The following is a 56,881-nucleotide window of genomic DNA, read 5'->3' as shown; positions in this document are numbered from 1 at the left end:
GATGGCAATATGCCGTTCGAAACTCGGCTGAGCCGCTGTTGGCGCCCGTATCGCGCGCTGGCCGAAGAAGTAACGCGCTGCTGACAGCGCCAAAGGTGCTTCTGTAAGGCTGCGAGTGGTCAAAGGGTTTGGTACAGAGCCCAATCTGACGATTTCGACACATGCCGCCCACCGGCACTGGCAGCCCGACGCCGACGCCAGTGCGGCTTCGTGACGGGGCCGAGCGGAGTGTCGGTAGAAAACGCCTAGCGCGTTGGGCGGAGAGAGTTCGTCTTCGGCCGCTCAGGAAGTTGGCATGCCCCGGGGCGCCCCGGTAGATCGGCGATAGCCGGCGTCGGTTTAGGAAACCGGCTCAGGCGCATGATTTCCGGTAGCATGAGGCCGATCAGAGCGGAAGCATCATTGATCTGAAATGCAGGATGATGCGAGTGTCCGACGGTTGAAATCTGAACCGGAAGACCGTGAATGTTGAAACGGCTCATGGACATTGTCGGCGCGCTGACGGGTGGTATCGTGCTCGCCCCTTTGATGCTGATCGGCGCCATTTGTGTCGCCTGCTCTATGGGCCGCCCCATTCTGTTCCGTCAGCGGCGCCCTGGCTTGAACGGCGAGCCGTTTGAGATCGTCAAATTCCGCACCATGTCGAACAAGCTGGGTGCGGATGGCAATCCGCTGCCGGATGCGCAGCGGCTTACGGCTGCCGGGCGGTTTCTGCGCGCAACCAGCATCGACGAACTGCCTGAGCTTTGGAATGTTCTGAAGGGCGACATGAGCCTCGTCGGCCCGCGCCCGCTGCTGATGGAGTACGTGCTGCTTTACAGTGCCCATCAGGCGCGTCGCCAGGAAGTGCGGCCCGGTCTTACAGGCTGGGCGCAGGTCAATGGCCGCAATGCTCTGTCCTGGGAGAGCAAGTTTGACCTCGATGTCTGGTATGTGGACAACCGGTCGGCGTTGCTGGATCTGCGCATTATCGGACTTACAGTGCTCATGGTGCTGAAGCGCACCGGTGTATCGGCTGAAGGCGAAGCGACGATGCCGAAATTCACCGGTACCCGGAAGGAACAGCCGACGATATGAACCGCGGGCTGCTGATTCTCGGAGCAGGCGGGCACGGCAGGGTAGTGGCTGACGTTGCGTTGGAACTGGGCTTCCGCACCATCGCCTTCCTTGATGACGCGCCACAGGGTCCCGATGTCGATATCGGGATTCCGGTTCTTGGGCCGCTGCAGCTGGCCGAAACCCTGCTAGATGAATGGCCGCTGGCTTGCGTGGCGATTGGCAACAATGAACGCCGCCAAAGATTGTTCGCATCGCTCCGCGGTGCGGGGTTTGCTATGCCTACGTTGGTGCACAGGTCTGCGGTCGTCAGCCGCTTTGCCAAGCTGGGAGATGGCGTCGTGGTCACGGCCGGCGCGGTCATCAATGCCGGTGCCAGCATAGGCGACGCCTGCATCGTCAACACGGGCGCGCGCATCGACCATGATTGCGTTATCGGTGAAGCCTCCCATGTTGCACCGGGCGCCACGCTTTCAGGTGGCGTGGTCACGGGGGTGCGGACATGGCTGGGCACCGGGTGCGCGGTCAGGCAAGGCGTGCGTATCGCCGACGATGTTTTGATCGGCGTTGGCGCTGCGGTCGTCTGCGATCTTGCCTCAGCTGGAACCTACATCGGCGTGCCTGCACGGCTTGCGCCTGAACATCGTCAATAATTGAAGTGCCCCATGCTCAACACGCCCTTCTCTCCTTGGCCGTCATTTACCGAACAGGACATCGAGGCCGTCTCGCGCGTGCTGCGTTCTAACCGGGTCAACTACTGGACCGGTGAAGAAGGCCGTGAGTTTGAGCGCGAGTTCGCAGAATGGAGCGGCGCTGCGCATGCAATAGCGCTGGCAAACGGCACGCTGGCGCTGGATCTGGCTTTGCATGGTCTGGGCATTGGCTCGGGTGACGAGGTAGTTGTCACGCCGCGCACGTTTATCGCTTCGATAAGCTGTGTGGTGAACGCTGGTGCGACGCCGGTATTCGCCGAAGTCGACAGGGACAGCGGCAACATCACGGCTGAAACCGTTGAAGCGGTGCTGACGCCAAAAACGAAGGCCGTGATTCCCGTGCATCTGGCCGGTTGGCCCTGCGATATGGACCCGCTGATGGAACTGGCGGCGCGGCGCGGGTTTAAGGTGATCGAGGATTGCGCGCAGGCTCACGGTGCCCGCTACAAGGGGCGCTCTGTAGGCACCATTGGCCATGTTGGTGCCTGGTCGTTCTGCCAAGACAAGATCATGACCACGGGCGGCGAAGGCGGCATGGTGACAACCAATGACCGCGAACTGTGGTCCCGCATGTGGTCGTTCAAGGATCACGGCAAGAGCTGGGAAGCCGTGTATGAGCGGGCGCATCCGCCGGGCTTCCGCTGGCTGCATGAGAGCTTTGGCACGAACTGGCGCATGTGCGAGATGCAGGCGGTTCTTGGCCGCAACCAGCTTCGCCTGATGGATGAGTGGACGCGTAGCCGCGAGAGCAACGCAGCGATCGTTCACGGCGCGCTGCAGGCATTTGCCGGGGCGAACGGTGTCGTCCGCGTGCCGACGCTGGCGGGCAGCAACACCGGCAATCGCCATGCGCAATACAAGTGCTATGCCTACGTGCGGCCGGAAAATCTGGCTGATGGATGGTCGCGCGACCGCATTGTGAGCGAGATCGTTGCCCGGGGTGTGCCCTGCTATCAAGGATCGTGTTCCGAGGTTTATCTGGAGCGCGCGTTTGATGATACCGGACTGCGGCCAGAGCACGGTCTGCCGATTGCGCGCGAACTGGGCGAAACGAGTCTGATGTTCCTCGTCCACCCGACCTTGACCGACGACGAAATGCGCAAGACAGCAGAAACGATCGCGCAGGTTCTGGCCGAGGCGCAGGGATAGGCGCTCTGATCAGCGCGCATCAGAGCTCACCGCACGGGCAATCGAACTCAAAACTTTATGACGGCGCCGCTCAGGAATAGTTGCAGGCTGTCGATCGGTGTACGCGCGATCGCGCCCGTTGCAGCACCTGCTTGCAACTCTCGCAGTGTCAGGTCACCGCTGACGTGCCGATAGGTGAGGTAAAGGATCATGTCGGCTTCATCGATGCCTTGAGCCAACCCACCGCCCCACATTTCAACGCTGGAATGCCAGACGCCCCAGGTGCCAGTTCCGGTCGGGTTAAGCGGGTCACTGGGGCCAACCGGCAGGACGGACGCTGCGCCACCATCAAACATATAGTAACTGCCATACAGCGTCGTGTTCCCGAGCGGCGATAGCTGCCGTTCAATGCCAGCCTGCGCAGCAAGAAAACCCTGACCACTGTTGATGCCGCTATTCTCGTAACGGGTGGTCTTGGCTGCGATGCCGTCGAAGGTGTGATTGGCGCCGATGTTGGCAAACACACCGGTATCCATATGCTTTACGCTGATTGATCCGCGGAGCTGTTTGCAGGCTGTGGAATCGGCGATGTTGGTGATGAATGTTGAAGGGCAGACGCTGCGTGTGTGCGAGTTCGGTGTGAGCTGCAGATAGCCGATGCCAGCTGCAACATCGAAGCCAGCGATCTGCTTGCGATAGCGCAACGCGACATCCCAGAAATCAGTGAACACCCAGTCGGACGCGAACGTCAGTCCGTTCCAGGTAGGGGAAACGTATTTGATCTGATTGAAGCCGCGCTGACTCTCGCCGGGTTGGTCGCCGCCCGCGCCGATGATGCGCCGCCAGTTGAGCAGGCTGTGCGTCATGAGACCGTTGTTGCTCGACCGCAGGTACATGCCCAGGCCGGCGTTCTCCGGTGCTGAGTACTGGTCGAACGAACTTGTCTGCGTGACGTTTGAATTTGCGATGCGGTCGGTTGCAGAGAACGTGCTGCCGACAAAAATCGCGCCGTAGAGCTTGTGGCGGAGATACCAGACGGAACTGCGCAGATTAAAGCCGGGCGAAATCAGATCGCCGTCGTTCAGCTGTGTGACCAGCTTTGAGTTGGCGGCCCGGAGACCGATATCCAGCGCGTATCCGGCCTCCAGCAGCGGTGTGATGCTTGCCTTGCCGACGAAGCTGAATCGGGAGCGCTGATTGTCATTGGTGACGACGTAGGCGTTGCTTTCGGCACCGTCATCCCAGGTTAGAATGGCGTTGTTGACGAGGCCGGTGACCGTCACTGAAACGGTCTTGTTGCCGCGTCTGGCGGCTTGCTCCTCAAGATCGGCGATGCGGCGTTCGAGATCGGCACAACACTGCGCATCGTAAGGCGACCCTGCAGCAGGGTTGCCGCCGGCGAGCGCGAGTAGCGCCACCGTGCAGCATGCGGCCAGCCGGTTTCGTCCTGCTTTCGCCACGCTCCCTACGTCCCGCGCTTTGCGTTTTGCAACGTCAAGGAATGCGCCTTATCTGATTCGACGCAAGCGTGTGCAGGTGGCAGCTCGAACTGTCAGGGGTGCGAAGGCCCGACAAATATCCCGAGCCCTCCACTGCACTTTACAGTTTCTTGAGTTGCGTCGTGTACGTTGGCTTCATATCCGGTCATGGAGGACCTCGTGACGAATAGGAACTCCATGTGGAGAGCCATTGCCAGCAACCCATGGACGAGCCTCCATGACGCTTTGCTTGTTGCGAGCATATTCGCAGTCGGCCTGCTGCTGTGCATCGAGTTTGACCTCTTCTATTTCGCAGGCGCCTCGGGTCTTGAAGAACAGCGCGTAACCGTGGCTGAGGCCATTGGCCTAACCTGCCTGCTCGCGATCTGTGTTGTGGCTTTCGTTATTCGGCGGCTGCGCGAAGTCCGGGTTGAGAGCGAACGTGCGGTTGTGATTGACCAGCAGATGCAGGAATTGCGCAAGCAGGCCTTGCGTGACCCACTTACGGATCTGGCCAACAGACGCGCTGTGTTGGAGCGTCTAAATGAGACGCATGATCCAAACAGTCAGCATGCTTTCTTTTTGCTCGATCTGAACGACTTCAAGAGCGTCAACGACACGTTCGGCCATACCATCGGCGACAGTGTTCTGCAGGTCGTTGCTGAGCGCTTCAAGCGCATCACGCGGCCGTCTGACATTCTTGCGCGGCTGGGCGGCGATGAGTTTGCGATGCTGGTCAACGATGTGGACCGTGCAGGCGCTGAAGCGCTGGGTGCACGTCTGCTTGCTTCGCTGAGCAACAGGATATGGGTGGATGGCATCGGCCACGATGTCGGTGTCTCGATAGGCATCGTCTTCATTCCATCGGATGGCGTTGCGACACCGGAGATCCTGAGCAACGCCGACATCGCCATGTATCGCGCCAAGAAGGTTGGCAAATCGGCGATGGTCTTTTTCGGCGACCTGGGCGAGGACGCTGAAGCGTCAACGCACGCCTCCTGACACAAACCGCGTACAAGATCTCATCATCGAAACAGGTGAGTTCAACGCCGCACCGCGCGTGTGGCGCCAACCCATGTTGAGAGCAGGTTGGTGTCGTAGCTCCATCCAAAAAGGATGGAGGCGACGAGTGGACCAGGCTGCTTGCCGCGCGCCTGCATTGATCAATTGCAAATGCCAATCATTTGCAATAAAGAGGAGTGGCTTTGCTGGTTTCGGAGCGTGCCTCGTCGCGCCCGGCTGGTGTTGGATGCAACCTCGAGGATCGGAGATCGCCATTGCGGTTGAATAGAAGAATGTTCGCCGGTGCTGCGGCACTGCTTGTGACGGCTGTCACGCTTGGAGTCGCAACGCCATCGTCGGCGGCGCGGGATAAGCCGTTGAAGGTGGTGACGACATTCACGGTGATCGCCGACATCGCCAAGAACGTCGCCGGTGACGCTGCGGTTGTTGAATCGATCACCAAGCCCGGCGCTGAAATCCACGATTATGATCCGACGCCCGGCGACATCGTGAAGGCGCAGTCCGCCGATCTGGTGCTGTGGAATGGCCTCAATCTTGAGCGTTGGTTTGAGAAGTTCTTCCAGAACATCAGCGATGTTCCGAGCGTGGTGGTGAGCGATGGCATCGAGCCGATGGGCATCACCGAGGGTGCCTACTCCGGCAAGCCCAACCCGCACGCGTGGATGTCGCCGAGCAGCGCGCTGATCTACGTTGAGAATATCCGCAAGGCACTGGTTGAGCGCGATCCGGATAACGCTGAGGTCTACAACCGCAACGCTGCCGCTTATTCGGAGCGCATCAAGGCGATCGACAAGCCGCTGCGTGAGCGCCTGGCCGGTATTCCGGAAGGACAGCGCTGGCTGGTGACGAGCGAGGGCGCCTTCAGCTATCTCGCCCGGGACTATGATCTGCGCGAACTTTATCTGTGGCCGATCAATGCCGATCAGCAGGGCAGCCCGCAGCAGGTCCGTCGTGTGATTGATGAGGTGCGCAAGAACGGCATTCCGGTGGTGTTCAGTGAAAGCACCGTGTCGGACAAGCCTGCGCGGCAGGTCGCCAAGGAAACCGGCGCGCGTTATGGTGGCGTGCTTTACGTTGACTCCCTTAGCGAAGAGGGTGGCCCGGTGCCGACATACCTCGACCTGCTTGAAACGACTGTTGGAACTGTAGCCAAGGGCTTCGGTTTATGAGTTCTGCTCCGGTGTTTCTGGCGGGAGCGAGCGGAGCAGAAGGCGTCGTCGCATCGTTATCGGTGCGCGACGTCACCGTGGCCTATCCCAGCGGGGTGACAGCGCTGCTGGACGCAACGTTCGAACTTGGCGCCGGCACAATCTGCGGTCTCGTTGGCGTCAACGGCAGCGGCAAGTCCACGCTCTTCAAGGCCATCATGGGGTTCGTGAGGCCTTCGCGCGGCGAGGTTCGCATTTGCGGCCTGTCCGTAAATCAGGCTTTGAAGCGCTGCTGCGTTGCATATGTTCCGCAGAGCGAGGAAGTCGACTGGAACTTCCCCGTACTGGTGGAAGATGTGGTGATGATGGGCCGCTATGGCCACATGAACTTTCTGCGCATCCCCACAGCCAAGGACAAAGAGAAGGTGACGGAATCGCTGGAGCGAGTGAACATGCTCCGGTTCCGCCACCATCAGATTGGCGAACTTTCGGGCGGGCAGAAGAAGCGCGTGTTTCTGGCCCGGGCACTGGCGCAGGAAGCGCCGGTCATTCTGCTGGATGAGCCCTTCACCGGCGTCGATGTGAAAACCGAGACGGCCATCATCGAGCTGTTGCGTCAATTGCGCGCCAGCGGTCACCTGATGCTGGTTTCAACACACAACCTCGGCAGTGTGCCGGATTTCTGCGATCAGGTCGTACTGCTGAACCGAACCGTTCTTGCGTCGGGGCCAACGGCAACCACCTTCACACCGCAGAATCTGGAGCGGGCATTTGGCGGCGTGCTGCGCAGCTTCCGCATAGCGGGTGGCGATCTCCACGACGATCACGATGCCCGTAGCGTAACGGTGCTGACGGATGACGAACGCCCCGTGGTTTACTACGGCGAGGGCGGGCCTGAGGAAGAACCGTTGCGACGCACGGACAAGGGCGCGTGATGCAGGAACTGATCGCTCCGTTTCTCTACGACTACATGCTGAAAGCAATGTTTGTCAGCGCGCTTGTCGGCGCGGTGTGCGCATTCCTGTCGGCGTTTCTCATGCTCAAAGGCTGGTCGCTGATGGGCGATGCGCTTGGGCACGCGGTGGTTCCTGGTGTGGCGGGCGCTTATTTGCTGCAACTGCCTTATGCGGCGGGCGCGTTCATCTCCGGCATGTTGGCGGCGCTGGGCATGGCCTTTGTAAAGCAGCGCACGCGCCTGCGCGAAGACGCGGTTATCGGGTTGGTTTTCACAACCTTCTTTGCAGCCGGTTTGCTGTTGGCCTCCATCTATCCGACGTCGGTCAGCATCCAGACGATCGTGCTGGGCAACATCCTTGGCATCTCGGATGAAGACGTCATTCAGGTCATCATTATCGCCGCGGTTTCGCTGACGATCCTGATCGCTAAATGGCGCGACCTGGTGGTTGTGTTCTTCGACGAAACCCACGCCCGCACGGTTGGCATCAACGCGTTCGCGCTGAAGATCGTGTTCTTCACGCTGCTGGCGGCATGCACGGTGGCGGCGTTGCAAACGGTGGGCGCGTGTCTGGTGATCGCCATGGTGGTGACGCCGGGCGCTACCGCCTACCTGCTCACGGATCGGTTCGGGCGCCTGATTATTCTGAGTGTTCTTATCGGAGCGGGAACGAGCTTCTTCGGAGCCTACATCAGCTATTTTCTTGATGGCGCAACCGGCGGCCTCATCGTCACGCTGCAGACGCTGTTGTTCTTGGCGGCATTCTATCTGGCGCCCAAGCATGGCGTGCTGGCCGGGCGCCGTCGTCAGTCGTCCGCTTCGTCTGAGGGGGCGATCCCATGACAGAGGTGTGGAGCTTCTTCGCCGAGCCGCTGGGTTACGCCTTCATGCAGCGGGCGCTGCTGGGGGCCGTTTTGATCGGCGCGGTGTGCTCGGTGCTGTCGTGCTATCTGGTGCTGAAGGGCTGGTCGCTGATGGGCGATGCCATTTCGCACGCGGTGCTGCCGGGCGTCGTGCTCTCGTTCGTGCTGGGGCTGCCGTTGGCGATTGGCGCGTTCGCGGCCGGGCTATTCTGCGCGGTGGCAACCGGCTACCTGAAGGAGAACAGCCGCGTGAAGGAAGACACGGTGATGGGCATCGTGTTTTCCGGCATGTTCGGCTTCGGTCTGGTGCTGTTTTCGAAGGTGGAAACCGACCAGCACCTGAATCACATTCTGTTCGGCAACATGCTGGGCATCACGCCGCGCGATCTTGTCGAAGTGGGCATCATCGCCGGAATAACGCTGCTTATCGTGATAGCGAAATGGCGTGACCTGCTGCTCTACTGTTTCGATCCGGCTCAGGCGCGGGCGGTGGGATTGCCGCTCTCGGTGATCCATTACGGGCTGCTGGTGCTGCTGGCGTTGACCATCGTCGCGTCGATCAAGGCGGTCGGCATCATCCTTGTTGTTGCGATGCTTATTGCCCCCGGCGCAACGGCCTATCTGTTGACCAACCGTTTTTCGCGCATGCTGATGATTGCGGCCGCGGTTGCGATCGGTTCATGCGTCATTGGAACGCTACTCAGCTTCCACATCGATGGGGCAACCGGTCCGTGCATCGTGCTGGTGCAGGCATTTGCGTTTGTGCTGGCGTTTCTGTTTGCGCCGCGCCACGGCGTGCTGGCAATGCGGCGCGAGCAGCGCCCTGCGGCATAAGAAAGACCGACGCAGCATGTGCCTGCGTCGGTCTTGTGCTTTCTGGTCGGCAGCCCCTCAGCTCAGAGTGCTTCCGGAAAAGTGGGAACCGGTTTTCTGACAAGAAGCACGACAAACAAAACGGCTAGAGGCTTTCCGCGATGCAAAGAATCGCTGGAAACCTCTAGTGAGGTGCAGCCGGATTGGTATCTGGCGACGTCGCTGAAGCGTCGCGGCGATGCTCGCGCGCGATGTAGGTGTATACCGCAGGTGTCACAAACAACGTGAACAGCGTGCCGATCGTCATGCCGAAGGCGATGACGATACCGATGGCGAAGCGCGACGCAGCGCCCGCACCCGAAGCGAAAATGAGCGGCACCATTGCAATCACCATCGCCGCCGTCGTCATCAGGATCGGCCGCAAACGGATAGCCGCAGCTTCCTCGATTGCCTCACGGCGTCCCATGCCCTGCGTGGTCTGCAGATGGTTGGCATAGTCGACCATCAGAATGCCGTGCTTGGAGATGAGGCCGATGAGCGTGACGAGGCCGATTTGCGTGTAGATGTTCATCGTTGCGAGGCCGAACGTCAGCGGTATCAACGCACCGAAGATAGACGTCGGCAATGCGATGAGAATGATGAACGGATCGCGGAAGCTTTCGTACTGCGCAGCCAGAACGAGATAGATGACGATCAGCGCGAATATGAAGGTGATGACGAGCTGGCTGCCCTCCTGTTCGTACTGACGACTTTCGCCCTGGAAATCATAGGAGAATGACTCCGGGAACACATCTTTCGACTTTGCCTTCAGGAAGTCGATGACCTCGCCGACAGTGCGGCCGGGGAAGGGCACGCCCTGCAGCATTGCCGAGTTAAGCTGCTGGAAGCTGGTCAATGCGTTCGGCTGCACGCTCTCGCGGATCTCGACGATGGTCGATAGCGGCACCATTGCACCGGATGACGTCTTGATCTCGTAACGTTTGATCCAGTCCGGTTCGAGGCGATAATCGCGCGGCACCTGCGGGATCACCTGATAGCTGCGGCCGTAGAGATTGAAGCGGTTGACGTAGTTGCCGCCCAGCAGCGTTGCCAGTGACGCGCCGATATCCTGCATGGTGATGCCCAGGCTGTTGGCCTTAGCGTGGTCGATCTTCAGCTCAAGCTGGGGCGTATCGAACTTCAAGTCGGTATCGACAAAGATGAACAGGCCGCTTTGCAGCGCCTCTTCCTTCATCTTCTCCAAGACCTGCGCAAGTTGCTCGTAATCCGATGTTGTCGTGATGACGAACTGGATTGGCGGTCCGCCGGTCGAGCCTGGCAGCGAGGGCTCGCCGAACGTGAGGATCTGACCACCGGCAATGCCGTTCACTTTGGGCTGCAGGTCTTGCAGGATTTGCGACTGCGTGCGCGTGCGCTCTTCCCACGGCTTGAATAGGATGCCGGAGAATGCCTGATGCACGTCGCCGCCCATGCCGTTGATCGAGAAGACGTTGTCTTTCTCGGGCACGGTCTGGAACACCTCGTAGAGGTGGTCCGTCACCTGCTCCAGATAGTCGATGTTGGTGGCCGGAGGCGTCTTTACGAGGCTGAACAGAATGCCCTGATCTTCTTCCGGCGCCAGTTCCTGCTGTGCCGTTACGTACATTAGCGCCGTGGCGACGATCACACCGACGATTACGAGGATGGTTACAGGGCGATAGTCCAGCGTGCGTGTAAGGCGGCGCTGGTAGCGGTGTTTCAGGCGGTCAAACGTGCGGTCGAGGAATTTCACGAACCGGCCTGACGACAGCTCGGAGGTCAGTAGTTTCGAGCACATCATCGGTGAAAGCGTCAGCGCGATGACGCCCGATACGATCACCGCACCGGCGAGCGTAAACGCGAACTCGCGGAACAGCGAGCCAGTAAGGCCCGACACGAAGCCGATCGGCGCGTAAACGGCGGCGAGCGTAATGGTCATCGAAATGACGGGGACGGCAATCTCGCGCGCGCCGACGATTGATGCATCGTAAGGCGATAAGCCTTCCTCGATATGGCGGTGGATGTTTTCGACCACCACGATCGCGTCATCTACAACAAGACCGATCGCCAGCACCAGAGCCAGCAGGGTGAGCAGATTGAGTGAATAGCCGAGCGCCAGTAGCGCAAACATGACGCCGATAAGAGATAGCGGGATGGTGATGATCGGGATCAGTGTAGAGCGCAGACTGCCGAGAAACAGGAAGATGACGATGATGACGATGACCGCCGCTTCCACCAGCGTCTTGCGGACTTCGGAGATCGAAGCGTCGATGAACTTGGTGGAGTCGTAGGCGATCGCGGCTGAGATTCCGGGCGGCAACTCGGCCTCGATGGCTGGAAATTCCTTGCGTATGTCGGCGATGACGGTCAGCGGATTGGCCGTCGGCGTGGAAAAGATGCCGATGAACACCGCCTTGAGGCCGTCAACTGAAGAGGTGGAGTTCACGTCTTCAGCGCCCAGCGAAATCTCCGCGATGTCGTTGAGGCGTACCAGCGCGTCGCCACGAGCGGCCACAACGAGCTGACCGAACGCGTCAGCGCTGGCGAGTGAGGTCTCGGCGTTGATGGTCGTCTCGACGAAGTCGCCTTTGATCTGGCCCGCAGCGGTTGTAAAGTTGTTGGCCGCCAGCGCAGCGCGCACCTGCAGGGGCGTGACGCCAAGAGCGGCCATCTTCTGCGGGTTGAGCCAGATGCGCATCGCGAACGTCTGGCCGCCAAGGATTTGCGCGTTGGCAACGCCGTTTACAGTTTGCAGCTTCGGCTGCACAACGCGGCTGAGGTAGTCGGTGATCTGCGATGACGACAGCACGTCGCTGTTGAACGACAGATACATCAGCGCGGTCGATTCACCGGTCTGCTTCACAACGACGGGGTCCATCGCCTCGGGAGGCAGCACACTGCGCACCTGATTGACCTTCGACAGCACGTCGGTCACGGCGCGATCGGGATCGGCGTTGAGGCGCAGATTGAGCGTTACCGAGCTGACATTCTGACGCGACGTCGAGGTGAGCGTGTCGATGCCCTCCGCGCTCGCCACCGCCTGCTGGATCGGGATGGTGATGAACCCCTTGATCACATCGGCGTTCGCACCGGGATAGGCCGTCGTGATGGTGATCGTCGTGTTCGACAGCTCGGGATACTGACGCACCTGCAGGTTGAACGCGGCGCTCAGGCCGATCAGCAGGATCAGCAGGCTGACAACCGTCGCAAGAACCGGACGGCGGATGAAGATGTCGGTGAATGCCATGGGCCGCTCTTATTGATAGGGCCGCTCGGCCGGTGGTACCGGCGCTTGCGAATTGTCGACCGTTACGAGCGCACCGTTGGTGAGCTTGATCTGGCCGCTGGTTGCGACCTGCTCACCCGCGGTCAGGCCCGAGGTAACTGCAACGCGATCCTGGCGCACCTGCCCGGTGGTGACGAACCGGCGTTCAACGGTGAAGACGGGTTTCGCATCGGGCGCGGGGGCCGGTTGACCCTGTTGGACTTCGGCGGGCTTCAGTACGTAAATGCTGTCGCCGTAGAGGCTGTAGGTGATGGCCGTGCGTGGCACAGTTACGAAGCTTTGCGGTCCGCTGGCCAGCACTGTCACATTGGCGAACATGCCGGGCAGCAGCTCGCTTTCAGGATTGGGGACTGTGCCGCGTACCAGCAGCGTGCGGGTGTCCTTGGCCACACGCGCATCAAGCGATGAGATCGTGCCCTGGAACACCTTGTCCGGATAAGCATCGACCGTGAGTTCGATCGTCTGGCCGACACTCAGCTTATCGACGTTCTGCTCCGGCATCGGGAAATCGACCCAGATCGGATCGAGTGCCTGCAGCGAAACCATCGCAAGACCGGGCGAGATGTACTGGCCGAGTTCCACGTGCCGGATGCCGAGCCTGCCGGAGAACGGCGCGATGATGGTCTTCTGCGCGATCAAAGCCTTGATGCGGTTCAGCGAAGCCACTGCGCTATCGTGCTTGGCGCGGGCCGCATCAACGTTGGCGGCGGAAGCCACCGACTTGGTCAGAAGGTCTGACTGACGTTTGAACGACAACTCGGCTTCGCGCAGGATGGCTTCGGCGCTGGCGAGATCGGCCAGCTCCACTGAGATATCGAGCTGCACCAGCTTGGTGCCCGCAGCAACGTCCTGGCCGCTTTCGAAATGCAACTCGGTGACGATGCCGGGAACCTGCGCGGCCATCTCAACACCCTGCGATGCGATCAGCGTGCCAATGGCGGGCAGGCGCTCGGCCCACTCTGCGGTGCTCGCGGCTTCGGCGGTGATGGTCGCGGGCGGCGGGCGCTGCGAACTCAGGAATTCCTGGATCATCTTCGGTTTGAAGACGAACTGGAAATACGCCAGGCCGCCAATGAAGGCAGCAAGAATAAGAAGGGTGATTAGAAAGCGTTTGAGCATCGGCAGTCCCGCTGCCGCCTCTGCGCATGAACGGGCAGGGCGGCCTCAATCAGTTTTTGGCCGCGCCCGGCATGAAGCCTTAAGTCCCATCGGCCCAACGCGCATTTCGTTGAAACCGCTGGCGCACGCGGTCCCCGATCAGGCATGACTTTCAGCTTGTATCGGAGAAAGCTGTGCCCCGTCGACTGGCACCGTTTCCACTGCCTGTGCTTCAGATAGGCGCAGCAGACGCGATCAGTCGCCCCCGTATCGGAATGCGAGATGGTGCAGCGCATTGATGGCTGCAAGATACAGGGCACGCCGCACAGGTTGTATTCCGTGCGGATGTTGCAAGTCAGTCACGCATTCAGGGCTTGCCGTTGCGCATGCTGAAGCGCGCGTTGCCAAGGCCGGTGCCGATGGTGAGCACACCCCAGTGGTCATAGCTCTGCATGATGGGAAGGGCGCTGAGGCCCTGCACCACCGCATCGTTGTGAATCACAATATGCGTGCTGTGGTCGCCGATGTTCGGGATCAGGCTGCAAAGCTGATCGGCCAGATTGAACTGGCTGCTTTCCCAGTTGCCCGGCAAATTCTGCGCACCGGTTTCGATCGTTCCATCCTCGCGGATAAGGCCGGGGCAGGCGATGCCAACAAGTGGTGCCAGCTTGAGATCCTTCTTCTCGGCAATGCGGATGTGTTCTTCAAGCATGTTGGCAATGCGTTGCACGGCTTCGTCGCGCTTAGTGTTTTCGTCGCCATGACGCCAGATGTCCGATGCAAAAACGTTGGCCTTTGAAAGATCTTTCGCTTTCTTGAGGCGGAGTTCGACAATGCCGGCGCGAATATTTGTGCCGCCGATATCGACGGCGAGAATGCCGTCATATCCCTCCAGCATCCACGACGGCATGAGATGAGCCGAGCCGATCAATCCGGCTTCATCGGGGTGATGCTGGATCAGCTCAAGTTTAATGTCGATGCCCGCTGCCTGCAGCAGCACCTGCGTGCGGCCTACCGCCAGCTCGCCAACGCGACTGCCGCGCATGCCACCGCCGACAACTATTGCTTCTGTGTTGCGCCAGTTTGCAGCCCGCAGGAAACGCCGGATCACGGTGGTGAGTGTCTGTGCGAACTCTTCGACCGCGCTGTGTATGACACCGCCTGCCGCGGGATCGCCTTCAGCCAGCAACTTGTCGAGCTGCTTTTTTGAAAGCTGTTCGGAATCCTGTTCGCCCAAAGGATCAACGCCGAGCTCGCGCAGTGGCTCGCGCCACTTTTCCAGCATGGCATGGAAGGCGCCTCGACTTGCTTTGTCGCCGATAAAGCCTTCATCGTCTTTGAGTGTAAGATTGTAACTGTCGACCTCGACGCTCGGCAGCGTCTGGGCGCCATGCGAACTCAGCGCCGGCCGGCGATCTGCACTCGTTACCGACATCGCGTCCACCGCGAACAGGCGGCGCCCTCTGTTGAACCGCTCCCGATTGGTGGTGCACGTCGGGATCGAACGATAAACTCATTGCGAGCGGTAACGGTTCCTGCGGCCAAGGTTGACGGGCGGTGGCTTGAAAGCTGGGAGCGGACAGGAAGCTATTTTTGTTTTCCTGCGGCAGCCAGAGCTTCAAGCCATGCGTACACGTCATTCGGGCCGCTGAAATCTACTTCGTCACAGCCGAAGGCTTCTCCGGCCACGCGAAACCCGTAACCACCGAGATGGCGTGCGGCGGAGAATGCAGGCAAATCGCCGATGTCGTCGCCGATCGCGGTCGGGCGTCGCCCGCAACGGCGGCAGTTGCGCCAGTGCCAGCAACGCCGTGCCTTTCGAGTGACCGGCAGGGACGATCTCGAACAGTTTGCGGCCTGGACAAAGCACCAGGCTATCGGCGTATGGTGCGATGAGCGCGCGCAATTCGCCTTCAAGGGCAGATTTCAGGTGTGGTGCCTGACGATAGTGCAGCGCCAAGCCAGAGCCCTTCGGCTCAACAACAACGCCGGGCAACGCAGGCATACGGCGCACAACGCTCTCGACGAGGGCGGGCGGCAGACCTTCGGCGATTTGCAAAATATCGCCGCCAACCCTATGGCGAATTTCGGAGCCGTGTACGCCAGCGCCGATCCATTCCGTTGACGCAAGGAGCGCGTCGATCTCCAGAAGTTATCGCCCGGTCAAGATCGCGAGCGCGCCGTCGAGCCCGGTCCGCAAGACGCTGCAACATCTCGCCAAGCCCTTTCGGTACGAGCACGGCATTGGGCGTCGGAGCGATATCGAGCAGGGTGCCGTCGCAGTCCAGAAACAGCGCAAAATCCGTGGCCGGTTGCTTTAGCAGGTCGTAGGGCGATTGGTTCAGACCGGAAGGTTGATCCAAGTTGGTATCGCGACGGATCGCTTTGTCGCCGGTTGCCACGGCATCGCCCTTCACGTTGTTACCCCTTAACCGCTGTGTTCTCATTTGCAATCCGGCTTGGCTGCATGCGCCACTTGCGGATGCGCAGTCTCGAATTCGCGTTCACGCGCGCATCGAGCGCTTCGCGGCGCATGAGACCTGTTTGCGTATCAATATAGGCAACGACACATGACGCGTTAATGGTCGCGGCGCGCAGTGCGACATCAATGGGCTGCCGAAGCGCTATGAATGCCGCGAATGTCGATGCCATGGCGTCGCCGGCGCCGGTGGTGCTGGCCACTGTAGTGTCAGCCGCAGGACAATAAATCAGCGTGTCGTTTTCGCTGACGAATGCGCCGCCAAGTCCGTCCGTCAGCATGACACATCCGGTGCCGAGACTGTGCAGTGCCTTGAAGAAGGCCGGCAGGCTCATTTCGTAGCCACCACCCAGCAGGCCACGGGCGAGCAATGGTGGAGGTTGCTCGCCGGCTTCCAGCGGTGGCGTGGGGCCGCCCTCACCGAACTGCGCGACAAGACCGGGAACGAGGGCCTCTGCTTCGCGGCGGTTGATCGCCAGGATGTCGATCTTTTTCAGGCTTTCGAGGAATGTTCCGCTGCGCACGGAAAGCTGGCGCACGCCTGCATTGACAGCGACAAGCGCGCCGTTGGCCTTTGCTTTCTCAACGATGGTTGGGAAGCAATCAGCGGAGCGATTCGACAAACTGGAGATGTAGACGAGATCGACGGCGAATGCGGAAGCGGTCAAGTCTCCGGGCGACAGTAGCGTGTTGGCGCCGCGAAACGTGAACACGGCAGCGTTGCGGTCATGTGAGGAAACGATAACCGACGCGCCGGTTGGCGCATCGGCGTCCCGTATCACCCACCGTGTTGATACACCTTCATCAGAAAGCCGTGTGAGTAGAAAATCAGCGCGGGTGTCGCGTCCCAGCTTGACCAGGATGGAAGTATCAAAGCCAAGCCGCGAAAGGGCTACAGCGGTGTTTACAGCGCCACCGCCCGCGTAAGTGAACACGTCAAGCGCTTCAGTTTTGCGTCCTTCCTCAAGCAACAGGAATGAGGTGTCGGCATTAAGCATCGACATGCGTTCGATGCGATCGCTCTCTATGATCGCGATCGTGTCAACCATGGCGCCGCCTACGGTCAATGCTTTCATGCTGCACTCATAAAGGATCCGGTGCAATGCGGTTTGGACGAACACGCGGATGCACGCGAGCCAGTTCAATTTCCTGCAACGCCTTGCGTGCGGCGTCCAACGGTTGGCGCGGCACGTCCAGTGTTCCGCGACGTCCTACGCGCTCCAGCGCCTGCAGGAAGCTACGGCACCACATGAAGGTGTCCTGACGCTTAATGCCGTCGATTAAACTGTCGTAGTGCTCCTGCCGCTCTTCCAGTGGCATCTCAAGCGCAGTCTTTATTGCGCCGGCCATCTCATCAATGTCGTAAGGATTGACGATCAGCGCATCCTTGAGCTGCTCGGCCGCGCCCGCAAAGCGGGACAGGATCAGAACGCCGGGATCATGCGGGTTCTGGGCGGCGATATATTCTTTGGCTACCAGGTTCATTCCATCACGCAGAGGCGTTACGAGGCCGACGCGCGAGGATCGGTATATGTCGACCAATGTTCGACGCGGGGCGCTGCGATGGATGTAATGGATCGGCACCCACTCCAGTTCACCGAAACGGCCGTTGATGCGCCCGGATAAAGTTTCCAGCTCGTTTCTGATGTCAGCATATGCAGAAACGGATTCCCGCGTTGGCGGCGCGATCTGGGAGAGAACCACCTTGCCGCGATAGTCAGCATTCTGTGCAAGAAAGCGGCTGAAGGCTCGAAACTTCTGCGGCAGACCCTTTGTGTAGTCGAGGCGGTCAACGCCGATAATTCTGGCAATGCCCGGATTGCGATCACGGGTTTGTCTTGCCCGCTGTCCAACAAATCCTTCAACGTCGATGCCGACAGGAAAACTTGCGATCGCCATTTCCCGATCGAACGCGCGGATGCGACCGTCTTTCAGGATCTGTCCGAAAGCGCCGTCCTGCAGATAATCGATCAGGTTGCCCACGTCGACTTTGGTCTGGAGACCGACGAGGTCATAAGCGGCAAGCCCGCGTGCCAGCTCGCGGTGTTCAGGAATGGCCAGCAATATCTGCGCGGGAGGAACCGGAATGTGCAGAAAGAACCCGATCGGATTCTTCACGCCCAGCTTGCGCAATTCCATGGCTAGCGGGATCAGATGATAGTCATGTACCCAGATCGTATCGTCCGGCTTTAGCAGCGGATGCAGCGCCTGAGCAAACCGACGATTGACGGCCAGGTAGCGTTCGAAATAGCCAGATTCAAATTGCGCAATGTCGAGGCGTGCGTGAAACACAGGCCACAGAACATTGTTGGAGTATCCGGTGTAATAGCCTTCGTGTTCACGCGCACTAAGTGGCAGTGTGGCAATCGTGGTGTTGTTGATGTGTGAAATATCTGGCGTTGTGTTTTGTTCTGAGCGCCGATCGGAAATGCGGCCGTTCCAGCCAAGCCACAGCCCTTCGCGGGAGCGCAGCGTATCAGCGAGCGCAACTGCCATCCCGCCAGCCTGTGCAGCCTTTGAGATGTCGGCAACGCGATTTGACACAAGTATTATGCGGCCCATGACTTTCCGACATACACGAGGGTTGCACCTGTGTGATTAACGGCTGAGCTCAACATTGGTTTCAATTGAGCAAAACAAACGTGCTGTTGGGCCGTTTTATCCAGCGGCCCATGCAGCCTCCCATCTGCGTGAAAGCTTCATGCCCGTGTTGATGATGCCGGCCATGCAGTATGTTTGAGGAACGTTGCCCCACAGCTCACCGGTTGTTGGATGGATATCTTCGCTGAGCACGCCGAAGCTGTTGGCGCGGGAAAGTACGTCGCTGAAAATGTCGCGCGCTTTGGCAACTTCGCCAATGGAAGCCAGAGCGTCCGCGTACCAGAATTGGCAAACGAGAAACGAAGTTTCCGGCGCGCCGAAGTCGTCTTCGGCGATGTAGCGCATCATGAAACCGTTGCGACTAAGCTCGCGTCCGATCACTTCAACGGTGCGGCGATAGCGTTCGTCATCAGCACTCAGCAGCCCGAGATCGGCTAGCAGAAGCGCACTGGCATCAAGGTCGTCATGATCTAGCGCGCCGGCAATCGCACCCCATTTAGGGCTCCAGGCGCGCTGGAGGATATCGTCGCGCATTTTGTCGGCTGTGGCTCGCCAGTATCCTGCGCGATCTTCAAGCGACAGCAATCCGGCGAGGCGCGCAAGGCGATCGCACGCAACCCAGCACATGGTTGCGGAATAGGTGTGAATGCGCTGGCGTCCGCGATATTCCCAAGGGCCTGCATCAGGTTCGAGATATAGCCGCTGGGCGCGGTGACCCAGCGGTTCCAGACGTCGAAACAGGGCTTCGTCGCCCATGCCCGGCAGACGCTCATCGATAAACATATGCGACGCGCCAAGAATGACGCTGCCGTATGCATCGTGTTGCGTCTGTTCCACCGCCTGATTGCCAACGCGCACCGGGCCCATGCCGCGATACCCCGACAGATCGGGGGCCGTGCGCTCGGTCAGGGATTGGTTGGGGATGATGCCGTAGACCGGCTGCAGAGGCGGCTCAACATCCATCGCGATGGTGGTGATGTAGTTGAGATAGCTTTCCATTGTTTTGGTAGCGCCGAGCCTGTTCAGTGCGCTGATGACAAACGCGGCATCGCGCAGCCAGCAGAAGCGATAGTCCCAGGTGCGGGGGGTGTGCGGCGCTTCGGGTATGGATGTTGTGTGCGCGGCGATAATCGCTCCGGTTTCATTGAAGCTGCAAAGCTTCAGCGTGATGGCGGCGCGAATGATGGCGGATTGCCAATCCAGCGGTATGCCAAGTCCGCGTACCCAGTTGAGCCAGTAGCGGCGCGTGCGCTCGTAAAACTCGCGTGAGACGCTATCGACCGCAGATTCCAGGGGTTCATCCGGGCCGAAAACAAGCGAAACAGGCTGGCTAAGCGCGAAAGGCGTTTCGTGAACGATATAGGAAAGCGGCGCATCGGTTGTAAGCCGCAGAACGTCGGTGCCGCCGCTGAAGCGGATGTGGTTCGATCCCACGGCAACATTCTCAACCGGGCCACCATAATTGAAGGTTGGACGGACGCGCAGCGTTACCCGTGGCAGGCCTTTGATCGGCTCAATGCGGCGTACAAGTTGCGCAGGATGGAAAGCCCGCTCGAACAGTTTGAAGCGAGGCGCGAAATCCGTAACGCGCACGGCGTTGCCACCCGCGTCTTCCAGTATCGTTTCAACGATGGCCGTGTTGCGAACGTACTGCGCGCGGGCGGAAACCTGGCCATGCAGAACCACATCGCTGAAGCCTTTTTCTTCGTCACCGGCAAGCAGCCGGGAAAACACCGGATCGGAGTCCAGCCGCGGGAAGCACCACCAGACAATGCGGCCGCGGTTATTTACAAGCGCTGCTATGCGTCCGTTACCGATCGGCGCTACATCGAGATCAACCGGAGTGGCATTTGAAGCTTGGCGGTTTGGCATAGCTATCCTTCGTGGTGGGCCACGGGGGCGGGCAGCGCTGGTGGAAGTTATGGAGGCTGAGCTCGGGCCGCGTATGCAGAGGTTTCGTCCAGATTGGACATAACTCTTCAGCGGCGACTTCGTTTCATGGCACGAAAAATGTCGCAACGCGCGATGGTCGCGCGAAGTGCCGTAAACGATCTGTGACGATTGTCAGGAAAGACGTTCGCTCCGTTCCGCGCGGCTGTTCTCAGCGGCTTGCGGGGAGGGGGCGGCGAGGCAGGTCATGAGCATGCTCAAGTCCGCCTCGCCGATTGCGCCGTGATACGCAATACATGACTCTCGGCGCCCGAACACACTTAAGCCGAAATGTATTTCGACATCGCAAATGCCAAACGACTGTTTCGTTCACGCTTCCTTATCGGATGTGTCGCGCCAAGGCCTTTCATCGCGTCGGCGCAACAGCCAACCGATGATCGGCAGCAAAACTGCGTGCGGAATGATCCAAAGCGCGACCTGTAGAAATTTTCCGGTAATACCTGGAACGAAAAGGTGGCATCCGGCCAGATAGGCGCGATAGCCAGCACGGGCAGTTTGTCGCGCGCTCAAGGCAACGAGCAGCTGGCGATAGAACGAAAGCTCCGCGCCCATGGCCTGATGGAAGCCGGTGTCTACCGGGCCGGGGGCCAACGCCATGATGCGCACGCCCCGGCCGGCGTTCTCGGTTGCGAGCGCGCGGGTGAGGGAAACGACATAGGCCTTGCTGGCGTAATAGGCAGCCTGATTGGGCCCTGGAACGAGACCGCCGACGGAGGCAACGTTCATGATGCCGCCGCGCCCGCGGGCCAGCATCTGAGGCAGGGTGTGCCGGGTAAGATTGGTGAGTGCCATAACGTTGACGCGCAGAAGTTCGTCGATTTGCGCCTCAGTATGGCTGACGAACGGGCCGGCGAGACCGATGCCAGCGCAGTTGATCAGCACATCAACATAATAGCCATCTGCGGTAAGGCTGGCCTCAATGCGTTCAGCCGCGTCGGCTTCGGTGATGTCCTGCGCGATGACAGCGCAATGCACGTGGCAGTCGCGTTTAATCGCGGCAGCCTGCAGCTCAAGCGTGGCGGCGTCTCGCGCGATCAAAGCGACAGCCCTGCCCGCCTTGGCAAAGCGGCGTCCCAGCTCCAGACCGATGCCACGAGATCCGCCGGTTACGACAACCATCGGCTTCAGGTGTGCAACAGCTTCGAGAGCGCCGTTTTCGGGAGTGGCGTTGCGCGACAGCCATCGATCGACAAGACGAACCAGCAAGCGGCAATCCCTTCTCAGGCTTCAACATTGAGCAGGCGCGCATCTACATGCTGAGCGACGCGCTGAGTGTTGTAGCAAGGATTTCCGGATATTCGAGAGAGTTATAACAGATCGGCGGCAGCACTCAGTCAGGCCGCCGCCGATCCCGTCGCATCAATTGCGCTTACACCGTAACTCTTGTTTTGCTTGCGCTCTGGGCCAGAGCCGTGAGGTGCCGTGCATAGTTGCTACCTGCCCATCGGTTCGCGGCGGATTGCAATCCATTTAGGTCTATCCAGCCTGCGTCGAAGGCGATCTCCTCCAGACAACCTGGCTTGCGGGTGCCCTGACGCTCTATGCGCTGCACGAGTTGGGCAGCTTCCAGCAGCGAATCCGGCGTCCCCGTATCGAACCATATGTCACTGTCGGGAATAAGCTCGACATGCAGAGCGCCGCGATTGAGATAGTCGCGGTTCACGTCAGTGATTTCTATTTCACCCCGTGCTGATGGCTGAACGGCGCGCGCAATTGCGGCGGATGCGCCGTCATAAACATAAAGGCCGGTAACCGCATAGTTCGAGCGCGGGTTGCTGGGCTTTTCTTCGATCGAGGTTGCGGTGCCGTCGTCGCGCAGCGAGACGATGCCGAAAGCCTCGGGGTTCTGTACAGGCGTTGCAAAAACCGTTGCGCCATTTGGGCGGTCGAATGCCTTGCGCATCAGCTTTGCCGTTGCGCCGCCAAGGAACAGATTGTCCCCCAGCACCAGCGTCGACGGTTCGCCCCGGGTGAATTCGTCGGCGATAATCAATGCTTCGGCGATGCCCCGGGGCTCAGCCTGCGGTTCATAGCGGATGCTAATACCAAACTGTGATCCATCACCCAGCAAGCGCCGGAATGCATCGAGGCTTTCCCGGGTTGAAATCAGCATGAACTCGCGGATGCCCGCTTCCATCAGCAACGAGAGCGGATGAAAGATCATCGGCGTGTCGTAGATCGGCAGCAGCTGTTTCGAGATGACACCGGTGGCCGGAAGAAGCCGCGTGCCGCGGCCTCCGGCTAGGAGGATGCCGCGCACTGAAGGCCTCCAACGCGCTTGATGATCTTGCCTTCGATGACAACGTCTTCGATGCGGCTACGCCATTCTTCCAGCGCACGATACCAGTCCAGCGTCAGCGTATCGAGGCTGCGGCTGTGGGTGTTGGATTGCAGCGCGTCTACGATCTCGCGGACGCCATCTTCAATGGTCATTGTGGTGTGATAGCCGAGCGCGGCGATGCGATCGAATGAGACGCGATACGAACGTGTATCGGGATCGCCGTACCAGTCGATTTCTACGTCGCGCGGAACGAGCTCTTTCACCCTGTCGGCAAGCGCGCGGATCTGCACGTTGAGATCGTTGGAGCCAGCATTGAATACGCGGCCATTGATAGCGGCGGCGTCAGCTTCCAGCATGAATTCCAGTGCGCGGGCCGCGTCGCGGACATGGATCATCGGGCGCCACTGCGTGCCATCGCGCATCAATGCGAGCTTGCCGGTACGCCATGCGGTTTCGGTCATGCCATTGACCGCAAGATCGAAGCGCATGCGCGGGCTGATTCCGAACAGCGTTGAGAAGCGCACAACGCCGACGGTGAAGTCGTCATCGGCCAGAGGACGGATATCCTGCTCGGCGGCCAGATTGGCCTTGGCGTAGACGGTGAGCGGATTGGGCGTACAATCCTCGTCGAGAATTTGCGATGGGGGGAAGAAGCCGTAGATCGAGCACGACGACGGCATCACATAGCGCTTTACGCCGGCGGCTTTGGCCAAGCGTGCGTTGCGTGCACGGGCCTGATGATTGATCTCCCACGTTTCGTCGGTGAAGAGATCGCCCAGCGGATCGTTCGACAGCGCTGCAAGGTCGATCACCGCGTCGACGTTTCTGAATGCGCTCGGCTCAAGCAGGCGCACATCGGTGCGCAGTTTCGTGAGATTGGGATGATCAGCCAGCTTGTCGCTGCCGAAAAAATATCGGTCGACTGCAATAACGCGCCTGCCGCTTTCCAGCAGGCGGGGCACCAAGGTGCTGCCAATGTAGCCGCCCGCTCCGGTTACTAAAATTGTTTTGCTGGCCATATCGATCCGTTCTGAGTCCTGGCTGAGTATCTTTCGGTAAACTATGCGCATAAGTGCGCCGTGCGCAGTGAGATATGGAGGCTATACTTAAAAGGTGCCGCGAGCCGTTTAGCTTTTGAAAACCTTGTTTTAAGGTCGCGGTAATTTCTTCGGGGAGAGAGCCTCTTGTCCGCATTCGTACCGTTTAACCGCGCGCCTGCAACTGGCCGAGAGTTGGAACTTATTGCTGAGGCCTTAACCGCGCGTCATATGGCCGCCGATGGGCAGCATTCGCGTTGGTGCCAATCCTGGCTGAAGGAAAAGCTGTCGGCGCCCCACGCATTGCTAACAACGTCGTGCACCTCGGCGCTGGAACTGGCTGCCCTTCTTTGCGGCATAGAACCCGGCGACGAAGTCATCATGCCGTCGTTCACCTTCGTTTCGACCGCTAACGCTGTAGTGATGCGCGGCGGCGTTCCGGTGTTCGTCGATATTCGCCCCGATACACTCAACATCGACGAGACGCTTATTGAGGCGGCGATCACCGAACGGACAAAGGCGATCTATGTCGTGCATTATGCGGCTGTTTGCGCCGAGATGGATGCGATCAATAGGATAGCGCGCAAACACGGCCTGCTGGTGGTGGAGGATGCGGCCCAGGCTCTGCTGGCAACCTACAAAGGCCGCCCGGCCGGTACGCTGGCGGACATGGCCTGCTTCAGCTTCCACGAAACAAAAAACATCGTCAGCGGCGAGGGCGGTGCGCTGATCATGTCGACTGATGACCAGTACGCGCGCTCCCGTGTGCATGGCGAAAAAGGCACCAACCGCACGGCCTTCATGCTTGGCCAGGTCGACAAATATACGTGGGTCGATAAGGGCGCATCGTTTTTGCCCAGCGAGATAACGGCTGCTGTATTGCGCGCGCAACTCGAAGCCGCCGAAGAGATCATTGCTGACCGTCTGCACAGTTGGAACTTCTATCATGAGGCCTTTGCGGCGGCTGAGCAGGAAGGTTTGCTGCAACGGCCGAAGGTCCCGGGTGAATGCGTCCACAACGGACACATCTATTACGTGCTGCTGCCGAGCAACGAGCAGCGCAACGCCATGATCGGCGAGTTGAAGAAGCGCAATATCGGTTCGGCGTTCCACTATATTCCGCTGCATTCGTCGCCCGCCGGCCAGCGTTTCGGGCGTAGCCACGGCTCTATGGAGGTGACGGACGCATTGCCCGCGAGACTTCTGCGGCTGCCGCTGTGGTGTGGCATGGGAAGTGCAGCGGAAGCAGCAGCCGATGCACTATTGCAGGAACTTGGAGCGGGAAGGCGCGCCGCCTGATTGAGCCATCCCGTTTCGAGGCAATAGCGTTTCGGAAAGGCACGTTGGGTGTGTGGATTTGCTTGCGAAAGCGGGTCCTCTGCGCCCGAGCACCGTCGGTTCAACGCCATATGATTAACACTGAAACGCAAGCAGACGTGGCCCGCCCCGAAATGTCCCGCATACTGCGCACGCGGGGTATGTTGTTTTTCACTGGCGCCTAAAGTTAAGCCGCGATGGCTCAAGGGAATAATGAAAAGATGTCGGCTGATGCCGCGCGGCACGGCTATCATTGGAGCGTAGACCCGTATGACTGGGCCGCGATGCTGCGTTCCGGCGCCAGAACAATATTGCTGTTTGTGGCATTGGCGCTCGCGCTGGCCGTAGCGTATCTGCTGCTTGTTCCCCCGCGCTACACGGCCAGCACGGAAGTGTTCCTCGATCCGCGCGGCCTGCAGGTTGTGCAAAATGACGTGACGCCGCGTTCGGAAACGAATGAGCTCGCTAGTTCCCTGGTTGAAAGTCAGCTTCGTGTAGCTCAGTCGGAAGCGGTGCTACGGGCCGTTGTGCAGGAATTGCATCTCGCGAGCGATCCCGAATTTGTGCGCCCGCCAGGCTTGCTCTCAGGACTTCGTTCAATGCTGTCATCTCCGGGCGGCGGGGAAGACGATGAGACGCGTGCGCTACGTGAACTGGAGCGGGCGGTAAACGTTCGGCGCGAAAGCCGCAGTTATGTGCTTGTGTTTACGGCGCGCACAGAAGATCCGCTCAAGTCGGCGGATATCGCCGATGCGATGGCCAAGCTGTATATCGAGCGCGAGGTCAATGCGCGCGAGGCGGCCGCGGAGCGCATCGAAGCATCGATGACCTCCCGTCTGAACGAGCTGGCGGACCGTTTGCGACAATCCGAGAGCGCGGTTCAGACCTTCAAAGCGAAGCACAATCTCATCGGTTCGGCTGCGCGGCTTATGTCCGACCAGCAGCTTGAGGAGATGAACACGCGACTGAATGTCGAGCACGCAAATGTTGTGCAGCAGCGCGCGAGGATGGAGCAGATTGATGCGCTGCTGAAAAGCGGCGCCGATCCCGATTCCAGTCTTGAGGCCGTGCAGTCGACGACCATCGCAAATCTACGCGCGCAATATGCACAGTTGATGCGGCGCTATGGTGCTGCAGAAGCGCTGCTGGGCAAGAAGCATCCGGAACTGAAGGTGCTGAATGAGCAGCGCGCGGCATACCGGCGTTTAATCGCGGAAGAGCTGAAACGGATAGCGGCGTCGGCGAAGTCGGAATACGAACGCGCCCTGGCCAGTGAGCGCGCGCTAAATAGCGATCTTGAAACGTTGAAGCACACAACGATCCAGTCCAACGACGCGATGGTGAAGTTGCGGGAGCTTGAGCGTGTCGCCGATTCCAATCGGCAGATCTATGAAGCGTTCCTCGTTCGCGCGAAGGAAATTGGAGCGCAGGGTCGCATCGATACGTCGAGCGCGCGCGTTATCGCAGAAGCCCTGCCGCCGGTTGATCCGTCAAGCCCACGCGGCATGATACTGGTGATGGCGCTGGTGCTCGGCCTGATGTCTGGCGTTGGTTGGGTGGCGTTGTTCGGTCGCCGCAATCAGTCTGATGCCAAGCGCCAGTAAATGCGCCGCGCAAGCGGTTTGTGCGAGCCTCACAATTTAAGACTGTCAGGCCGCTGCACGCTCGGCCGCTGGCGTTTCCACGGTGTCCTGTAGCGTCCTGTCGAGTGCCGACACGCAGGCAGCCCATCCGTAATCGGCGCGCACGCGCTCGCCCGCCGTTTCCGCCTCGCGGCGTAACTCAGCCAGCGGTTTGGTGGCCAGATATTCGGCTGTCAATGCCGCGCAATTCTGCTGGGGCACCAGGTGACCGGCGTAGGTGTTTATCATCGAGGTGGCGCCGGCAAGATCAATACAGATCGGAAACGCGGCGCATGCGATCGCTTCCAGAACGATCAGGGGAAATGAGTCTACAGTCGAAAGATGCACCACCGCGTCGGAGTTCCGGAGCACGTCGGTATACTGCTCTTCATTCAAGCTGCCGAGCAATGCAATCTGGTCGCTGAGGCCCGCTGCTGCAATCGCGTCGGTCAGCCGTTGTAGCGTGGCATTGTCGGCAGAGCCAACGATGGTGGCGGTAAAATTGATGTCGCGCTGCTTCAGCAGGCGGCAAACATCGACGAAATGAAACGTACCCTTGCCTTCCGACAGACGCGATACGTGGGTTAGACGCAGCACATTGGCGGGAGCCGGTTCGGAGGGCGCCTTAGCGGCGAGTGCATTGCCAGCCAGGAACGTTCGCAAGCTTGTTTGCGGCACGTTATCGGGCAGTGCCAGTTCGTTCTTCTGTGTTGGCGACAACAGCGCAATGCGGTCTGCCAGACGAAGCAACCTGTTGCTGAGTGTGCGAAGGCGGGGGTTGCTTTGGGATTTCCAGTTGGCGCCGAGGTGCGGTGTTACAACCGTGCGGAAGCCCAACAGCTTCGCCCAGGGCAAATAGAACAGGTCCGGCAGATTGGAGTATTGCAGCCATAGGCAGTCGGTTTCGCTGCGCTGACGGGCAAGTTTTGCCATGCCCTTCACCAGTCCGGGAAGCTTGCCTATCGAGAGAAAGGCTGTGTCGGCATTCTGGTGGTGCACCTCGTGCGGTCCGTACAGCGCCAGTGCCTTCTGGGCGCGGTTGCAGAACGCTTCCACGCCGCCGCGTTGGCCCGTAGAGCCACCCAAGAGAAGTACCTTCATCAAACCCCGCACAAACGCTGGTAATTCGCAGTTGGTTCGGCGCAAAAGAGTGCGCGTTCCATGCCTTCGGACGTCGGCAGAGGAATATCAACATTCAGCCGCCGGTGGCGATTGTTATCATGTCGCAAACTTTAACAAATTCGTTGCAAGTTGCCGTGCTGTGGCCCGAAGCCAGATTAAGATTAAGTTTGCATTCCATCGGTTTCTGAGCGCATGGGCGGGGCGGCAGTAAGCCGCGAGGCGGTGGCAGACCGGTCGAAAGAACGAGGGCGTAGAGCGATTTTATGATCGGTCGGCACATCGCACTTTATTTTGGCTCGAAAGGGCTCGCCGCGATCGTCAACGTGGTGACGATGGCTGTCTTTGTCCGCATGGGCGGCGCCGACACCTATGGCGGCTTCGTCCTCTTCACGGCAATCGCAACCATTGTTTACGGCGTCGCCATGCAATGGCTGCGCTTCAGCTTCTTTGCCTGTTACCGCGAAGACGTTGGCGGCAATAGCATGATTGCCGCGTATCTGGTTACGCAGTTGGTCGGTCTCGTGCTGGTGGGTGCGGCTCTTTGGCTGGCAACCGCTTTCGGCTTCGTCACCGCAACCGAGGCGGTAGGCGTAGGCATCCTCGTCGCCGGCCTCGCCTGTTACGACGCGATGCATGAGATTGCTCGCACACGATTGCACGCAGGGATCGTTGCCATCGGTGTACTGGTGCGTTCGTTCCTGATGATTGTGCTTGGCGTCGCAGCAATTCTCATGGTTGGCACAGCGCTGTCGTTGGCGCTCGCTGTCGGGCTTGCCCACATTGGTGCGGCGGTTGCCCTGTCGGCCAGCATCTGGCGCATCGGAGCGTTGCGCTGGCAGCGCTCGGATATGCAGCAGCTTCTTATGTATGGCCGGCCATTGGTGCCAGCGTTTGGCTTTGAAGCTGCGGGTAATCAGCTTGATCGTCTACTTCTCGCGCGTCTCGGGAATTTGGCGGAGACGGGGCGCTATGGTGCGGTATCGGATCTGTTCCGGCAGCTGCTGATTGTGGCGGCGGAGGCAATAGCGGGGGCCTACATGGCCATCGCCCGCAAGCATGTCATTGCGGGTGATCGGGCAAGCGCGGGCGAGGTTCTAGGGCAGGCGTTTCTCGCTTACGTAGCGTTGCTGACCTTCATCCCGCTGGGGTTTCTGCAGTTCTCTGCTCCGATCCTCGATCTCGTGTTTGGAGCTGATCTGCGTGTCGCAGTTGAGCCAGCGCTGCCGTTGATCATCGCGGCCTCAGTCGTGGCGGTATTAAGAGGATATTACTTCGGCCAGGTGGTGCACATCCTGCAGCATAGCCGCCTGCTCCTGGTTTCAACCGCGCTGCATGCCGCGACGGTTTTGGCTGTCGGCGTCCTGGCGATTCCGCAGTATGGGATGGTTGGAGCTGCGGCTGCGCTGCTACTGGGCAATGTGGTCGGATGCGCTGCGTTTCTCATCGCTTGGCGCGACAATTTCGTGATGCGTTTACCCTACGGCAGCGCGGCCGTGATGGTGGGACTCGGGCTGGCAGCTTATTTCGTCTCCGGTTTCGTGGCCGGTGGTTTTGAAAATGCCTACGCAGGGCTGGCCTGCGGCATCGTTATCTTTGCCATCGCGGCGCTGATCGCTGCGCGTCGCTACAACCTGCTGTCGTTTAACGCGCTCGTCGATCGCATCGCCAAGCGGATTACTGCATGAGACTGCGCCAATCGGGCGCGTCGTCATTGGTGACAGCGAAACATTTACGCTCGGACGGCATGGGGTTTGACGGCGCCGCTCACGGCTGCGTATCTGGCCGCGAGGCGCGGGCGTAGGCTGCGCGCCCGAGGATGAAAATCCGTGTGAGATGGAAGTCCGAAAGGCACCGATGCCGCTCGCCTCAATTGATGCTGCACCTCATAATCCGGCCGGTGTGCGATTGCATGCATTGGCTCAGAACTGGTTGGGGCCGCTCATCGTTGTCGGCGCGGTGTTTTTCAACGCCGGATTGGCGTTCATCAACGCGCAGGGCATAACGCTAGGTTCCGGTCCCGTCATCGCCATGGAGGTGATGCTGGTCGGCATGGCTGGCGCATGGTCGATGCTGCACTTCCGCGCCGAGATGAAGCCCTGGCTGATGCTTGCCATGTTTGTGGTTGCGTTCGGCCTTGTGCGCATGATGGCGCTGGGGGACTTCAACCCGAAATTCATCCGCGATCTGGTGCTGCCGTGCGCGTTCGTCATGCTTGGCATAACGGCTTCGCAGCGCTCTGCCGTGCGCACGGTTATGGCGCTGCAGATCATCATACTGATCGGCGTGCTCTGGGAAGCGGCTTCGCTGGATACGTTCTCGTCGGTGCTGAACCCGAAGGAGTACTACGTCGCCACACGTGGCCTGGCGCTCGATGAATTCACGAATGCTGATTCCGATCTTTACATCAGTGCGACCCGTCCTGAAGAACGCTTCTTCCCGTTCTTCGGCTTGCATCGCCTGTCGTCGTTCTTTCTTGAGCCGGTGTCACTCGGCAATTACGTGGTGACGATCACCGCATTCATCGTCGCGTTCTGGACCCGGCTTAGCGGCAAAGCACGGACTTTCCTGATCCTCTCTACCATCATTATGCAGTTCGCTTCCGATGGTCGCTTCTCGTTCGCGTCGTCGATGATGGTGATCGGTGCTGCCTGCTTTGTGCCTGAAGCTATAAGGCGCGTTACGCCGCTGTTCATGCTTCCGTTGGCCGTCATCAGCATCATGCTGATGTCCGGAATGCCGCAATTGCAAAGCACAGAGGACGATCTTCCGGGACGCATCGGCTGGACACTTCGCATGTTGCAGGACATGCAGATCGAAGACTGGATCGGCATGTCGGACCGCTTACTGGCGCCTTCGGCCGACAGCGGCATCGTCTATCTCATCATCACGCAGTCGGTCTTTGGTGTCGCGTTGTTCTGGTGCATCGTTTCACTGCAGCAGGGCGCAAGTCGCACATTCAGCCGCTATCGCATGGGAATCTGTCTGGCGCTTGCCGTCGGCTTGCTGGTCAGCAACGCGTTCGTCGGTATCAAAACCGCGGCGCCGATGTGGTTCCTGTTTGGCGCGGCGCTAGTGCTGCGTGATGAACAACACGGGGCAAACGATGCCGCTGACGCGTAGAGAGTTCGTCGTTGGGACGGTCGCGGTTTCGGCTGCTATTGGCGGCGGCAGTCGTGCGTCGGTCGCGGCTGAACCCTGCACGGCGCCTGCCGTGTCGCGTCTTGCGATGCGTGGGGCAAATCTGGCGGGAGCAGAGTTTGGCGCCAGAATGCCCGGCATCTTCGGGCAGGATTACATCTATCCGTCGGCGTCGGACATCGAAGAACTGCGCCGGTTGGGCTTTAATACGGTGCGGCTTCCGTTTCGATGGGAGCGGCTGCAGCCGTTGCTGGATGCGCCTTTCGATGCTGCGGAATGGCAGCGCCTCGGCACTGCGGTGTCGATGATCGAAGCCGCTGGCATGCGTGTGGTTCTCGACGTGCACAATTTCGCTCGCCGCCGCGTTGCCGCTGATGGGTTCGCGAAGGACCATCTCATCGGATCGGAGCAGGTGCCAACGCGCAGCTTTGTATCGTTCTGGAGTGAGTTTGCTGAGCGGTTCAAAACATCGCCCGATGTGGCTCTTGGGCTGATGAATGAGCCATACGGCATAGCCGCTACGGACTGGCTGCCGATCGTGAATGAAACGGTTGCGGCCATACGCGCGCGTGGCGCACATAACCTCATACTTGTGCCGGGTGTTGCCTACACGGGCGCCCACAGCTGGTTGTCGAGTGGCAACGAGGCGATGGCTGGGGTGGTTGATCCAGGCAATAATTTTGCGATCGAGGTGCATCAGTATCTCGATGCCGATTCGTCCGGCACGTCGGCGCAAACGGTCAGCCCCACGATCGGATCACAGCGGATTGCTGCCTTTCAGGAATGGGCACGGCAAAACGGTTTGCGCGCATTCCTGGGGGAATTTGCAGCCGGCAATGACGCTACCGGCCGCGCGGCACTGATCGATCTCATGGCTGAGATGGAACGCAATGGGGATGTGTGGATCGGCTGGACCGCCTGGGCGGCTGGGCCATGGTGGCCGAACGATTACATCTTCAGGATTGGCGGTTCATCGTCGCCCGATATTTATACGCGGACGTTGTCTGAGTTTGCGCGTGGCGCCAAGGCGTGCGCGTGAGGATGACTGAATAACGGATCGGGCTTATGCGGAGCCCCAAGTGATTTGAGCGGTGGAATTACGCGAATGGAAAATGCACAACGCATGGACGAAGTGCGGATCGACGGCTGGCGGGTGAATGTTCCGACGCAAGCGGCCGCGATTGGTCTCGTCTCAGAGGCGATGCAGAAGGCGCAGAACAGCACCGTCTTTACGCTCAATCTGGATCATCTGGTAAAGCTGCGCGAGGACGCGAAGTTCCGTGAGGCCTATCGGCAGGCGACGTTCGTCACCGCTGATGGCGCGCCGGTTGTGCGCATCGGGCGGCGCACATGGCCGGAGCTTGAGCGCACGACGGGCGCTGATCTGATGCTGCCGCTCAGCGTGGCGGCAGCAGAAGCCGGGCAGCCGGTGTTTCTGTTCGGCAGTTCCGATGAGGTGCTGGCGCGCACGCGGCAGGTGCTGGCCGAGGCGACCGGCGGTAAGCTGAACATCGTTGGCGCGGTATCGCCTCCGCGCGGCTTCGATCCCGAAGGCGAGTTGGCGGACCAATACATCGACGACATTCGCCGTTCGGGCGCGCGGTTGTGCTTTGTGCTGCTGGGCGCACCCAAGCAGGAGCTGTTTTCCGTCCGGGCTGCGCGTGCGGGTGGCGGCTGCAGTTTCATCTGCGTTGGCGCTGCGGCGGATTTTCTGGCCGGGCTGGCGGTGCGCGCGCCCGAGTTTGTGCAGCGGCTGGGGCTGGAATGGTTCTGGCGGCTGGCGCAGGAGCCGCGCCGCCTTGGGCCGCGCTATGCCAAGTGCGCTCTGCTGCTGGCGCGGTTGGAGGTGGGACGCCTGACCGGAGGGCGCGCGGCGGCCCAAACGCCGGGTTAGGGCAGGCCGGTGGACTGGGATTTCAGCAGCACGGCGCTGGGGTGGGCAGGATCGGCCGCTGCCGGAAGCGTTTGCAGCCATTGACGGGCCGGATACAGGCCACAGGGCCAGTGGTTTTTGGCCACAGGCCGCTTAAACCGGTGGCCTTGCAGGTTAATCGCCATCGGGCATCTTGAACGGGCGGCCAAGTTGGTCTATTCCGGCTCGCACCGCGCCACCCATTGGGAGGCCGGCGCCGGGCTGGCGGCGTTTGCCAGCTGCGTGAGCCGCCTTTGGCCCGCGCTTTTGTTTGGATTGCCGCTTTAGCTCAGTCGGTAGAGCACGTCATTCGTAATGACGGGGTCAGGTGTTCGAGTCACCTAAGCGGCACCATTGCCTTTCAAGCACTTAGACGGTTTTCGGCGGGCGCCCGGCAGGGCCGATTGGACCTTTTGGCGGTTTCAAAGGTCCACGCGGCACCTATCTGTCTCCCATTGCCCGCTTCAGATCGGCCGCGAGCTTTGCTGCCTTCTTTTCATCGATCTGCAGCACTTGTCCGAGCGCGGTCTCGAGGCGTGTCCAGGTGAACCCCGTTCGCCCGGCCTGTTCTGCTTCCAATACGTCGGCCATGGCGTACAGCGGCCGCCCGTTCACTTTTGTCCATGGTATGCCGTCTCGACGGTAACGCAGGTTAGCAAGGCTCTGCGGCTCGCAGCGCCAGCGCTTGGCCAGTTCGGCCGTGCTCAGGAATTGAGTCATCGACCGGTCACCGGCGAGATAGAGCGTGGTGGGTCGGGAACGAAGAAGCCCGGCTCGCCGAGCGGCTTCGGCGGTGGTGATGGCGGGTTATTTTTGTCGGCTTCTTCGAGCGGGGACGGTCGTCCGATGGTGTCGCCTTGCGATGACATTGCCCTTATCTCCTATCGATGTGGTGGATCACCCTCGCGGGGTGCCGCAAGTTGCAATCGATCCCGTCCGTTCGGGGAGGTTGGCGCAATGCCGATCGTGATGTTTTGCGATTCGAGAGCGCAAGTACACAAACAATCTGTGTCGTGAGAATGTCAGGCGACAGTCCGCTGAATCAGCCGCGCCGTAAGCGCATCAGCAACGGCCTTTGACTTCGCCTTCTTCGGCAGGTCTTCGTCTGTCCAGCCCAAATTGAGCATGAGCGCGAGCGCCAGACCCTTTGTGCTTTTCTCGGCGGCCGATTTAGTCGCTTTATCGAACGCCGCCGAGCGACGGCACAGTTCGCGATCTGATATCCCCTCAGAGCCGTCGAGACGACAAGCGGCATAGGCTGCGCGCAGGTTTGTAAATTCGATGGCTTCTTGCGGCTTGCGAAGCGGCGAGGTGTTGCTGGGCCGCGCTGGGCGACGTGCTGTTGAGGCGGAACGGGCGGGCTTGGATGTGGGTGCCTTGCGGCGCGTGGCGGAGGGCATTGCGGAATCTCCAAAAAGGTTGCGACCTCAATGGATTATAGCAGATTCGCCAAATTTTGCGTTAATTATCAATGAGTTGTCAATAATTCGAATTTTCGACAATCGCACCGATGTCAAAAATACGTATACAGATTTTCGGCTTACAAATAAAAAGTCGACTATTGCTCAGTGTCGCCGTCCAAGTTCCACACGATGAACGCGACGATCGGAGCTGCAGCAAATACACCGTTCTTCACGCCCTCCATCACCGCGTCTGTCAGGGTCGGTGGAATCTCCTCGACGCCAAGGCTCACCATCCCAATGTAGAACCAGGCCAAGAAGGCTAAGGCGTAGACCGCTGCTACGGCGACCGAACTGGCGAAGTGGGACCGGCTGTCGGGAAGATATCTAGCTTCCCGCTGCAACCAACGTCTCACTTCTTTCCCTCTAATCAGAATCAAGACTGTTGGCACCGTCACGGCCAGCGCAAAGCAGAAGCCGTATGCGAATTGCATCCAGAGGGGGAAGACGTCAAAGGGGCTCATAGATTTGAGAGTGATGCGATTCTGTCGACGCAGTTGCGGCGTTGCGCCGGACAATCCCCAAAAAATAAAGGGCGGCCCAGCGCTGGGGCCGCCTCTATCACCGCGCCGGATACTCAGGCAACCAGCCGCAACACTGTGCCGTTGCGCGTCGTCTGCGCTGCGATCACGCCGGCAATCGTCAGCGCATGGATGGCGCGTCGTACGGTTGGCTTGGAGCTGCCGATTAGGGCCGCTAGACCGCGCTCGCTGGTGACCGCCGAGCCTCCCCGTTCAGCCAGGTGGTTCAGAACTGCAGATTTTACTTTTTCGCGGGGGTCCGCTTCGCCCGTGTTTGCGGGTGGTTCGGCGGCTGAACCAGCCTGATCTGCGGATGCCGCATTAACCGGCTCTCCGGCGGGGGCAGGCGCGGGGGGTTGAGGTGATGAACTGCGGACGAGAACCACCGCGAATGCCGATGCAACTTCCAGCGCCAGCACACCAATCAGAGGCAGCCACAGACCCAGTTGAGCGGGGTCGGCTTTCCACCCCAGCGCCTGAGCGTAGGTGGAAAGGGCGATGGCACCGGGATCGGCCGTTATTGCAACCGGCGCCGTTCGCCGATCGGTCTCTGCTGCGCGCAAGTCGTTCTGCAGGGCCTCGCGGCGCGTCAGGTAAGCGTTCGTCGCCGACTTCGATGTCCCGGCAGGCTTCAACGCCCCAAGCTCGGCGAGCGCAAGCTGATAGCGCTGTTCGGCGCGCTGCGCAGCATCGTGCACCGTGGCCCGCTGCGCGACCAGGTCTCCGCGCGTCATCGACATGAAGGTCAGTTCGGCTTGCAGGCTGTAGGCAACAGCCAGAACGGCAACGAGGGCGAGCGCTGTAGCCTGCAACAGCTTGAACCGGCGCGCGAGATGGAACGCACCGTCAACGGCGAACGGCTTGGATATCTCCAGCCCCAGCGCCATGATGACGAAGATCACACCGAGCACGGCGTCGTATTTGCTGCCGATCGTCCACGCGAAGTAAATGCCGAACCCAGCGCTCGCTGAGACAAGACAGATCGCGGCGATGATCGTCAGACTTCTGATGATGGGTGAAGACGGGGAGGCTAAGTGCTTGGCTTCGCTTGGCCGAAAAACGAAGCCTTTACATGAATGAAAAAAGGGTGAGAATCGCGACATGGGTCACACTCCAAACTACACCTTTGGGGTTGATCAAGAAGGCTCGCCGGGTTGCCGCCCTGCGGGCCTTCGCTATTTGTAAGCTGCGATGCTTTCCGTGTGCTGAATGCTTGGTGAATCAGGCGTTAGCGAAGCTGCCGCAAGCGATCATCTATACGTCCGCGCCGGTTGTGAATTTCCAGCCCTGGGCGTAACTCTCTATCTTAGATTCTTGGTGTGTAGCCGTACTGCTTCTTGGTCCAGGCTTGGAATTCCGCATCGCTCATGAAGTTGATGTTCGGCTGGCGTGCGGGAGGCGGCTCTTTCGATGCGCCGCGCACGCTAGCCGATACGGCTTCTCGATCCTCGTTGACCGGAATAGAGCGAATGCGATTGGCTTCGCGCTGGGCGTGATCGGCGAACCTCTGCAGTGCCTCGTTGACTACCCTGCGCGCGTGCTTCATCGCGTCTTGTGAATCGTAGCGGCGATCCCACGCGTTCTGCAGATCGGGGTTGATGGCGTACTCGTTCCGGAGCCAGACCGTGCCCGAGTCAGCGGCCAGTTCGGGATAATCGCCGGCGATCGCATTGGCCTCGCTATACATGCCGTCCGCGTCACGTTTCTCGCGCGCGATCAGGCGCTCGTGCTCTACGTTGCCGGCCCAGCGCGTGAAGTTCTCGCGGAACTGCTGGAGTTCGTCGATATCCTGATCGCGCGGGCGCAGCTCGGGAGGTGCCTCCCACGACGGATAGCGCTCGGCGATGTTTTTGAAATAGCTGTTCGACACGCTCGGATCGGCCGGAGGCTGTTCCGGTGTCGGTGTCTCGGGAGCCGCGGCCTGTGCAGGTTGATCGGCCGGATTGTTGCCCGCGATCGCAGATTCGTACGCTGCTATCACGTCCTGCAGATCGTCGCCCCCAGCGGGTGCGGACGGCGCGGGGCTGCTGTCGATTGGATCGGCCATGACGCTATTTCCGATTGAAATGACGTTCTGGATCAAACTTTCGGGACGTAACCGTAGGTCTTCTGGCAGAACTGACGGTATTCCCCATCGCTCATGGCGTTGACGTTCGGCGTCTGTGGAGGTGGCGCGAAGGCAGCGTTAGCCTGTGCCAAGGCAGCGGCCTTCTGTTCGTCCGTCATGTTCACTGCGAGCCGCTGCAATTCGGTCTGCTCGGGGGTCTTATCGGGGTCCGACATGGGATTGTCCTCTGTTGAAAGCGTTTGAATCACGTTGCCAACGGCCCAGCCTGCAGCGCGGCGGCTTGATCGTCAGCTTGGACAGCTCGCGCTCGGTTTTGGTCAACAGATCATCGAGCTCGAGAGCCAGACGATCCGCGAGATCTGGATTGGCATCGCGTTCGCGGTCAATGCTGCGCGCGAGCGTGCTCAGACTGCGGGTGACGTCGGCGAGTTTACCGTAGGGCGTCGAGGTCATTCGTCAGCCTCACCGGTTTCATCGCTGACCGGCGGGCCAGCTGGAATGCTTTCCGTGGCGATGTTTGTGCGTGGCGCGTTTGCAGTGACCGCAGCCGGATAGTAGCGAATGCCGGCGCTTTCCAGTGTGGATCGCATATCGAGCGTTGCACGGTTGGCTGCCCGGAACGTCGCTTCGCCGGGTGCTGCTGCATAGTCGGCATAGGCGTTTGCCCAGCGCGCAGTGACCTTGGCTGTTGCCGGTCGTGCGAGGATGGATGCCAGCACGCGTCCGGCTGCGAGGCCGGAGATAAGCGACACGGGATCAACAACAGCAAGCCCGCCGCCAACGCCTGTCAAGCCGATCACGCCGGAGCGGGAGGGATTGCCCATCTTCGTCAGATTTTCGAACCGGGCGCCTATTTTCGCGACATCATCAAGGGCGCGGCGGTGATCGGTCGAGTACAAAGCATCCTTGCCGTTGTCGCTGAGTTTCGACCACTCGGTGCGAAATTTCGCGATCGAAAAGCCGTCTTTGTCGCGGCCGATGTGCGCCAATACCGATGACGCGAGTTCTGCCCACGCTTCCGGTGAGGCCTTTTCCTTGGCTATGCCCAGCGCCGTGACATCCGCGCCGCGCTTTGCACCTGCCATGGTCACCAGGCGTTGGGTTACCGCCTCGGGCGTGACACTGCCATCCACGCCGACGATCTTGCCCAGGGCTTCGCGCTTGGCTGCAATCTCTGTCCTGAATTTCTCGTTCGCCTCGGTCCAGGCCCTCTTGCCGGCCGCGCCGCCTTCCTTGCCGACCATGAATTTCATGTCTTCGGTGAGCCCGGCGTAAATCGCCTTCAGTGCGCGCTTGGATAGGCCGGCTTCAGGGATGATGTTGCCACTCATCATGTCGCCGATCTGTGTCCGAAGATTTTGCATGCCTGCGAACGACATGTTCATTGCGAGCGCGCGGTCCAGCTTCTTGACGATCGCTGGCGGCGGCAAGCCGCTCTCTTCCGCCAGCTTCGCCATGCTGCGCACCGCGACGCCGGTTCGATTGAGCTTGCCGGTCTTCCCTGTCATCAGCTCGTCGACAGGTGCAAAGATCTTCGATGCTTCGTCTTTGCTCAGAACATTGATCCAGGACACCGCGTCATCCTTGACCGCGTGTCCGGCTGTCAGCACGCTTCCTGCGCCAAGATCATCGGCGATGCCGGCCACGGTGCTATCGAGCTTGCCCAGCGCTTCGCGGGCGGCGTTGACGAGCGGCGTTCCAACGATCGGCGCTTCCTTCAAGGCAGCACTGGCGGTGTTGACCGTGTAACTGTCGCTCGCCGCGCCGATCGGGATTTTGATATCGAGCCGGGCGGCGGCTTCCAGTGCTTCCTCTTTTCCTACCCCCGCACGGCCGGTGAAGAGGCAGCTATGGCCTTCTGCCCTGTGGCACCTGCCGTGCGGGGAATGACTCGAGCCATTGCCGCCCCAGCGCCGGGGGGAACGCCCATCATGAGTGTCGAGATTTCAATCGCATCACGGCTGCGCTGGGCGTGGCCCTCCGCGGTATCCGGATACTCGTCCGCCATCGATCGCCGGATAGTTTCGGGCAGCGCGCCGATGCTTTTCAGAACATCACCGACAACGCTGGCCGCGGTCTCGACGGCGCCAGGCACGGCAAGACTGATCCCGCGTGCGTGAGCATACGAGGCGATCATGCCTGGTAGGCCGAACCTGGCGCCGTTGCGCAACGCGTTGACGATGCCGGCCTCGTTGCCCAGATCATCGTCCGGGTCGAACTCGAGCGGCATCATCGTGAAGCGCACGGCATTGCTCGGGCCCGGTACGTCCTCCGCCGGTGCCGCAGGTGTCGGGGCGTCCCCTTCAAGCATGCGCAACAGGTTCGAGTCAGTGACCGGCTCGCGGGCATTGAGCTGATCCAGCAACGCCGCATCAGTTACGGGCTGGCGCTGCTGGTCATTCGGCATACCAATGTCCACCTTCGTTGATATAAGACTTGCCGCCGATCGTTTTGCGACGGGTCGGTGTCGGCGCGGACTGGGCTGCTGGCGGTTCGGTGAGTCGGAGATCAAACGGCATCAGGTTCGGATCGAGCTGCCCGACGATGCTGTTATACGCTTGGATTGTTGCGCGCGACGCGCGGTTGTTGATGTCGATGATCCGGCGTAGCGACTTCTCGTTCAGCGAGATATCACCGGCTGCGGCTTTCGTTGCGAACTCGCGGTCGGCATCGGAAAGCCCGGTGCCGGCGCCAAACATCTTGATGAGCCGCCCGACTTCCTGCACGCGCGATGCTGCGTAGGCTTCGGTGTTCTTGATCGGGTCGTCGAAATAGGTAACGCCGATCTGCTGAAGAGCCTTACCCGTCTGGATCAGTGCATCAGCGCCAATGCCCGTGACGATGCCACTGTCAAGCAGGCGGAGAGCTTCCTCAGAAGCACCCAAGCTTGCGATTGCGTCTTCAGCCCCGCGCTTCTTCTCGACGAAGTCCTTGCCGAGCTGCTGGCCAAGCTCCTTCTCGAATGCGCTCGCGCCGCCGTTATTGACGGTGACGTTGGTCGCGCCGGCCTTGCGAGACTGCAACTCATAATCGTTGAACGACAGCGGCGTGCGGCCGGCCGTTGTTTCCTGCTGGGCATAGAAGGAATAGTCTTTCTGGGCGGTCGTCGGATCAGTCGGCGCTGCTGGCGCGCGCATCAACGTTTCGGCCTGCGCCAGATACAGGCGAGGATCGCGGCCGATACCTGCGGCCATCTGGGTGACCTGCTGCAGCAAACCGCCGACCGCGCTGGCGATCTTCTCGGGCGGTGCGCCTGCTGCGCGGAACTTGTCGATCGTTGATCCGATGGTTTGCATTGACGAGCTGATGCGCTCTTCGACGTTCTTGATGTTGAACTGCGCGTCGGCTCGGGCTGCGTTGCCGCGTGCGACATCAATCGACTGCGCCTGCAGTGCGCGCTGGGCGATGTTATCTTCCTCAGCGATGCGCCGTGCATCGGCCCCCGCGAGTGATGCGGCTGCGCCGGCGGCTGAATGCCCTGATGCCATACGCGTCACTCCTTAAAAGAGGCTCTGCACCTGATCTCCGAACGCGCCGGCAAGCGGATTTGTGAGTTCTGTGATGAACGAGCCTTGGCCTTTATCGGCTTCAGCGGCGAGCTTGGCGTTTTCGCGGGCGTTTGCTGCGGCGTTGCTGGCGCTTCCCGTTGCCATGTGCGCAACCACCTGCGCCAGCATTCGTGCGTTGGCGTTGGCTTCCGTCTGGAACTTATTGCTCAGCTCCGCAGCCATGCCGGCCTGCAAGTTGAGTTCGGATAGCAGCGTGTTGAAACCCTGCGCGCTCAGCTCGGTTTCCTGCATGATCAGCTTCTGCGCGCTGTCGATCGCAAGCAGGTCGATCTCGGCGGACGACCGGGCTTTCTGTTGCGCGAACTCAGCTTCCCCACGAGAGATCGCATCCTGTGCGAATGATGATCCGAGCAGACGGCGACGCTGCAGGTTCTCACGCAGATTGCCGATGGCGCGTGCGCGTGCATTGTCGATCTCTGACATGGCAGCTTGCTTGAGCTGTCCGGTGGTGGGATCGAGCCGGCTGCGCAATTCGGCAAGCTGCCCCGCGGCCTGCGGGAACATTCCTGAAAGGCGACCGATCAGATCCTGGCGCGAGGAGCTGCTGGCAACCTCGACACGGTCGCCGACCCGATGTGACGCGAGTCCGCCTCCGTTGAAGCCGGTGAACTGGGGATTGCCAAGCATGCTCAAGCTGTCGTCGATCTGGCTTTGGCTGACCAGCGCCGGCGCGTTCATAAGCGCGGCGTTCGCGTTCTTGGAGCTGTTGCCGCCGAATAGCTTGTTCGCGCCATACGAGATGCCTGCGGAAGCCGCGGCGCCGAGGATTGTACCAATCGCCATCAGTTCGACTCCCCTAGCGGGCGCCAGCGTTCAAGCATGGCATCCAGAGTCTGCTGCGTGGCGAAGCGGCACGACAGCAGGTCATCGATTGCTCGGATGCGCATCGCGCTGTCAGTGCATTCCGCTAGCAGCGCAGCCGTAGTGCGCTCGACAGACCGCACGCAGCCGATCAGCGACGCGAAGTTCGCGGCGGTGGCGGCGGGTACGAAGAGCGCGCTGACTGTCATGCGCCCCCCTTCGGCGACACTCCAGGTGCAGCGGTCGAGAAGAGGACAGAATACGTTGCCCGCTTTCCGGCGTCGTCGTGTATTTTCTTCAAGTGTGCGGCGATGGCTGCGCCGACCTGCTTCCGCCCAAGATTGTGGTCGAGAAGATGACGCTCGGTGCGATAGAACGTGTGTTCAATACGGCGGATTGTGCCGCCCATAATCACACGCTCACGCTCGACGTGCGTGACCGTCTTCTCGTACCGCACGTCGGCAGCGCTGCCCCAGCGGACCAGATCCTGTGTCGGCACACTGTCCGCTTCGGGATAGCCGGGAATGTTCAGTGGAACTTCACTCGCCATGAATCAGCCCTCCAAGGTGGCGCGAACGAAGGTCGCAATCGCGTTGTCGGCGGCGTTTTTGCCGACGGCCGCAAGGTGCGCCGCGATGACTTCGGCGACCTGGTAGCGGCCAAGCTCAGCCGTAACCTCGTGCTCGGTCACAATCGGCTTGCCGTCGCGCTTGCCAGCGCGCTTTTCCGTGATCCGGGCGCGGCGCGCGAACGCGACGAGTTCCCCCTGCGTCATCAGCTGGAGCTGAGGCGGCAGGATGTCGATCGACACAGGGGGAATTTTGAACGGTGTCATGCCGACGACGTGCTTAACCATGGTTAACCCCTTCTTCAGCAACGTCGACGTCGTCGGTTGAGATTTGAGCGCCGTCCAGTTCGGCGAGGTACTCGCGGACGGCGCGATACCCCGCGTCGCGGGCGATTGAGCGGAGGTGCAACGAAACGGCGCGGCGGACATCCTGAGTCGAGATGTCGTTCGAGGTCAGTTCGGGGTCCAGCTCGACGACGTCGATCGTGACACGGTTGTCTGTCTGTCGAACACGCAGCCGGGCCGTGACGCCGGCACGGCTGCACCAGGCCAGCAGCTGCTCGCGGGGCAGGTTGGCGATCTGGGCCGGCAGCGCGTCAGGCGCGGCGGCGTCATCGAGAAAACTAGGCGACATGTTTTAGCCTCCGACTGATCGGACCCGATGCGAGGTGTTTCTGGAGAAGCGTGACGACGGCGGCGATGGTCACCAACAGGTCATCAGGAATTTCCGGCAGGGGCGTTGCCTGCGCCGCTTGCATGTAGCGGCGCACCTTCGGCGAGTTACATCGATTGCTGGCCGAAGACCGCGCGGCGGCCTCTGTGGCGCCTTGAGAGTAGCCGGCAGCACGCGCTGCTTCGACCTGGGTCGCGCCGGCCAAGAGGGCGTCGGCGAGGCGCTTCTGGCGCTCGTTCAGGCCGAACTTCTCGGCCAGGTCGTCAGTACCGGGGTCAAGCTGGCTCACGCAAACGCTCCGTGCACGCCCTAGAGTATGTGCATGTACACAGTTTAGTTAACGGAGTCAACTAGTTTCTATATTTCAATAGTTTACATAAATTGATGCATCTAGCTTCTCACCAAAACCAAACAACAGATTGATGTAAAAGATCATTCTAAGAAGGCCCGGATATGGGGTGAGTCCTAGGCGGGGTCGTGAGGGGGCGAGGGGGTGGCCGTCAGGGGGTCTAAATGGTCAATTGAACAACAGTAAGTATGAAGGTTTGAAAGTCAAATGATGAGCTGCGAAACCCGTTCGCATAAGAATTATTATGGAAAATATCCTGTATTTCCGGGGGGTTCGACAATATGTAGTTGATAATACAGGCCGCTGGTCTTGTGAAATACTGCATCAAAGATTCGGCTGCTCGGTTGTGCTTGAAGAATTACCTGCAATATATGGTTCAATCGCTAGGGAATACTATCATGATAGGCGCGAGGTCGCGAGGGGTTCGATCGGCATCGAACCCAGTTGATCGTGGGTTTCGGTGGGGGCGACTGTTGAGTTTATGTCTACGGATTGGTTCGAAGTCGCGAGGCTGAGTTTGCTCAGCAAGATCGCGTGATCAGGGAAGGTTTTCCAGGACCAGAGTCATGGAGTTTTTGGAAGTGGAGTTCCAACGCGTCAACGAGCGACTCGACGACAGCGATTGCCGTAGAACGTCAGCGGTTGGCAAGTTCAGACATCACTCGAAAAGTGACGGGTTGGCTGGACTCGAGTTGCTAATATCCGACCTTGCGACATGAGATGTGTAATCGGAATACTCCAAGCTTGTTCGCTCAATTGACTGAAATCAGTTTCTCCCGACTGGCGATACATGGTCCCAGAGTAAATTAGTTGGTCGCCAAATTGATCATATTTTACAATGAACTCGCTTGCCTCGCCAGTATCATCGATAAACCTAAAATAGTGCCGCGGGCGAGAGCCGCTGCCGGACAAAACAAATTCTTCAAGTTTCAGCCTCAGCAGCGGATTAAGTGTCGCTTGCCGCCAATCATTGCTTTCACGAGCGCGTCGTCCGAACAGTGTTTGCAGCAGTCCCATTGCAGGTCTCCATTGATAGGGCAGCGGTGCGCTAGAACAGTTGGCGCCTAGGTCTCGTGTGTCTCCGTTTGTGCTCAAGCGATAGAGAGAGTCTGAACGACGGGCAATCTAATCATCTGTTTACACACGGTCGGATGGCTCTGTTGCACGTCCTCTATAGGGTGGGACCTTGGCGACACTGCTCCATTGCGCGAGCGGAACGAGCCATCAGGGAGCGTGCAACATCGCACGAAAACCGGGGTGCAGGGACCCGCAGGGACCCGGTTTCATTATAGGCTGTCACACATGTGTGTGCGTGCGCGCGCGTACAGCCGATAGAGCAAGTGGGTCCCTGCGGGTCCCTGCATGCCAGATTGAGGCATTTGTTTACAGGATCTTAATACCTAAAAAGCCCATCTGATCCGTCCCTTGCCCTCGCGACTGTCGTCGCTTTCTGGTCAACCCGCGCTCATCCAATTTCTTCGCCAAATCGTTAGGCGTGATCGCGCCCTCTCCAGCTTCTAGGCAAAACTCGCAAAGGCTTGCATGGAGATCGACCGTGCCCGTCCAGGCGTTAGCATCGTCAAAGCTGCACCGTTCCAGCATCCACCTTTCCGTCACGTCATTGTCGGCAAAATAGATCGCGGAGGCATCGCGCACGCGCTGTGGAGGCCGCAGGCCGCCCTTTTGCCAGTCCAGGCACCCTTGAATGCCCCAGGCGAGAATCCCGCCCCATTCCTCGCGTAGCTGGGCCGGCAGGTCCGGGTTGACTTTGCTGGCTGAGATCGTGACGTCGAAGGGGATTCGGTTGAAGCGACGCTTCATGCCCTGATCGACGCTCGATAGCCTCGGCAAGTGCTGGCCGGTCACGAACAACTTGAATTGCGGGGTGAAGGTAAAGTCGTCTTGTCGCATATAGCGAGCCGTCACAGGATCGCCGCCGGTGAGCGCCTTGACGCGCGCCTCAGCCCAGCGCCGGCCCTTCTCGGTTTCGGTGCTGACCACCAGCCGGGCGCCCTGCAATCGTGCCAGTTCGGTTGAGTGTCGGTCGAACTTCGCTTCCGTGAATACCTCGACAGGCGCGTGAAGGGCGTAATCTGCCATCACGCCAATCAATGTGTTGACGAAAACACCCTTGCCGTTGCCTCCCGAACCGTGGCCGAAGAATAGGGCGTGTTCGACTGTACTGCCGGTTAGGGCGTAGCCGAACACGCGCTGCAGGTATGCCTGCAAATCCTTGTCGCCGGCTGTTATCTGATCGAGGAAGTCCATCCATCGCGAGCAACCGCCTTCAGGTGCGACAGCGGTTGCCTTGGTCAGGTAGTCCTGTGCCGTGGCTGGCCGAACGTCCCCCGTGCGCAAATCGACAACGCCGCCCGGCGTATTCAACAGCATCGGATCGGCGTCCCACTGCTCCACAGTAGCGCGGACCTTGCGATCAGAGCGCATCAGGCTTTCGACGGCCGCTATGCTCTGCTTGCTGGCGAGCTTCCGCTGAATCGCCGATTTGTCACTGAAGCTCGCGGCGTAGCTCGCCACCTCGCGCTTGACCGTCTCCCAGACCGCAAGCACCTCGTCTTTGTGCCAGCGATGCCCGTCGAAGATCAACCATTGCCCCCACCGCGCCACGTAGCGCAGCTTGGCGCAGTATTTACCCGCGATGAAGTTGGCCAGATCGATTTCCGAGCCGACCGGCGCCTGCCCGTCGTGTTGGAGATCGACAACCTTGCGATCGGCGATGATTTCCACATCGTTCGCGGGCTCGAGAATGTCGGCAACATCCTGCAGCCCTACCGCATGTCGTGCCTCGCGCGACTTACATCCAAAGTCGTTTTCGCAACCTTCGAAGCACCGCTCGATATAGCCGCGCTCATCCTCGATATCGAGCGGCGGATCACACCGAGATGCTGTCTCGCGGAGCAGCTTGATCGTTGTTTCGGAGGTTAGTCCATGATCGCGGGCCACACGCGACCAGTACATCAATCGCTCGTGTCGACAACCGCCGGCAGCGACCGGTTCATTTGTCCCCAGCGCTGCCAATTCCGCATCGATCCGTACCTTGACGTCGGCAATATCGCGCGGATCGTCCACAGTTTCGGCGCAGCCATCAGGCTTCCTTTGCGCAGGTGCTTTGGGGATTGGCGGAAACGCGCGGCGCAGGAGGTTCGGCGTATATTCGAGCACATAGCCGTGTGCATCGCGATGAGCATCGAAGGTGACCAGGCATCGCCCGGCGGCAGGCTTCATGTTGAAGAATCCAGGCAACCGCATGAGCTGATTGCATTTCCCGACCATCTTGTCGCCGGCGGCTGACCCGCGAATGCGCCGATTCATGCCTTCCAGCTCGTCGAGTGATATCGGCGGTTCGTCGGTCGACAGATCAATGAGCCAGAAGTGCTGGCTTTTCCGCACGCCATCGACAACTGACGTGTAAATCGTGAGCGAGGGGGGCAGCATGAAATCTTCTGGCGCAGGCAGGCCGCGATCGTAGTCAGCGAACAGCGCCCGAGCCGCGAGCATGTTCGCCTTCTGAGTGCCCTTTCCGTCCGATGTCGACACGACGAAATAGATGCCTTCGCCCTGCAGGTTTCCGCTGCGCAGCTCGCCGGCCAGCGCATCGATCGAGCCATATCGCTCGATCGCGTAGTTGCGCGACTCCGTGTTGAGCAGCATCGAGAATTGAAACTCGCTGGCATCTGGGTCCAGCAGCCCGAGGAACTGGCGCGCCATTTCGATATCGACATTGGGCGCGAGCGTGAGTTTCGATGCGGCGTTCATCGCGCGTCCTCCGTCGTCACGAGGCCAGCCCTCGGGTCAAGGGCCACACCGCGCTCATCGCACCATCGCCGATAGTCGCGAAACACCCGATATGCGACGCGACGCGCCCGGTCGCAGGCGTCCCGGCATATTAGGTACGATTCGAACCGGTCCCAAGCCACAAAGTCTTTCTCGGCCAAGCGCCGATCAGCACGGGCGTCCTGAATAAAATCCCCGCGAGGCGTGGCGGTCACCTTGCAGTAGAAGCTCACCCATTCATGAAAGGACGGGCGCCAGTGGCCATAGCGCGAAACCGTCGCGACAGGATGCCAGGAGGGGAGTGATTTAGCTAAACTCATTGTTTTGCAGTTTCCGGATTGAAAGCCGGATTTGCGAAACAAAGGGTTTGACAGCGAACTGATTTCAGGCGATAAAACCGGTGTCGACATCAATACCCGGTGCTGCATACACCGGCGGGTTTCTCATCATCAAGCGCCTCGGCTTTCCGCAAGCCGGGGCGTTTTTAATTTGCGCTGTATTTCGTCGGTGGTCAAATTGAATCGGGATTGAATTTTTACATCACAAAACCGGCGTATGTAAAAACAGAAGGCCCCGGCGCATTGTTTTTAGAAAAAGTATAAGCAACTGAATTGAGTCATTCAGCGCCGAATATCACCCCTGAAAGAATTGCGTCGGCCCAGCGCTTAAGCGCATCTTCTTTCTCCGGAAGATACTGCCAGCGGTTATAGATCGCGGCGACGCCTTTGATCTCGCCGCTTCTATGATTCAACACGGCTTCGACGACATGCGGGGCGATGCCGATTGACGCCATACCGGTGGCGACGGATCTGCGCAGATCATGCAGAGTGAAGTGCGGGATCGTCTTGCCGGCATTGAGTTTCGTGATCTTGCCGTCCAGGTGCCTTTTCATTTTCGAGAAGCCGCTGATCGGCGTCGTGCCTGTCGTGGTGAGCAGCAAGCCATTGCCGGGCAGATCTTCGATCATCTGGTGTGCCGCCGTTGGAAGAGGCAGCACGTTCTCGGTGCCGTTCTTTGAACGTTCGGCTGGGATGGTCCACACCGAGCCGTCCAGCTCGTTACGATGCAGGCCGGCCGCTTCGTTGCGCCTCTGACCTGTCAATACGAGCAGGCGAACAAACGCACCAAAAGGCTCGTCGAGTTCGCCAGCCGCATTAAAAACCAGATTGAGTTCGGCGATCGACAGTGCCCGCTTCCGCGCCTTGATCGGGCTGGGCAACCGCATCCCCGTCATGGGCGAGACATCGATCACGCCGCGCTCGATGCACCAGCCGAAAAACCGTTGCAGATTGGCGAAGCACTTGTTGCCCGCAATCGGCCCGCGCTGGACAGCCCGATCGACCTCATCGACGACGTCGCGTTTCGTGATGGTGCGGACGGGCCGATCCGCCCAGCGCTGGGCAGGCGATTCCTTAATGTCTTCCCATGTCTCGCCGTCAGCCTTCAGGCGTAGCCCCAACACCCGCGCGGACTCGCGCCAGCTTCTGTTGCGGGGCCGGTGGTGCAGCTCGATAAACTTGATCGCCAGGGCCCGGAAGCCTTCCGTGTTGTCGCGTGTGCGTTGCACCAGCTTGGCGGCCTGCGGATCAATCCCTTCCGCTACCTTTTCAAGGATTCGCCTCGCGCGTTTGCGCGCGTCCGCTGGTGTTGGGATCGCCTCGACGCGGCCTAAGGTGAAGCGCTTGCGCTGGCCGTTGATCCGGTAGCGGACGGTCCACGATTTCACGCCGCTCGTTTGTATCGTGAGATAAAGGCCCGGCAGCAGGTCGTCCGGAACATCGCGGGCCGGCTGTCCGCTCGCGGGCGGTTCAATCTTGCTGATGGATTTCTCGGTGAACCTCATGACGGGGTCCTTTCAAAGGTCCACCCAAGGTCCACCTGTGCGATCTGGCGCGCAAGACCGTATACGGAGCAAAATCCATCACGGATGTTCTATTTTTATTTCATATCAGTTGGATGCAACAACAATCTAAGACGAAATCTAGCTGTTGAAAAAGCCGTAAAAGTGCCTGGGGCAGATTTCGTAATGACGGGGTCAGGTGTTCGAGTCACCTAAGCGGCACCACTTCTCCTCCCGCAGCTGACTATGCAAATTCTGCGTCCGCGTTGTCGTTGGGCTTAGATGTCCAGTCGTCCGGCAGTGCGCAGCTTCGCCCGCTCCTCCACCGATACGCGCATGATCGTTTCCCGCAGCCACGCGTGCGCGGGGTCGCGATCATAGGATGCGTGCCACAGCAGCGATGTGGTGAGTTTGGGCAGCTCTATCGGCGGCGGGCTGAGGCTGAGGCCAAGCTGATCGGCAAAGTAGATAGCGAGCCGTGCGTGCATCGTGGTCAGCACCGGCGATCCGGCAACGAGAAACGGCACGGCGACGAAGCGCGGCGTTACCAGCGCGACGTGGCGTTTAAGGCCCATTTGCTCGAGAACCTCATCCACCACGCCGCGTTCGCCCAGCCGCAAGCTGGTCAGCACGTGCGGCAGACGCACGTAATCTTCTAGCGAAATTGGCGGCTCGATGTCGATTTTCTGGGCATTGAACAACACAAGATAGCTGTCGGTGGCCAGCACGCGCCGCTTGTGATGCGCCTGTCCGCCGGCGAATGCCCCGACGCCGATGCCAAGATCGAGACGGTCAGCGTCCAGGTGGTCGAGCAGGCCCTGCCCCTCGGCAGCGTAGAAGCGGAAGCGGATGCCGGGAGCATGCGCGCACACGTAGGTCAGCAGCGCGGGGCCGACGAGAACCTCGACGCTGTCCGGCAGGCCGATGCGGAACACCCGCTCCGCCGTGGCGGGATTGAACGTTTCGTCGCGTGAAACCAGGGTTTCGATCTGCGCCAGCGCAATCCGCACCGGGTCGGCCAGCGCCAGCGCGCGCGGGGTTGGCTGCATGCCCTTGGGGCCGCGTGTCAGCAGTTCATCGCCAAACAGGTCACGCAGGCGGGCCAGATTGTGGCTCATGGCCGACTGGCCGATGCCGATGCGCGCGGCGGCTTTCGTGACGCTGCGCTCAGCCAGGAGCGCGTCCAGGGCGACCAGGAGATTGAGGTCGACGCGAGCTAAATTGATGTGGTCGATAGGCATTATCGATCCAATCGGTTGGACTAATGATGCTCCTGATATCATGTTGCGTTGCAGCAGGCCAGCGGATGTCGCTTCGGCCTGAAGCAAATCAGGAGATGACTATGAGCTTTGCGAAAGTAGCTGCAACTGCCGCCGTCGCCCTCGCTGTGATCGGCTCCTTCGCCAGCGGATCGGCCTTTGCCGACACCCCGCGTGCCAAGTCGATCAACCTCGGCGCCATGAACGGCGTCGCATATTACACCGAGGAAGCTGGCAGCTTCCGCGTGGTTGCGACGCTGGCCCAGCGGGAAGGTATGCCGATCCGCGTCGAGACCCTGCTCGCGCCCGGCCAGACGGTCGTGCTGTCCACCGCGAAGGGGCAGTCGGGGCTTGAGAGCGTTGAGCTCTCGCGCCAGGCAGACGGCCTGACGGTGCGCCCGGTGGTCTCGAACTAAACCGGACCACGGTCGAAGGGCAGATACTCAAAGGCTCGGCGTGCAAGCGCCGGGCTTTTTTTTATGCGGAAGCTTGCTGAGCAGATTTCGGCTGCCAACCGCATAAGGAGTTTAGCGCCGGTAGTCGCGCTGGAAGCCATCCTGCGGCTGGAATGTATAAATTTTGCACGGACAGGAACGGTTTTTTTAGCACTAATATTTCAGTGTCTGCTCTAGCAGCCCGCGTCTATCGACAGCGCCGGTTGTGGCTGGCACCGCCTGCAGGCAATGGGCTTATGCGGAGTGCCTCAACCGGAGACACGACTGCATGTGCCGTTTTTGTGTGGGAACCATCTTCACAGACAAGGCCCTCTATCACGGCTGGCCGGTTGCCCAGGCGGGGTCGCGGTTGAATGGTGGTCCATCGCGTCGAAATTTCATGGCGCTCGCCGGAGCTGTTGCCGGAACCGCGGGGCTTGGGCTGCCCTCCGTGACAGCACGTACGCAATCGAAACCGGCTGCGGGTGCGGACATCATATTCCGCGGTGGCACGGTTATCCCGATGGCCGCTGGTGGCGCCAAGCAGGCTGAGGCGATTGCGCTGCGCGATGGCAAGATCATCGCCGTTGGCTCGCAATCCGATGTTTCAGGGCTGCAGACGTCAAACACCAAGCTGATTGATCTTGATGGCCGCACGCTGTTGCCGGGCTTTGTCGATCCGCATCAGCATTCTTGCTTCGTGGCGCTGTTTTCCGAGCTGCTCGCGGACGTCGGTTACATCAAATATCCCACGCGCGCCGAGCTGATGGCTGGCTTGAAGGCGATGGACGCCAAGCTGCCGGCGGGCGAATGGCTGCTGGCTTACGACTTCGACAATTTGCTGCAAGGCGGCGATCTGTCGATGGCCGAGCTGGATGGGATCTCGAAGGATCGGCCGATCTTCATCTGGTACATCAACATGCACGACGGCGCGGCCAACTCAGCTGCGTTCAAGCTCGCGCAAATCCCGGATGATGTGGGCGTGTTGCCGGGTGGTGGTCACTTCGGGCGCGGTCCGGATGGAAAGTTCAACGGGCTCGTCTATGAAGAGAGCGCGATGTTGAAGTTCGTGACCAAGGCGCTGCCGAAGATCACGCCTGCCATTTTCGAAAAGGCGATGATCGATTACTTCAAAACCAGCGCGGCACTTGGAAACACAACCACGCATGAGCCCGGCACCATTCAGCCGGACTGGATTGAAGGGCTGGAGAAGCTAACGGCGCATGGCACGGGCCGCCTCAGCGCCAGCCTGATGTATAGTGATATGAAGGCCGGCGATGCCTATCGCGACTATGGGCGCGGCGCCAAGGCATCGTTGTTCCCGAACTCTCGCTTCTCGTTGTTCGGCATCAAGATCATTGGAGACGGCTCCAACCAAACAGAGACCGGCGCGCAGACGCAGCCCTATCTCAACTCCGACAAGAAGGGCTCGCCGAATTTTCCGCCCGCCGAACTGAAGACGATGGTGGCGGCGGTCAAGGCTGCGGGTTGGCCGGTGCAGATTCATTGCAACGGCGATGCGACGATCGACTATGCACTGGATGCAATAGAAGCAGCCTACGGTGCCAATCCTGCAACCGGCATCAACCGCATCGAACATTCAACGATGGCGCGCCCCGATCAGCTCAAGCGCATGAAGGCGCTGGGTGTGCAGCCTACATTTCTCATGAACCATGTGTTCTTCTATGGCGCGGCGTATCGCGATCAGCTTTTCGGCCCTGAGCGCGCGGCGTTCATGGATCCGGCGGGCGCGTGCGTACAGGAAGAGCTGCCGTTCACGTTGCACACCGACGGACCGTGCTCGCCACTGGGCGCGTTGCGACTGGTGCAAACTGCGGTGACACGGCGCTGCGTAGTCGATAATTCCGTCGTCGGGCCCGATCAGGCGATCACGGTTGAGGAAGCCATTCGCGCGGTTACCTCGCAGGCTGCGGCGCAGATCGGCCAGGCAGATCGCATCGGCTCGCTGGAGGCTGGCAAGGAAGCTGATCTGGTGCTGCTGGAGCAAGACCCGTTCAAAGTCGCGCCCGACGACATCATGAAGATCAAAGTTTCGGAGACCTGGGTGGCGGGCGAGAAAATCTTCGGATGATCTCAGCGGCGACAACGCTGCTGGATTTTTCGCAGCGTTCGGGTTGAACATGGATGCGTAACAAGAGGCCATCGGCGCGCAACTGCTGATGGTCTCGATCACCGTACCGGCGGGTTCAAGCATGGGCCATAGTTGGTGGCACGACATGCCATTGCGGCAGCAGCTTATGGTACCGATTGCGATCACCGTCGCGGTCGCAATTCTGGCTGCAATTGTGGTGCTGGCATATGGAGCGCCGCAATGGAGTTATGGCGCGCTGCTGGCGGTGTGGATGGCGATATCTGCTCCGTGCCTGCTAGTTGTTTATGCGGTGCTTGCATGGCGGTTGCAGCCGCTGGAGGCGATGGCGCGCGTGGCGGAGCAGGAAGATCCTGCCGAGCATCTTGCAGGCAATACGGTTGCGCCCGAGTTGGCGCTGATTGCGGGGCGTATCAATCATCTGCTGGCCGCGCTTGCGGAAGCAAAGACGCTGAATGTGCAATTGCACCGGAATGCTTCCGAGATGCAGGAAGCCGAGCGTCGGCGCATCGCCAATGAACTGCACGACGAAGCGGGACCATGCCTGTTCGGTATATCCGCAAACCTTTCTTCCATTCGGCGGATTGCGGACGGAATGGACCGCGAGCAATCGGAAAAGCTGTTGCAGCGGGTGGCGGAAATTGACGACATCACCAGCCGACTGAAATCGTTTAACCGCGATATGCTGCGCACGCTGCATCCGGTTCAGCTCGGGCAGGTGCCGTTGTCCGATGCAGTCGGCAGTCTTGTTGCTGGTTTTCGGCGCCAGCATCCCGATACCGTATTCACATTCGATGCCGATGCGTTGGCGGATGGATACGGCAAGGATGCGGATCTGGCCGTTTATCGCGCAGTGCAGGAGGCGGTCACCAATGCGTTGCGTCACGGCGATGCCGGACGTGTGGACATAACGCTGAGTGAAACGAGCGCGCGCGCAGCCGGTGGTGTGGAACAGGTGAATGCACCGCGATTGATCCGCCTCAACGTGCGCGACAACGGTTCTGGCGTTGCGTCACAGCTTGACGCGGGGATCGGCCTCACCGCCATGCGTGACAGGGCGCGTAGCCTTGGCGGCAGTGTGGCGATCGAAAACGTATCGACGGGCGGAACGGACGTCACCGTAACGATACCGGTTGTTGCACCGGCGGCGGACGGTCCACGCGCCGGCTAAGCGCTGGCCTTGATGCAGCCCGGCCGCGCGCAGATCTGCCCGTTCAAACGATTTTCTGTTCGACCGCAATGCGGATGAGTTGCATCGGCGTGCGCGCGCTGAACCTGTTGCGCAGGGCAGCGCATGTCATTGCAACGGTCTTGTACGAAACGTTGATGAGCGCGGCGATCTCCGACATGCTCTTGCCCTTGGCGAGAAGGCGCAGAACTTCCCGCTCACGCGCACTCAATGCTGCGCCGGTGTCGCTGGTACCGACGCGCAGGAATGCGATTTGCTGCGCCAGATCCGGAGCAAGCGCGTGCCCGCCGCGATAAACGGTGCGGATTGCGTTGATGAAGGCTTCCGGCTCGTCGTTCTTGCAGAAATAGCCGCGCGCGCCGCATTCGATGGCCTGGGCAGCGAACGCGGAGTCGTCGTTGACGCTGAACATCAGGATGCGCGCCGACGGACAACGGGCCAGCAGCCGACGCACGAGCTCGAAGCCGGATACGTCGGGGAGATTGATGTCGATGACTGCAACGTCGGGCTGCTCGTCGAGGAAAAGCGCAAGGGACGTTCCCGCGTCGCGCGCTTCCAGCATTTGCATATCTTCGGCATGGCTGAGTAGTGCCCGGCACCCCGCCAAGACGATTGGATGATCGTCAACGATCAGAACCTTCACCGGATGGATCTTTCATGGAACCCAGGGGCAGGTAGCATTGACATTAAGTCCTGCCTGATCCGGGAAATCAAGGCCAGTAGTCTAAGGTTCCGGGCGGTGGCTTAGGGCGATCAAAGATGGGCGGCCTTGGCCGCAATCGTCCGCGCAATCTGTGCGGGACGAGTCGGTGCGTCGACGCCCGCTGGTGGAAGCGACGTGATGCGATGCGCGCTGAAATCAGAGGTAGCTAAAGTGCGACGGCCACCAGCCGTGATTGCCGGGGCCAATGCGGGTCAGGTGTCAGCACCCGTTCCAATCCGGAAACTAGAGCCCGTATCGCAATGCTGAAAAGCGATCGAGCTCTAGTTGTTATGGACGGCATCGGCGTGTCCGGCGGATCAGGCTTCCGGTCAGGCGCTTTGCGGGCGCAGCGGGCCTGAAGCGTCGTGGTCGTCAGCGTCTGGTCCCGGATCATCCGGGGCGCGTGAACGCGAGTAATCGCCGCCCTTTGGCGCTTGTGCCTTTGCGCCCTGCGCACCGGAGCGCTGCGACGCCTGAGCGGTTGTGCTTGCCGTTGCCGATTCCCCGTTGCGTGTGCCGCTGCCGGAGGTGCCGGTGGGCTTGACGGTTACGGCGTCGGACTTGTCCCATTTGCTGGATGATGCAGCCGACGACACTGCGGGCTTTTCATCCTTGCGCGGTTCATCGGGCTCCGACTGTTCATCGGCGGGGCGCACGCCGAGCGCCATCAGCTCATCGAGTTTGCTGGCGATCAGCTCGCGCTCGCCCTTGTCCATGGCTTCAACCGGCACGCGCCACTGGAACGCGTCGAGAGCACCCGACACCGGCGAAACCGGAATCCAGCGTTCGGCGATGAAACCGTCGGCGGTCCACACAGGATCGCGTTCGGCATGGACAGCGCGCGCGAGCCATTCACGGATGCGGCCCTTGTCGGCGTGCTGTTCGCCCTCGATGCGCGCCATCAGCGTGGCGACGCGCTGTGTCATGCGCTCGGGGATTAGCGGCTCAAGTGCATCGCGCGCGGTGTCGAACTGGCGCGCCTCGATGGCTGCAGTCGCAACCGCAATCGGGCTTTCCAGCGAGTTGGGGCTGAGCGCTGCAAGCTGGCGTATACGCTCCAGCCGGTCGCGCGGGCTGTCGCCGATGCGGGCATAGGCATAGGCGGTGGCAAGGTCAGGATGCGGTGCGCGCGACCATGTGCGCTGGATAATCTTGGCGGCGCGACCGGTGTTGCCACGCGAGGCGAGCAGGCGCCCGGCGATTGCGGCGGCAGGTACGAGATCGGGTGCCAGGGTATGGGCCTCGGTTGCCAGATTGAGCGAGCGTTCCGGATCGCTGGTTTCGGCGGCCTGGGCCTGTGCTGTCAGCAGCACGGCGCGGCGACGATCAGCCTGCGCACGGTCGACGTGACCGTTCTTGCGGGCAATGGCCAGCGTTTCGAGAGCACCATCCCAATCGCCATCGCGGCACTGGATGTCAAACAGCGCGTCCACCGCCCAGGCAAGTTTGGGGTTCAGCGCCACGGCGCGTTCGGCGAAATGCAGCGCGGCTTCGCGTTCGCCTTCGCGCTGAGCTTCAAGGAACAGTCCGCGCAGGCCAAGCTGCTCGGTATCGGGAGCGGCGAGCATGGCTTCAAAGATGCGTCGCGCTGTGGTGCGGTCGCCGGAAAGCTGCGCCGCCTGTGCACGCAACAGATGCGTCAGCGGTTCGTTGGGCAGCGATTTACGTGCCTGAATGGCGGAACGCATGGCAGCGGCTTTATCGCCAGCACCGAGTGCGATCATGCCGCTGGACAACGCATCGATGCCCAGCTTCTGGCGGCGCTTGTTGAGCACGTTACCGACGGTTGCCGGGCTGTGCCAGACGTTGCGCAGGATCGACCAGATGAACAGCGCGGACGCAACGAGCGCCACGAAGATCACCGCCGCCCGGAAGACGCTGGTTTCAACGCGATAGCCCTGCCAGTAGAGCACCAGCTCTCCAGGGCGATCGGCGAGCCATGCAAGCCCGGTTGCGATGAGTGCAATTCCGATGAGGAATGCTATGAGACGCAGCATGCCGAGACCTGACTTTTACTGAGCGGTATTGTCGTCGGCCGGTGCCGGAGCGGCAGCCAGCGATGACTTGAGCTGGGTTTCAACGGACGCAAGAGCGTGCTCGACGGTGTTGCGGGCTTCCACCTTCTTGAGGAAGTCGGCCGCAGCATCCTGCGCTGGAGCGGGCAGCGTCTTGGCTTCCTTCAGAACGTCGGCGAGGCGGTCTTCCTCAAGCGCAACTTCCATGCGGGCAACGATTGCCTCGATGCTCTTGTCTTCCGGTGCGTGGTCGGTGCGGCGCACGCGCACGACGGATTTGGCGCCAGCAAGCAAGCGATCGACGATCGAGGCTTCGGCGTTGTGATCCTCAGCGTCGATGATCTTGTAGGCCACCGGCTTGAAGGCGTCGCGCAGCTCAGCGGTGGTTTCAACGCCATCCAGTGCGAACGGTTTCAGCGGTGACAGATCAACGATGTTGCCTGCGATCTTGGAGGTTTCTTCCAGCTCAGGCGCGAACGAGTTGCCGGAGTA

53 protein-coding genes and 1 tRNA gene (1 of these 54 cut by a window edge) are annotated in these 56,881 nt (G+C 60.2%); 19 read left to right on the top strand and 35 right to left on the bottom strand.

The genetic code is table 11. The features are described 5' to 3' along the window. Window positions 1-465: 465 nt before the first annotated feature. From QEZ49_RS13785 to QEZ49_RS13775, 3 genes are read left to right on the top strand one after another with little or no spacing between them, the layout of a single operon-like run. A complete protein-coding gene (locus tag QEZ49_RS13785) occupies window positions 466-1,077 on the top strand; it encodes a sugar transferase (protein ID WP_280387740.1) in 612 nt (203 codons plus the stop codon). Then, on the top strand, window positions 1,074-1,709 hold the full coding sequence (locus QEZ49_RS13780) for an acetyltransferase (RefSeq protein ID WP_280387735.1): 636 nt from the start codon (window positions 1,074-1,076) through the stop codon (window positions 1,707-1,709). Before QEZ49_RS13785 ends, QEZ49_RS13780 begins: the two co-directional genes overlap by 4 nt. Before the next feature lie 12 nt (window positions 1,710-1,721). Further along, on the top strand, window positions 1,722-2,918 hold the full coding sequence (locus QEZ49_RS13775; protein ID WP_280387733.1) for a DegT/DnrJ/EryC1/StrS aminotransferase family protein: 1,197 nt from the start codon (window positions 1,722-1,724) through the stop codon (window positions 2,916-2,918). A 47-nt stretch (window positions 2,919-2,965) separates the two neighbouring features. On the opposite strand, the gene QEZ49_RS13770 is transcribed toward QEZ49_RS13775, so the two are convergent. Continuing rightward, window positions 2,966-4,357, bottom strand: a complete 1,392-nt coding sequence (locus tag QEZ49_RS13770) for a porin (protein ID WP_280387731.1) — start codon at window positions 4,355-4,357, stop codon at window positions 2,966-2,968. Window positions 4,358-4,573: 216 nt separating this feature from the next. On the opposite strand from QEZ49_RS13770, the gene QEZ49_RS13765 reads away from it, so the two are divergent. The 5 genes from QEZ49_RS13765 (at window position 4,574) to QEZ49_RS13745 (ending at window position 9,198) form a co-directional block, all read left to right on the top strand. Further along, on the top strand, window positions 4,574-5,377 hold the full coding sequence (locus QEZ49_RS13765; protein WP_280387730.1) for a GGDEF domain-containing protein: 804 nt from the start codon (window positions 4,574-4,576) through the stop codon (window positions 5,375-5,377). A gap of 293 nt (window positions 5,378-5,670) precedes the next feature. Beyond that, window positions 5,671-6,567, top strand: coding sequence for a metal ABC transporter substrate-binding protein (locus QEZ49_RS13760; protein WP_280387728.1), 897 nt, complete (start codon window positions 5,671-5,673; stop codon window positions 6,565-6,567). Continuing rightward, window positions 6,564-7,481 (top strand): manganese/iron ABC transporter ATP-binding protein, encoded by a 918-nt coding sequence (locus tag QEZ49_RS13755; protein WP_280387726.1) that lies wholly within the window; start codon window positions 6,564-6,566, stop codon window positions 7,479-7,481. The genes QEZ49_RS13760 and QEZ49_RS13755 overlap by 4 nt, the downstream gene beginning before the upstream one ends. Then, on the top strand, window positions 7,481-8,344 hold the full coding sequence (locus QEZ49_RS13750) for a metal ABC transporter permease (protein ID WP_280387724.1): 864 nt from the start codon (window positions 7,481-7,483) through the stop codon (window positions 8,342-8,344). The genes QEZ49_RS13755 and QEZ49_RS13750 overlap by 1 nt, the downstream gene beginning before the upstream one ends. Next, window positions 8,341-9,198, top strand: a complete 858-nt coding sequence (locus QEZ49_RS13745) for a metal ABC transporter permease (RefSeq protein WP_280387722.1) — start codon at window positions 8,341-8,343, stop codon at window positions 9,196-9,198. Before QEZ49_RS13750 ends, QEZ49_RS13745 begins: the two co-directional genes overlap by 4 nt. A 163-nt stretch (window positions 9,199-9,361) precedes the next feature. On the opposite strand, the gene QEZ49_RS13740 is transcribed toward QEZ49_RS13745, so the two are convergent. The 3 genes from QEZ49_RS13740 to QEZ49_RS13730 form a co-directional block, all read right to left on the bottom strand. After that, window positions 9,362-12,442 carry a multidrug efflux RND transporter permease subunit gene (locus QEZ49_RS13740; protein WP_280387720.1) on the bottom strand — a complete coding sequence of 1,027 codons (3,081 nt, stop codon included), beginning with the start codon at window positions 12,440-12,442 and terminating at the stop codon, window positions 9,362-9,364. A gap of 9 nt (window positions 12,443-12,451) precedes the next feature. Further along, complete coding sequence (locus tag QEZ49_RS13735; RefSeq protein WP_280387718.1) at window positions 12,452-13,600, bottom strand: efflux RND transporter periplasmic adaptor subunit; 1,149 nt, start codon at window positions 13,598-13,600, stop codon at window positions 12,452-12,454. Window positions 13,601-13,946: 346 nt separating this feature from the next. Next, window positions 13,947-15,014 (bottom strand): ROK family protein, encoded by a 1,068-nt coding sequence (locus QEZ49_RS13730; protein ID WP_280387716.1) that lies wholly within the window; start codon window positions 15,012-15,014, stop codon window positions 13,947-13,949. Window positions 15,015-15,323: 309 nt separating this feature from the next. Between QEZ49_RS13730 and QEZ49_RS13725 the strand changes: the two genes are divergently transcribed. After that, on the top strand, window positions 15,324-15,704 hold the full coding sequence (locus QEZ49_RS13725) for a hypothetical protein (RefSeq protein ID WP_280387715.1): 381 nt from the start codon (window positions 15,324-15,326) through the stop codon (window positions 15,702-15,704). A 296-nt stretch (window positions 15,705-16,000) separates the two neighbouring features. Here QEZ49_RS13725 and QEZ49_RS13720 read toward each other — a convergent pair whose 3' ends face one another. The 6 genes from QEZ49_RS13720 to QEZ49_RS13695 form a co-directional block, all read right to left on the bottom strand. Then, window positions 16,001-17,134, bottom strand: a complete 1,134-nt coding sequence (locus tag QEZ49_RS13720) for a carbohydrate kinase family protein (protein ID WP_280387713.1) — start codon at window positions 17,132-17,134, stop codon at window positions 16,001-16,003. A 7-nt stretch (window positions 17,135-17,141) separates the two neighbouring features. Further along, the gene (locus tag QEZ49_RS13715; RefSeq protein WP_348534817.1) at window positions 17,142-18,602 is read right to left on the bottom strand and encodes a trehalose-6-phosphate synthase; all 1,461 of its coding nucleotides are present in this window, start codon (window positions 18,600-18,602) and stop codon (window positions 17,142-17,144) included. A 114-nt stretch (window positions 18,603-18,716) separates the two neighbouring features. Beyond that, complete coding sequence (locus QEZ49_RS13710) at window positions 18,717-20,531, bottom strand: glycoside hydrolase family 15 protein (RefSeq protein ID WP_280387709.1); 1,815 nt, start codon at window positions 20,529-20,531, stop codon at window positions 18,717-18,719. 387 nt (window positions 20,532-20,918) lie between these two features. Further along, window positions 20,919-21,815 (bottom strand): SDR family oxidoreductase, encoded by an 897-nt coding sequence (locus tag QEZ49_RS13705; protein ID WP_280387707.1) that lies wholly within the window; start codon window positions 21,813-21,815, stop codon window positions 20,919-20,921. Between the two features lie 163 nt (window positions 21,816-21,978). Next, the gene (locus tag QEZ49_RS13700) at window positions 21,979-22,869 is read right to left on the bottom strand and encodes a sugar phosphate nucleotidyltransferase (protein WP_280387705.1); all 891 of its coding nucleotides are present in this window, start codon (window positions 22,867-22,869) and stop codon (window positions 21,979-21,981) included. Further along, window positions 22,851-23,909: an SDR family oxidoreductase gene (locus QEZ49_RS13695; protein WP_280387703.1), complete on the bottom strand. Its 1,059-nt coding sequence runs from the start codon at window positions 23,907-23,909 to the stop codon at window positions 22,851-22,853. Before QEZ49_RS13695 ends, QEZ49_RS13700 begins: the two co-directional genes overlap by 19 nt. Window positions 23,910-24,074: 165 nt before the next feature. Between QEZ49_RS13695 and rffA the strand changes: the two genes are divergently transcribed. Then, entirely contained in the window at window positions 24,075-25,226 is a 1,152-nt protein-coding gene (gene rffA / locus QEZ49_RS13690) for a dTDP-4-amino-4,6-dideoxygalactose transaminase (protein ID WP_280387701.1), read from the top strand. A 239-nt stretch (window positions 25,227-25,465) separates the two neighbouring features. Further along, window positions 25,466-26,848, top strand: a complete 1,383-nt coding sequence (locus QEZ49_RS13685; RefSeq protein WP_280387698.1) for a GumC family protein — start codon at window positions 25,466-25,468, stop codon at window positions 26,846-26,848. Between the two features lie 45 nt (window positions 26,849-26,893). Here the strand turns inward: QEZ49_RS13685 and QEZ49_RS13680 are convergent, their stop codons facing one another. Further along, window positions 26,894-27,967, bottom strand: coding sequence for a glycosyltransferase family 4 protein (locus QEZ49_RS13680; protein WP_280387696.1), 1,074 nt, complete (start codon window positions 27,965-27,967; stop codon window positions 26,894-26,896). A gap of 284 nt (window positions 27,968-28,251) precedes the next feature. Here QEZ49_RS13680 and QEZ49_RS13675 point away from each other — a divergent pair, with 284 nt between their 5' ends. The 5 genes from QEZ49_RS13675 (at window position 28,252) to QEZ49_RS13655 (ending at window position 33,392) form a co-directional block, all read left to right on the top strand. Then, complete coding sequence (locus QEZ49_RS13675) at window positions 28,252-29,673, top strand: hypothetical protein (protein ID WP_280387694.1); 1,422 nt, start codon at window positions 28,252-28,254, stop codon at window positions 29,671-29,673. Window positions 29,674-29,842: 169 nt separating this feature from the next. Next, window positions 29,843-31,108, top strand: coding sequence for a hypothetical protein (locus QEZ49_RS13670; protein WP_280387693.1), 1,266 nt, complete (start codon window positions 29,843-29,845; stop codon window positions 31,106-31,108). Then, complete coding sequence (locus tag QEZ49_RS13665; RefSeq protein WP_280387690.1) at window positions 31,092-32,165, top strand: glycoside hydrolase family 5 protein; 1,074 nt, start codon at window positions 31,092-31,094, stop codon at window positions 32,163-32,165. Before QEZ49_RS13670 ends, QEZ49_RS13665 begins: the two co-directional genes overlap by 17 nt. Window positions 32,166-32,231: 66 nt before the next feature. Next, window positions 32,232-33,020: a WecB/TagA/CpsF family glycosyltransferase gene (locus QEZ49_RS13660; protein ID WP_280387688.1), complete on the top strand. Its 789-nt coding sequence runs from the start codon at window positions 32,232-32,234 to the stop codon at window positions 33,018-33,020. 296 nt (window positions 33,021-33,316) lie between these two features. After that, window positions 33,317-33,392 (top strand) — tRNA-Thr (locus QEZ49_RS13655). A gap of 87 nt (window positions 33,393-33,479) precedes the next feature. Here QEZ49_RS13655 and QEZ49_RS13650 read toward each other — a convergent pair. From QEZ49_RS13650 to QEZ49_RS13550, 21 genes are all read right to left on the bottom strand, one after another. Further along, the gene (locus tag QEZ49_RS13650) at window positions 33,480-33,758 is read right to left on the bottom strand and encodes a hypothetical protein (RefSeq protein WP_280387686.1); all 279 of its coding nucleotides are present in this window, start codon (window positions 33,756-33,758) and stop codon (window positions 33,480-33,482) included. Next, a complete protein-coding gene (locus QEZ49_RS13645; RefSeq protein WP_280387684.1) occupies window positions 33,755-33,907 on the bottom strand; it encodes a hypothetical protein in 153 nt (50 codons plus the stop codon). The genes QEZ49_RS13650 and QEZ49_RS13645 overlap by 4 nt, the downstream gene beginning before the upstream one ends. Before the next feature lie 153 nt (window positions 33,908-34,060). Beyond that, window positions 34,061-34,438, bottom strand: a complete 378-nt coding sequence (locus QEZ49_RS13640; protein WP_280387682.1) for a hypothetical protein — start codon at window positions 34,436-34,438, stop codon at window positions 34,061-34,063. 158 nt (window positions 34,439-34,596) lie between these two features. Beyond that, the gene (locus tag QEZ49_RS13635; RefSeq protein ID WP_280387680.1) at window positions 34,597-34,962 is read right to left on the bottom strand and encodes a hypothetical protein; all 366 of its coding nucleotides are present in this window, start codon (window positions 34,960-34,962) and stop codon (window positions 34,597-34,599) included. Window positions 34,963-35,075: 113 nt separating this feature from the next. Continuing rightward, window positions 35,076-35,930: a hypothetical protein gene (locus QEZ49_RS13630; RefSeq protein ID WP_280387678.1), complete on the bottom strand. Its 855-nt coding sequence runs from the start codon at window positions 35,928-35,930 to the stop codon at window positions 35,076-35,078. A gap of 395 nt (window positions 35,931-36,325) precedes the next feature. After that, window positions 36,326-37,066, bottom strand: coding sequence for a hypothetical protein (locus tag QEZ49_RS13625; protein WP_280387676.1), 741 nt, complete (start codon window positions 37,064-37,066; stop codon window positions 36,326-36,328). A 32-nt stretch (window positions 37,067-37,098) separates the two neighbouring features. Further along, window positions 37,099-37,302, bottom strand: coding sequence for a hypothetical protein (locus QEZ49_RS13620; RefSeq protein WP_280387674.1), 204 nt, complete (start codon window positions 37,300-37,302; stop codon window positions 37,099-37,101). After that, a complete protein-coding gene (locus QEZ49_RS13615; RefSeq protein WP_280387672.1) occupies window positions 37,286-37,540 on the bottom strand; it encodes a hypothetical protein in 255 nt (84 codons plus the stop codon). Before QEZ49_RS13615 ends, QEZ49_RS13620 begins: the two co-directional genes overlap by 17 nt. Continuing rightward, window positions 37,537-38,808, bottom strand: a complete 1,272-nt coding sequence (locus QEZ49_RS13610) for a hypothetical protein (protein ID WP_280387670.1) — start codon at window positions 38,806-38,808, stop codon at window positions 37,537-37,539. The genes QEZ49_RS13615 and QEZ49_RS13610 overlap by 4 nt, the downstream gene beginning before the upstream one ends. A 98-nt stretch (window positions 38,809-38,906) precedes the next feature. Beyond that, on the bottom strand, window positions 38,907-39,494 hold the full coding sequence (locus tag QEZ49_RS13605) for a hypothetical protein (protein WP_280387668.1): 588 nt from the start codon (window positions 39,492-39,494) through the stop codon (window positions 38,907-38,909). Beyond that, a complete protein-coding gene (locus QEZ49_RS13600; RefSeq protein ID WP_280387667.1) occupies window positions 39,484-40,575 on the bottom strand; it encodes a hypothetical protein in 1,092 nt (363 codons plus the stop codon). Before QEZ49_RS13600 ends, QEZ49_RS13605 begins: the two co-directional genes overlap by 11 nt. Window positions 40,576-40,587: 12 nt before the next feature. Further along, window positions 40,588-41,439 carry a hypothetical protein gene (locus QEZ49_RS13595; protein WP_280387665.1) on the bottom strand — a complete coding sequence of 284 codons (852 nt, stop codon included), beginning with the start codon at window positions 41,437-41,439 and terminating at the stop codon, window positions 40,588-40,590. Then, entirely contained in the window at window positions 41,439-41,666 is a 228-nt protein-coding gene (locus tag QEZ49_RS13590) for a hypothetical protein (protein ID WP_280387663.1), read from the bottom strand. Before QEZ49_RS13590 ends, QEZ49_RS13595 begins: the two co-directional genes overlap by 1 nt. Then, window positions 41,663-42,007, bottom strand: a complete 345-nt coding sequence (locus QEZ49_RS13585; RefSeq protein ID WP_280387661.1) for a hypothetical protein — start codon at window positions 42,005-42,007, stop codon at window positions 41,663-41,665. Before QEZ49_RS13585 ends, QEZ49_RS13590 begins: the two co-directional genes overlap by 4 nt. Before the next feature lie 3 nt (window positions 42,008-42,010). Then, window positions 42,011-42,313 (bottom strand): hypothetical protein, encoded by a 303-nt coding sequence (locus tag QEZ49_RS13580; RefSeq protein ID WP_280387659.1) that lies wholly within the window; start codon window positions 42,311-42,313, stop codon window positions 42,011-42,013. Further along, on the bottom strand, window positions 42,306-42,659 hold the full coding sequence (locus QEZ49_RS13575; RefSeq protein ID WP_280387657.1) for a hypothetical protein: 354 nt from the start codon (window positions 42,657-42,659) through the stop codon (window positions 42,306-42,308). The genes QEZ49_RS13580 and QEZ49_RS13575 overlap by 8 nt, the downstream gene beginning before the upstream one ends. Next, window positions 42,649-42,987, bottom strand: a complete 339-nt coding sequence (locus QEZ49_RS13570; protein WP_280387655.1) for a hypothetical protein — start codon at window positions 42,985-42,987, stop codon at window positions 42,649-42,651. The genes QEZ49_RS13575 and QEZ49_RS13570 overlap by 11 nt, the downstream gene beginning before the upstream one ends. Window positions 42,988-43,698: 711 nt before the next feature. After that, window positions 43,699-44,064, bottom strand: a complete 366-nt coding sequence (locus tag QEZ49_RS13565) for a hypothetical protein (RefSeq protein ID WP_280387653.1) — start codon at window positions 44,062-44,064, stop codon at window positions 43,699-43,701. Between the two features lie 366 nt (window positions 44,065-44,430). Next, the gene (locus QEZ49_RS13560; protein WP_280387652.1) at window positions 44,431-46,821 is read right to left on the bottom strand and encodes a phage/plasmid primase, P4 family; all 2,391 of its coding nucleotides are present in this window, start codon (window positions 46,819-46,821) and stop codon (window positions 44,431-44,433) included. 634 nt (window positions 46,822-47,455) lie between these two features. Next, window positions 47,456-48,682: a site-specific integrase gene (locus tag QEZ49_RS13555; protein WP_280387650.1), complete on the bottom strand. Its 1,227-nt coding sequence runs from the start codon at window positions 48,680-48,682 to the stop codon at window positions 47,456-47,458. Window positions 48,683-48,957: 275 nt separating this feature from the next. Beyond that, on the bottom strand, window positions 48,958-49,920 hold the full coding sequence (locus tag QEZ49_RS13550) for a LysR family transcriptional regulator (protein WP_280387647.1): 963 nt from the start codon (window positions 49,918-49,920) through the stop codon (window positions 48,958-48,960). Between the two features lie 101 nt (window positions 49,921-50,021). On the opposite strand from QEZ49_RS13550, the gene QEZ49_RS13545 reads away from it, so the two are divergent. The 3 genes from QEZ49_RS13545 to QEZ49_RS13535 all read left to right on the top strand — a co-directional run bounded on the left by QEZ49_RS13545 (window position 50,022) and on the right by QEZ49_RS13535 (window position 53,653). Beyond that, window positions 50,022-50,354, top strand: coding sequence for a hypothetical protein (locus QEZ49_RS13545; RefSeq protein ID WP_083509453.1), 333 nt, complete (start codon window positions 50,022-50,024; stop codon window positions 50,352-50,354). Window positions 50,355-50,823: 469 nt separating this feature from the next. Then, window positions 50,824-52,464 (top strand): amidohydrolase, encoded by a 1,641-nt coding sequence (locus QEZ49_RS13540; protein WP_280387645.1) that lies wholly within the window; start codon window positions 50,824-50,826, stop codon window positions 52,462-52,464. Between the two features lie 166 nt (window positions 52,465-52,630). Next, window positions 52,631-53,653 (top strand): ATP-binding protein, encoded by a 1,023-nt coding sequence (locus QEZ49_RS13535; RefSeq protein ID WP_280387643.1) that lies wholly within the window; start codon window positions 52,631-52,633, stop codon window positions 53,651-53,653. A gap of 43 nt (window positions 53,654-53,696) precedes the next feature. On the opposite strand, the gene QEZ49_RS13530 is transcribed toward QEZ49_RS13535, so the two are convergent. From QEZ49_RS13530 to QEZ49_RS13520, 3 genes are all read right to left on the bottom strand, one after another. Next, the gene (locus tag QEZ49_RS13530) at window positions 53,697-54,314 is read right to left on the bottom strand and encodes a response regulator transcription factor (protein WP_280387641.1); all 618 of its coding nucleotides are present in this window, start codon (window positions 54,312-54,314) and stop codon (window positions 53,697-53,699) included. 389 nt (window positions 54,315-54,703) lie between these two features. Next, window positions 54,704-56,371 (bottom strand): heme biosynthesis HemY N-terminal domain-containing protein, encoded by a 1,668-nt coding sequence (locus QEZ49_RS13525; protein WP_280387639.1) that lies wholly within the window; start codon window positions 56,369-56,371, stop codon window positions 54,704-54,706. A 15-nt stretch (window positions 56,372-56,386) separates the two neighbouring features. Then, a protein-coding gene (locus QEZ49_RS13520) for a hypothetical protein (RefSeq protein ID WP_280387637.1) crosses the window boundary here: on the bottom strand, window positions 56,387-56,881 show its 3' end. Its footprint extends 1,272 nt past the window's final position; only the last 495 of its 1,767 coding nucleotides appear in the window; its start codon lies off the right edge, out of view — the gene reads right to left on this strand; its stop codon occupies window positions 56,387-56,389.

Origin of the sequence: Hyphomicrobium sp. D-2, from assembly GCF_029872155.1 — a bacterium.
Lineage (GTDB): Bacteria > Pseudomonadota > Alphaproteobacteria > Rhizobiales > Hyphomicrobiaceae > Hyphomicrobium_A.
Note: the sequence above shows the minus strand (reverse complement) of the source record. Positions and strands in the feature narration are given on the sequence as shown.

What these genes read in the sequence shown, in the direction of transcription:
- QEZ49_RS13785 (WP_280387740.1), top strand. Translation starts at nt 466, where the DNA reads ATGTTGAAACGGCTCATGGACATTGTCGGCGCGCTGACGGGTGGTATC.
- QEZ49_RS13780 (WP_280387735.1), top strand. Translation starts at nt 1,074, where the DNA reads ATGAACCGCGGGCTGCTGATTCTCGGAGCAGGCGGGCACGGCAGGGTA.
- QEZ49_RS13775 (WP_280387733.1), top strand. Translation starts at nt 1,722, where the DNA reads ATGCTCAACACGCCCTTCTCTCCTTGGCCGTCATTTACCGAACAGGAC.
- QEZ49_RS13765 (WP_280387730.1), top strand. Translation starts at nt 4,574, where the DNA reads ATGTGGAGAGCCATTGCCAGCAACCCATGGACGAGCCTCCATGACGCT.
- QEZ49_RS13760 (WP_280387728.1), top strand. Translation starts at nt 5,671, where the DNA reads ATGTTCGCCGGTGCTGCGGCACTGCTTGTGACGGCTGTCACGCTTGGA.
- QEZ49_RS13755 (WP_280387726.1), top strand. Translation starts at nt 6,564, where the DNA reads ATGAGTTCTGCTCCGGTGTTTCTGGCGGGAGCGAGCGGAGCAGAAGGC.
- QEZ49_RS13750 (WP_280387724.1), top strand. Translation starts at nt 7,481, where the DNA reads ATGCAGGAACTGATCGCTCCGTTTCTCTACGACTACATGCTGAAAGCA.
- QEZ49_RS13745 (WP_280387722.1), top strand. Translation starts at nt 8,341, where the DNA reads ATGACAGAGGTGTGGAGCTTCTTCGCCGAGCCGCTGGGTTACGCCTTC.
- QEZ49_RS13740 (WP_280387720.1), bottom strand. Translation starts at nt 12,442, where the DNA reads ATGGCATTCACCGACATCTTCATCCGCCGTCCGGTTCTTGCGACGGTT.
- QEZ49_RS13735 (WP_280387718.1), bottom strand. Translation starts at nt 13,600, where the DNA reads ATGCTCAAACGCTTTCTAATCACCCTTCTTATTCTTGCTGCCTTCATT.
- QEZ49_RS13730 (WP_280387716.1), bottom strand. Translation starts at nt 15,014, where the DNA reads ATGTCGGTAACGAGTGCAGATCGCCGGCCGGCGCTGAGTTCGCATGGC.
- QEZ49_RS13725 (WP_280387715.1), top strand. Translation starts at nt 15,324, where the DNA reads ATGTCGTCGCCGATCGCGGTCGGGCGTCGCCCGCAACGGCGGCAGTTG.
- QEZ49_RS13720 (WP_280387713.1), bottom strand. Translation starts at nt 17,134, where the DNA reads ATGAAAGCATTGACCGTAGGCGGCGCCATGGTTGACACGATCGCGATC.
- QEZ49_RS13710 (WP_280387709.1), bottom strand. Translation starts at nt 20,531, where the DNA reads ATGCCAAACCGCCAAGCTTCAAATGCCACTCCGGTTGATCTCGATGTA.
- QEZ49_RS13695 (WP_280387703.1), bottom strand. Translation starts at nt 23,909, where the DNA reads ATGGCCAGCAAAACAATTTTAGTAACCGGAGCGGGCGGCTACATTGGC.
- QEZ49_RS13685 (WP_280387698.1), top strand. Translation starts at nt 25,466, where the DNA reads ATGTCGGCTGATGCCGCGCGGCACGGCTATCATTGGAGCGTAGACCCG.
- QEZ49_RS13680 (WP_280387696.1), bottom strand. Translation starts at nt 27,967, where the DNA reads ATGAAGGTACTTCTCTTGGGTGGCTCTACGGGCCAACGCGGCGGCGTG.
- QEZ49_RS13675 (WP_280387694.1), top strand. Translation starts at nt 28,252, where the DNA reads ATGATCGGTCGGCACATCGCACTTTATTTTGGCTCGAAAGGGCTCGCC.
- QEZ49_RS13670 (WP_280387693.1), top strand. Translation starts at nt 29,843, where the DNA reads ATGCCGCTCGCCTCAATTGATGCTGCACCTCATAATCCGGCCGGTGTG.
- QEZ49_RS13665 (WP_280387690.1), top strand. Translation starts at nt 31,092, where the DNA reads ATGCCGCTGACGCGTAGAGAGTTCGTCGTTGGGACGGTCGCGGTTTCG.
- QEZ49_RS13660 (WP_280387688.1), top strand. Translation starts at nt 32,232, where the DNA reads ATGGAAAATGCACAACGCATGGACGAAGTGCGGATCGACGGCTGGCGG.
- QEZ49_RS13650 (WP_280387686.1), bottom strand. Translation starts at nt 33,758, where the DNA reads ATGACTCAATTCCTGAGCACGGCCGAACTGGCCAAGCGCTGGCGCTGC.
- QEZ49_RS13645 (WP_280387684.1), bottom strand. Translation starts at nt 33,907, where the DNA reads ATGTCATCGCAAGGCGACACCATCGGACGACCGTCCCCGCTCGAAGAA.
- QEZ49_RS13640 (WP_280387682.1), bottom strand. Translation starts at nt 34,438, where the DNA reads ATGCCCTCCGCCACGCGCCGCAAGGCACCCACATCCAAGCCCGCCCGT.
- QEZ49_RS13635 (WP_280387680.1), bottom strand. Translation starts at nt 34,962, where the DNA reads ATGAGCCCCTTTGACGTCTTCCCCCTCTGGATGCAATTCGCATACGGC.
- QEZ49_RS13625 (WP_280387676.1), bottom strand. Translation starts at nt 37,066, where the DNA reads ATGGCCGATCCAATCGACAGCAGCCCCGCGCCGTCCGCACCCGCTGGG.
- QEZ49_RS13620 (WP_280387674.1), bottom strand. Translation starts at nt 37,302, where the DNA reads ATGTCGGACCCCGATAAGACCCCCGAGCAGACCGAATTGCAGCGGCTC.
- QEZ49_RS13615 (WP_280387672.1), bottom strand. Translation starts at nt 37,540, where the DNA reads ATGACCTCGACGCCCTACGGTAAACTCGCCGACGTCACCCGCAGTCTG.
- QEZ49_RS13605 (WP_280387668.1), bottom strand. Translation starts at nt 39,494, where the DNA reads ATGCCGAATGACCAGCAGCGCCAGCCCGTAACTGATGCGGCGTTGCTG.
- QEZ49_RS13600 (WP_280387667.1), bottom strand. Translation starts at nt 40,575, where the DNA reads ATGGCATCAGGGCATTCAGCCGCCGGCGCAGCCGCATCACTCGCGGGG.
- QEZ49_RS13595 (WP_280387665.1), bottom strand. Translation starts at nt 41,439, where the DNA reads ATGGCGATTGGTACAATCCTCGGCGCCGCGGCTTCCGCAGGCATCTCG.
- QEZ49_RS13590 (WP_280387663.1), bottom strand. Translation starts at nt 41,666, where the DNA reads ATGACAGTCAGCGCGCTCTTCGTACCCGCCGCCACCGCCGCGAACTTC.
- QEZ49_RS13585 (WP_280387661.1), bottom strand. Translation starts at nt 42,007, where the DNA reads ATGGCGAGTGAAGTTCCACTGAACATTCCCGGCTATCCCGAAGCGGAC.
- QEZ49_RS13580 (WP_280387659.1), bottom strand. Translation starts at nt 42,313, where the DNA reads ATGGTTAAGCACGTCGTCGGCATGACACCGTTCAAAATTCCCCCTGTG.
- QEZ49_RS13575 (WP_280387657.1), bottom strand. Translation starts at nt 42,659, where the DNA reads ATGTCGCCTAGTTTTCTCGATGACGCCGCCGCGCCTGACGCGCTGCCG.
- QEZ49_RS13565 (WP_280387653.1), bottom strand. Translation starts at nt 44,064, where the DNA reads ATGGGACTGCTGCAAACACTGTTCGGACGACGCGCTCGTGAAAGCAAT.
- QEZ49_RS13560 (WP_280387652.1), bottom strand. Translation starts at nt 46,821, where the DNA reads ATGAACGCCGCATCGAAACTCACGCTCGCGCCCAATGTCGATATCGAA.
- QEZ49_RS13555 (WP_280387650.1), bottom strand. Translation starts at nt 48,682, where the DNA reads ATGAGGTTCACCGAGAAATCCATCAGCAAGATTGAACCGCCCGCGAGC.
- QEZ49_RS13550 (WP_280387647.1), bottom strand. Translation starts at nt 49,920, where the DNA reads ATGCCTATCGACCACATCAATTTAGCTCGCGTCGACCTCAATCTCCTG.
- QEZ49_RS13545 (WP_083509453.1), top strand. Translation starts at nt 50,022, where the DNA reads ATGAGCTTTGCGAAAGTAGCTGCAACTGCCGCCGTCGCCCTCGCTGTG.
- QEZ49_RS13535 (WP_280387643.1), top strand. Translation starts at nt 52,631, where the DNA reads ATGGTACCGATTGCGATCACCGTCGCGGTCGCAATTCTGGCTGCAATT.
- QEZ49_RS13525 (WP_280387639.1), bottom strand. Translation starts at nt 56,371, where the DNA reads ATGCTGCGTCTCATAGCATTCCTCATCGGAATTGCACTCATCGCAACC.